This window comes from Burkholderia sp. LFS061 (assembly GCF_047978125.1).
Taxonomy (GTDB): Bacteria; Pseudomonadota; Gammaproteobacteria; order Burkholderiales; family Burkholderiaceae; genus Burkholderia; species Burkholderia pyrrocinia_C.
Genome location: NZ_JBFPFS010000038.1, coordinates 1 through 56,906 on the forward strand (window position 1 = coordinate 1; position 56,906 = coordinate 56,906).

The 56,906-nt window shown below is 65.3% G+C and carries 52 protein-coding genes, 1 tRNA gene and 2 pseudogenes (1 of these 55 running past the window's edge); 32 read left to right on the plus strand and 23 right to left on the minus strand.

Annotated elements, in window-relative coordinates; all coding sequences use genetic code 11:
* Positions 1–306: 306 nt before the first annotated feature.
* From cueR to ACNQQL_RS26905, 3 genes are all read left to right on the plus strand, one after another.
* Positions 307–711: a Cu(I)-responsive transcriptional regulator gene (cueR, locus tag ACNQQL_RS26895; protein WP_347066933.1), complete on the plus strand. Its 405-nt coding sequence runs from the start codon at positions 307–309 to the stop codon at positions 709–711.
* Between the two features lie 216 nt (positions 712–927).
* Positions 928–1,074, plus strand: coding sequence for a DUF3563 family protein (locus tag ACNQQL_RS26900; RefSeq protein ID WP_072445473.1), 147 nt, complete (start codon positions 928–930; stop codon positions 1,072–1,074).
* A gap of 114 nt (positions 1,075–1,188) precedes the next feature.
* Positions 1,189–1,557, plus strand: coding sequence for a hypothetical protein (locus ACNQQL_RS26905; RefSeq protein ID WP_072445470.1), 369 nt, complete (start codon positions 1,189–1,191; stop codon positions 1,555–1,557).
* A gap of 15 nt (positions 1,558–1,572) precedes the next feature.
* Here the strand turns inward: ACNQQL_RS26905 and ACNQQL_RS26910 are convergent, their stop codons facing one another.
* The gene (locus ACNQQL_RS26910; RefSeq protein ID WP_347066936.1) at positions 1,573–2,418 is read right to left on the minus strand and encodes a 23S rRNA (adenine(2030)-N(6))-methyltransferase RlmJ; all 846 of its coding nucleotides are present in this window, start codon (positions 2,416–2,418) and stop codon (positions 1,573–1,575) included.
* 111 nt (positions 2,419–2,529) lie between these two features.
* Entirely contained in the window at positions 2,530–3,501 is a 972-nt protein-coding gene (locus ACNQQL_RS26915; protein WP_347066938.1) for an aldo/keto reductase, read from the minus strand.
* Between the two features lie 163 nt (positions 3,502–3,664).
* On the opposite strand from ACNQQL_RS26915, the gene ACNQQL_RS26920 reads away from it, so the two are divergent.
* Positions 3,665–4,453 carry a 3-hydroxybutyrate dehydrogenase gene (locus tag ACNQQL_RS26920; protein WP_347066940.1) on the plus strand — a complete coding sequence of 263 codons (789 nt, stop codon included), beginning with the start codon at positions 3,665–3,667 and terminating at the stop codon, positions 4,451–4,453.
* A 135-nt stretch (positions 4,454–4,588) separates the two neighbouring features.
* Here ACNQQL_RS26920 and ACNQQL_RS26925 read toward each other — a convergent pair whose 3' ends face one another.
* The gene (locus ACNQQL_RS26925; RefSeq protein ID WP_347066942.1) at positions 4,589–5,788 is read right to left on the minus strand and encodes an amino acid aminotransferase; all 1,200 of its coding nucleotides are present in this window, start codon (positions 5,786–5,788) and stop codon (positions 4,589–4,591) included.
* Positions 5,789–6,039: 251 nt separating this feature from the next.
* Here ACNQQL_RS26925 and uvrB point away from each other — a divergent pair, with 251 nt between their 5' ends.
* From uvrB to ACNQQL_RS26950, 5 genes are all read left to right on the plus strand, one after another.
* Positions 6,040–8,130, plus strand: a complete 2,091-nt coding sequence (gene uvrB / locus ACNQQL_RS26930) for an excinuclease ABC subunit UvrB (protein ID WP_347066944.1) — start codon at positions 6,040–6,042, stop codon at positions 8,128–8,130.
* Between the two features lie 227 nt (positions 8,131–8,357).
* Positions 8,358–8,909, plus strand: coding sequence for an iron transporter (locus ACNQQL_RS26935; protein WP_347066946.1), 552 nt, complete (start codon positions 8,358–8,360; stop codon positions 8,907–8,909).
* 55 nt (positions 8,910–8,964) lie between these two features.
* Positions 8,965–9,297, plus strand: a complete 333-nt coding sequence (locus tag ACNQQL_RS26940) for a cupredoxin domain-containing protein (RefSeq protein WP_072445375.1) — start codon at positions 8,965–8,967, stop codon at positions 9,295–9,297.
* A 58-nt stretch (positions 9,298–9,355) separates the two neighbouring features.
* Positions 9,356–10,198, plus strand: coding sequence for an FTR1 family iron permease (locus tag ACNQQL_RS26945; RefSeq protein WP_072445374.1), 843 nt, complete (start codon positions 9,356–9,358; stop codon positions 10,196–10,198).
* Positions 10,195–11,592 (plus strand): 4Fe-4S binding protein, encoded by a 1,398-nt coding sequence (locus ACNQQL_RS26950; protein ID WP_347066948.1) that lies wholly within the window; start codon positions 10,195–10,197, stop codon positions 11,590–11,592. Before ACNQQL_RS26945 ends, ACNQQL_RS26950 begins: the two co-directional genes overlap by 4 nt.
* A gap of 313 nt (positions 11,593–11,905) precedes the next feature.
* Here ACNQQL_RS26950 and hemP read toward each other — a convergent pair whose 3' ends face one another.
* From hemP to ACNQQL_RS26965, 3 genes are all read right to left on the minus strand, one after another.
* Positions 11,906–12,151, minus strand: coding sequence for a hemin uptake protein HemP (gene hemP, locus ACNQQL_RS26955; protein WP_072445372.1), 246 nt, complete (start codon positions 12,149–12,151; stop codon positions 11,906–11,908).
* 137 nt (positions 12,152–12,288) lie between these two features.
* Positions 12,289–12,771, minus strand: coding sequence for an SRPBCC family protein (locus ACNQQL_RS26960; protein WP_034183488.1), 483 nt, complete (start codon positions 12,769–12,771; stop codon positions 12,289–12,291).
* A 100-nt stretch (positions 12,772–12,871) separates the two neighbouring features.
* On the minus strand, positions 12,872–13,744 hold the full coding sequence (locus ACNQQL_RS26965; protein ID WP_347066950.1) for a pirin family protein: 873 nt from the start codon (positions 13,742–13,744) through the stop codon (positions 12,872–12,874).
* A gap of 122 nt (positions 13,745–13,866) precedes the next feature.
* On the opposite strand from ACNQQL_RS26965, the gene ACNQQL_RS26970 reads away from it, so the two are divergent.
* Positions 13,867–14,841, plus strand: coding sequence for a LysR substrate-binding domain-containing protein (locus tag ACNQQL_RS26970; RefSeq protein WP_072445370.1), 975 nt, complete (start codon positions 13,867–13,869; stop codon positions 14,839–14,841).
* Between the two features lie 105 nt (positions 14,842–14,946).
* A complete protein-coding gene (locus ACNQQL_RS26975; RefSeq protein ID WP_347066952.1) occupies positions 14,947–15,207 on the plus strand; it encodes a hypothetical protein in 261 nt (86 codons plus the stop codon).
* A gap of 23 nt (positions 15,208–15,230) precedes the next feature.
* Here the strand turns inward: ACNQQL_RS26975 and ACNQQL_RS26980 are convergent, their stop codons facing one another.
* The 9 genes from ACNQQL_RS26980 to ACNQQL_RS27020 all read right to left on the minus strand — a co-directional run bounded on the left by ACNQQL_RS26980 (position 15,231) and on the right by ACNQQL_RS27020 (position 22,528).
* Positions 15,231–15,659, minus strand: a complete 429-nt coding sequence (locus ACNQQL_RS26980; protein ID WP_006478310.1) for an ExbD/TolR family protein — start codon at positions 15,657–15,659, stop codon at positions 15,231–15,233.
* A 13-nt stretch (positions 15,660–15,672) separates the two neighbouring features.
* Positions 15,673–16,404: a MotA/TolQ/ExbB proton channel family protein gene (locus ACNQQL_RS26985; RefSeq protein WP_131945917.1), complete on the minus strand. Its 732-nt coding sequence runs from the start codon at positions 16,402–16,404 to the stop codon at positions 15,673–15,675.
* A 35-nt stretch (positions 16,405–16,439) separates the two neighbouring features.
* Positions 16,440–17,174 (minus strand): TonB family protein, encoded by a 735-nt coding sequence (locus ACNQQL_RS26990; RefSeq protein WP_347066954.1) that lies wholly within the window; start codon positions 17,172–17,174, stop codon positions 16,440–16,442.
* A 218-nt stretch (positions 17,175–17,392) separates the two neighbouring features.
* Positions 17,393–17,629, minus strand: coding sequence for a (2Fe-2S)-binding protein (locus tag ACNQQL_RS26995; RefSeq protein ID WP_034183493.1), 237 nt, complete (start codon positions 17,627–17,629; stop codon positions 17,393–17,395).
* A gap of 150 nt (positions 17,630–17,779) precedes the next feature.
* The gene (gene murI, locus ACNQQL_RS27000) at positions 17,780–18,640 is read right to left on the minus strand and encodes a glutamate racemase (RefSeq protein WP_204423877.1); all 861 of its coding nucleotides are present in this window, start codon (positions 18,638–18,640) and stop codon (positions 17,780–17,782) included.
* Positions 18,641–18,668: 28 nt separating this feature from the next.
* Positions 18,669–19,145 carry a bacterioferritin gene (gene bfr, locus ACNQQL_RS27005; RefSeq protein WP_174382342.1) on the minus strand — a complete coding sequence of 159 codons (477 nt, stop codon included), beginning with the start codon at positions 19,143–19,145 and terminating at the stop codon, positions 18,669–18,671.
* 193 nt (positions 19,146–19,338) lie between these two features.
* On the minus strand, positions 19,339–20,862 hold the full coding sequence (locus ACNQQL_RS27010; RefSeq protein ID WP_034183495.1) for a fumarate hydratase: 1,524 nt from the start codon (positions 20,860–20,862) through the stop codon (positions 19,339–19,341).
* Positions 20,863–20,897: 35 nt separating this feature from the next.
* Positions 20,898–21,506, minus strand: a complete 609-nt coding sequence (locus ACNQQL_RS27015; protein WP_347066958.1) for a TIGR00645 family protein — start codon at positions 21,504–21,506, stop codon at positions 20,898–20,900.
* Positions 21,507–21,619: 113 nt separating this feature from the next.
* Complete coding sequence (locus ACNQQL_RS27020) at positions 21,620–22,528, minus strand: DMT family transporter (protein WP_072445363.1); 909 nt, start codon at positions 22,526–22,528, stop codon at positions 21,620–21,622.
* 303 nt (positions 22,529–22,831) lie between these two features.
* On the opposite strand from ACNQQL_RS27020, the gene acs reads away from it, so the two are divergent.
* The 3 genes from acs (at position 22,832) to ACNQQL_RS27035 (ending at position 27,263) form a co-directional block, all read left to right on the plus strand.
* Positions 22,832–24,814 carry an acetate--CoA ligase gene (gene acs, locus ACNQQL_RS27025; RefSeq protein WP_105391902.1) on the plus strand — a complete coding sequence of 661 codons (1,983 nt, stop codon included), beginning with the start codon at positions 22,832–22,834 and terminating at the stop codon, positions 24,812–24,814.
* Between the two features lie 85 nt (positions 24,815–24,899).
* Positions 24,900–25,244, plus strand: a complete 345-nt coding sequence (locus ACNQQL_RS27030; RefSeq protein ID WP_347066960.1) for a DUF4212 domain-containing protein — start codon at positions 24,900–24,902, stop codon at positions 25,242–25,244.
* A 3-nt stretch (positions 25,245–25,247) separates the two neighbouring features.
* Positions 25,248–27,263: a sodium:solute symporter family protein gene (locus tag ACNQQL_RS27035; RefSeq protein WP_072436939.1), complete on the plus strand. Its 2,016-nt coding sequence runs from the start codon at positions 25,248–25,250 to the stop codon at positions 27,261–27,263.
* 97 nt (positions 27,264–27,360) lie between these two features.
* Here ACNQQL_RS27035 and ACNQQL_RS27040 read toward each other — a convergent pair.
* Positions 27,361–27,451, minus strand: a tRNA-Ser gene (locus tag ACNQQL_RS27040).
* Positions 27,452–27,677: 226 nt separating this feature from the next.
* Between ACNQQL_RS27040 and ACNQQL_RS27045 the strand changes: the two genes are divergently transcribed.
* From ACNQQL_RS27045 to ACNQQL_RS27100, 12 genes and pseudogenes are all read left to right on the plus strand, one after another.
* Positions 27,678–28,307 (plus strand): LysE family translocator, encoded by a 630-nt coding sequence (locus tag ACNQQL_RS27045; protein ID WP_347066963.1) that lies wholly within the window; start codon positions 27,678–27,680, stop codon positions 28,305–28,307.
* A 397-nt stretch (positions 28,308–28,704) separates the two neighbouring features.
* A pseudogene (locus tag ACNQQL_RS27050) lies at positions 28,705–31,482 on the plus strand (type VI secretion system Vgr family protein).
* Positions 31,483–31,505: 23 nt separating this feature from the next.
* On the plus strand, positions 31,506–33,773 hold the full coding sequence (locus tag ACNQQL_RS27055) for a hypothetical protein (RefSeq protein ID WP_347066965.1): 2,268 nt from the start codon (positions 31,506–31,508) through the stop codon (positions 33,771–33,773).
* Complete coding sequence (locus ACNQQL_RS27060) at positions 33,770–35,251, plus strand: virulence factor (protein WP_347066967.1); 1,482 nt, start codon at positions 33,770–33,772, stop codon at positions 35,249–35,251. Before ACNQQL_RS27055 ends, ACNQQL_RS27060 begins: the two co-directional genes overlap by 4 nt.
* A gap of 9 nt (positions 35,252–35,260) precedes the next feature.
* Positions 35,261–35,524, plus strand: a complete 264-nt coding sequence (locus tag ACNQQL_RS27065) for a PAAR domain-containing protein (RefSeq protein ID WP_347066969.1) — start codon at positions 35,261–35,263, stop codon at positions 35,522–35,524.
* A 177-nt stretch (positions 35,525–35,701) separates the two neighbouring features.
* Positions 35,702–35,876, plus strand: a pseudogene (locus ACNQQL_RS27070) (virulence factor); the annotation flags it as partial.
* 417 nt (positions 35,877–36,293) lie between these two features.
* Positions 36,294–37,382 (plus strand): toxic anion resistance protein, encoded by a 1,089-nt coding sequence (locus ACNQQL_RS27075; RefSeq protein WP_347066971.1) that lies wholly within the window; start codon positions 36,294–36,296, stop codon positions 37,380–37,382.
* Positions 37,383–37,392: 10 nt separating this feature from the next.
* Positions 37,393–38,133: a VWA domain-containing protein gene (locus ACNQQL_RS27080; RefSeq protein WP_347066973.1), complete on the plus strand. Its 741-nt coding sequence runs from the start codon at positions 37,393–37,395 to the stop codon at positions 38,131–38,133.
* A gap of 43 nt (positions 38,134–38,176) precedes the next feature.
* Positions 38,177–39,193, plus strand: coding sequence for a DUF475 domain-containing protein (locus tag ACNQQL_RS27085; RefSeq protein ID WP_072436946.1), 1,017 nt, complete (start codon positions 38,177–38,179; stop codon positions 39,191–39,193).
* Positions 39,194–39,285: 92 nt separating this feature from the next.
* Complete coding sequence (locus ACNQQL_RS27090; RefSeq protein WP_072436947.1) at positions 39,286–39,942, plus strand: TerD family protein; 657 nt, start codon at positions 39,286–39,288, stop codon at positions 39,940–39,942.
* Between the two features lie 51 nt (positions 39,943–39,993).
* Positions 39,994–40,860 (plus strand): hypothetical protein, encoded by an 867-nt coding sequence (locus tag ACNQQL_RS27095; RefSeq protein WP_347066975.1) that lies wholly within the window; start codon positions 39,994–39,996, stop codon positions 40,858–40,860.
* Positions 40,861–40,996: 136 nt separating this feature from the next.
* Positions 40,997–41,617, plus strand: coding sequence for an HAD family hydrolase (locus ACNQQL_RS27100; RefSeq protein WP_347066977.1), 621 nt, complete (start codon positions 40,997–40,999; stop codon positions 41,615–41,617).
* A gap of 24 nt (positions 41,618–41,641) precedes the next feature.
* Here the strand turns inward: ACNQQL_RS27100 and ACNQQL_RS27105 are convergent, their stop codons facing one another.
* Positions 41,642–42,751, minus strand: coding sequence for a fatty acid desaturase (locus ACNQQL_RS27105; RefSeq protein ID WP_347066979.1), 1,110 nt, complete (start codon positions 42,749–42,751; stop codon positions 41,642–41,644).
* Between the two features lie 226 nt (positions 42,752–42,977).
* Between ACNQQL_RS27105 and ACNQQL_RS27110 the strand changes: the two genes are divergently transcribed.
* Positions 42,978–44,015, plus strand: a complete 1,038-nt coding sequence (locus tag ACNQQL_RS27110; protein WP_072436951.1) for an AraC family transcriptional regulator — start codon at positions 42,978–42,980, stop codon at positions 44,013–44,015.
* Between the two features lie 63 nt (positions 44,016–44,078).
* Here ACNQQL_RS27110 and ACNQQL_RS27115 read toward each other — a convergent pair whose 3' ends face one another.
* On the minus strand, positions 44,079–45,128 hold the full coding sequence (locus ACNQQL_RS27115; protein WP_347066981.1) for a lactonase family protein: 1,050 nt from the start codon (positions 45,126–45,128) through the stop codon (positions 44,079–44,081).
* Complete coding sequence (locus ACNQQL_RS27120) at positions 45,115–46,482, minus strand: MFS transporter (protein WP_347066983.1); 1,368 nt, start codon at positions 46,480–46,482, stop codon at positions 45,115–45,117. The genes ACNQQL_RS27115 and ACNQQL_RS27120 overlap by 14 nt, the downstream gene beginning before the upstream one ends.
* 357 nt (positions 46,483–46,839) lie before the next feature.
* Here ACNQQL_RS27120 and ACNQQL_RS27125 point away from each other — a divergent pair, with 357 nt between their 5' ends.
* Positions 46,840–47,820, plus strand: coding sequence for an acetyltransferase (locus tag ACNQQL_RS27125; RefSeq protein ID WP_347066985.1), 981 nt, complete (start codon positions 46,840–46,842; stop codon positions 47,818–47,820).
* Positions 47,821–48,140: 320 nt separating this feature from the next.
* Positions 48,141–49,619, plus strand: coding sequence for a deoxyribodipyrimidine photo-lyase (locus tag ACNQQL_RS27130; RefSeq protein ID WP_347066987.1), 1,479 nt, complete (start codon positions 48,141–48,143; stop codon positions 49,617–49,619).
* A gap of 30 nt (positions 49,620–49,649) precedes the next feature.
* Here the strand turns inward: ACNQQL_RS27130 and ACNQQL_RS27135 are convergent, their stop codons facing one another.
* From ACNQQL_RS27135 to ACNQQL_RS27145, 3 genes are all read right to left on the minus strand, one after another.
* A complete protein-coding gene (locus ACNQQL_RS27135) occupies positions 49,650–49,772 on the minus strand; it encodes a hypothetical protein (protein WP_258281448.1) in 123 nt (40 codons plus the stop codon).
* Positions 49,763–50,995: an MFS transporter gene (locus tag ACNQQL_RS27140; protein WP_347066989.1), complete on the minus strand. Its 1,233-nt coding sequence runs from the start codon at positions 50,993–50,995 to the stop codon at positions 49,763–49,765. The genes ACNQQL_RS27135 and ACNQQL_RS27140 overlap by 10 nt, the downstream gene beginning before the upstream one ends.
* A gap of 178 nt (positions 50,996–51,173) precedes the next feature.
* The gene (locus tag ACNQQL_RS27145) at positions 51,174–52,115 is read right to left on the minus strand and encodes a LysR substrate-binding domain-containing protein (RefSeq protein WP_347066991.1); all 942 of its coding nucleotides are present in this window, start codon (positions 52,113–52,115) and stop codon (positions 51,174–51,176) included.
* A gap of 208 nt (positions 52,116–52,323) precedes the next feature.
* Here ACNQQL_RS27145 and ACNQQL_RS27150 point away from each other — a divergent pair, with 208 nt between their 5' ends.
* Both ACNQQL_RS27150 and ACNQQL_RS27155 read left to right on the plus strand, forming a co-directional pair.
* On the plus strand, positions 52,324–53,364 hold the full coding sequence (locus tag ACNQQL_RS27150; RefSeq protein ID WP_347066993.1) for an alpha/beta fold hydrolase: 1,041 nt from the start codon (positions 52,324–52,326) through the stop codon (positions 53,362–53,364).
* A gap of 183 nt (positions 53,365–53,547) precedes the next feature.
* Positions 53,548–54,303: a 4'-phosphopantetheinyl transferase family protein gene (locus ACNQQL_RS27155; RefSeq protein ID WP_347066995.1), complete on the plus strand. Its 756-nt coding sequence runs from the start codon at positions 53,548–53,550 to the stop codon at positions 54,301–54,303.
* A gap of 21 nt (positions 54,304–54,324) precedes the next feature.
* Here ACNQQL_RS27155 and ACNQQL_RS27160 read toward each other — a convergent pair whose 3' ends face one another.
* A complete protein-coding gene (locus ACNQQL_RS27160; RefSeq protein ID WP_347066997.1) occupies positions 54,325–55,245 on the minus strand; it encodes a glutamate/aspartate ABC transporter substrate-binding protein in 921 nt (306 codons plus the stop codon).
* A gap of 214 nt (positions 55,246–55,459) precedes the next feature.
* On the opposite strand from ACNQQL_RS27160, the gene hutH reads away from it, so the two are divergent.
* Positions 55,460–56,906 carry the 5' portion of a histidine ammonia-lyase gene (gene hutH, locus ACNQQL_RS27165; RefSeq protein WP_072436959.1) on the plus strand. The gene runs 77 nt beyond the window's last position, so 1,447 of the gene's 1,524 nt are visible here — the first part of the coding sequence; the start codon lies at positions 55,460–55,462; its stop codon lies beyond the right edge, outside the window.

Sequence of the window (56,906 nt, forward strand, 5' to 3'; positions counted from 1 at the left end):
TACGCCGATGATAGTGCGGATTCCCGTGTGAAAGTAGGTAATCGTCAGGCTCCCTTAGCCAGAAACCCCCGCCCCACAAGGCGGGGGTTTTTGCATTTCAGCGACGGAAATGTGGGGCGCGCCGGGCAAGAGGTAGCGTGCTCCATCATCGCATCCTGTCGGCATCCGCCGGAGATCAGCCGTCTTCCATCTACCTGCGCCCACCGCGGAACGAACCCGCGTGATTTGGTACGATCGAAATGTCGTCGGCGATTGCATACGTCGACGTTCACGTTCGAAACCGGGGCTTGATGGAGAGGGCGGGGAATGAATATCGGTGACGCGTCGCGCGCATCCGGAGTCAGCGCAAAAATGATCCGGTACTACGAGCAGGTCGGCCTTCTTGCGCCGAGCAAGCGTACCGACGCTGGCTACCGAATCTACGGCGCGGACGAAATCCACGTCCTGCGCTTCATCCGTCAGGCGCGACGGCTTGGTTTTCTCGTCGAGGACATCCGCAAGCTGCTGATGCTCTGGCAAGACCGCTCCCGCGCCAGCGCCGAGGTGAAGTCGATCGCCCTCGAGCACGTGGCCGAACTCGACAGGCGCATCGCGGAGCTGAGCGACATGCGCGATACGCTGGCCGACCTGGCCGCGCACTGCCATGGTGACGGACGGCCCGAATGCCCGATTTTGGCGCGCCTGGCCGATCTCGTCAGCGAACCAGATTAGTGCGTGCGCTCAGGGCCCGAAATAGGCGCCCGGCTCAACCTCTATAAAAATCAATGAGTTAGCTTTGGTGAGCGCGCGCCCATTCCAAACTGGAATGGTTTCCATGCAAGTATTTCACTGGCATCTTGGTGCGGCGTCGCTATAATTCGGGAATACCCTATACGGGAAATCCCTGAATTTCGATTCGCCAGGGGTCCCCCTTCCTTGGAGAACATCATGATCGCCTACATCGTCGAAAAGCTGAGCAACTGGTTCGAATCCGCAGAACGTGAGCGCCGTGAGGCTTACCTCGCCACGTCGTCGGACATCGTCCAGCTCGAGCACCGCATCCGCTCGCTCGAAACCAATGGCTACTCGCTGTAATCCGAGTCACCGCCAGGTGCCGTACGGCACCGACCGATAAGCAGGCCCCGTGTTGACGGGGCTTTGTTTTTTTGTGCGCCGGATCTGGCGAAATCGACGATGCAGCGCTATGGTATGGACCTGCTTTTCACCGTGAAGGACACGATCATGCGTTTGCGTCTCGATGTGCGTCGCAGTGCCCGCGCGCGTCTCGTGCTGGGCGCGGCCATGCTTGTCCATGGCTTCGCGGCCGGTGCCGCGACTTCGTCCAAACCGCTGATTCTCGATACGCAGCGCGGTATCCAGGACGGCAAGGGCGGGCTGGTGCTGCAGACAGCGCCGTTGTCTTCCGAGCCGATCGTCGAGCCGGCGGGCATGCGGGCTCCGGCCGGGCAAGTGCCGAACACGTCGGTGCCGCTGTTCGTCGCACCCTATATCAATGTGCCAGGCTGGGGTGTACCGCCGGCCAACCAACCGAGACTCGCACCGAGGCCGCAGCCGTAACGGCCGGTCGCCCGGTCAGTTTCCGCGGTGCTCGATCTGACAACGGGCGCCGCCATCCTGTCCCAGCACCTCGACCAGATAGGGCAGTGCCTCGTTCATGCTTTGCGCAAGCGTATACGGCGGATTCAGGATGAACATCCCGCTGCCGTAGAGGCCTAGTCCATCGGCAGGCGGATTCGATACCGTCAGCGTCAGATGCAGCCAGTTGTTCGGTTGCAGGCGCTTCAACTGCTCGGGAAAGCGCTGCGATTCCGTCCGCATGACCTGCGGATACCAGATCGCGTAGCAGCCCGTCGCGAAACGCTTCAGGCATTCCGTCACGCAGCTTACCGTGCGCGCGTAATCCTTCTTGTCCTCGTAGGACGGATCGATCAGCACGAGTGCGCGTCGCGGCGGCGGCGGCAGCAGCGCCTTGATGCCTTCGAAGCCGTCGCCGGCGAAGATCATCGCGCGTCGCCCGGCGTCGCGGAAGTTGTGGCGCAGCACGTCGATTTCCGTCGTGTGCATTTCAAACAGGCGCATCCGGTCCTGTTCGCGCATCGATCGCCATGCGATATACGGGGAACCAGGGTAGAAGCGCAGTTCGCCGTCGTCGTTCAGTGCGCGTACTTCGTCCACATAATCGCCCAGCGCTTCCGGCAGGTTCTTGTCGTTCCACAGCCTGCCGATGCCGGTGTCGAATTCCGCCGTCTTTGCCGCGTAGCCGTCGCGCAGCGAGTACACGCCGGCACCGGCATGCGTGTCGATGTACCAGTACGACTTGTCTTTCTTGTTCAGGTAGCGCAGCAGTTGGACGACGACGGCGTGCTTGAGCACGTCCGCGTGATTGCCTGCGTGAAAACCGTGACGATAACTGAGCATGGCGGGCTGCCTGAAACAGAAGGTGAATCGATGAAAGCGGTCGATCGGGCGCGGCTGTCAGGCCGGGCGCCGATGCGGCCGCGTATTGTACGCGAGTGGCGGTGAGTCGCCTTACTCGTATGCGTTGCCGACCACCTCCTCGATGCGTTGCTTCACATCCGGCGTCAACTTCGCGGCGACGTCGAGCGCGCGCATGTTCTCGCCGATCTGCTCGATTCGCGATGCGCCGGTGATCACCGAGCTCACGCGCGGATTCGCGAGCACCCACGCGATCGCGAGCTGGCCCGTGCTGCAGCCGAGGTCGACCGCGATCCCGCCGAGCCGTTCGACGATGTCGTTGCTGGCCTGATCGGTCAGGCGGTCGCGCATCCAGTCGTAACCCTGCAGTTGTGCGCGGCTGCCCGGCGGCACGCCGTTGCGATATTTGCCGGTGAGCAGACCCGATGCCAGCGGGCTCCAGGTCGTGAGGCCGAGGCCGTAGTCGTCGTAGAGTCGCGCATATTCCCGTTCGACCCGCGTGCGGTGGAACAGGTTGTACTGGGGTTGCTCGACGACCGGCTTGTGCAGGTGATGCCGTTCGGCGATCTCGCACGCGGCGCGGATCTCGTCGGCGCTCCATTCCGACGTGCCCCAGTACAACGCCTTGCCGCGCACGATCATGTCGCTCATCGCCCAGACGGTTTCCTCGATCGGTGTGTTCGGATCGGGCCGATGGCAATAGACGAGGTCGACATAATCGAGCTGCAGCCGGCGCAGCGAGCCGTCGATCGCGTTCAGCAGATATTTCCGGTTCAGCGTGTGATACTGGTTCGGTGCTTCCGCGAGCCCCCAGAAGAACTTCGTGGACACGAGATAGCTGATGCGTGGCCAGTCGAGCGATTTGAGCGCGTGGCCCATGATTTCCTCGGATTTGCCGCCGGCGTAAACCTCGGCGTTGTCGAAGAAATTGACACCCGCGTCGCGTGCCGCGGCGAGGCATTCCCGCGCGACCCGCTGGTCGACCTGGTTGCCGTACGTGACCCAAGAGCCGAGCGAGAGCGCGCTGATCTGCAGGCCGGAACGGCCTAGCCGTCGATAGTGCATGCGAACCTCCTGCGTGACAGAACCGACCTTAAGCTTAGACGTTTTGCGCGCGAACGGCGGGGCTGATCGTGCACAATGACGGCTGGCCCGCCGGTACGTCGCGCGATGAAAGCGGATGCGGCCGGCGCGTGTTTTATCGATCCGATAACGGGAGGAGACGGACATGGCAGCAGATCTGAATGGCAAGACCGCAGTCGTCACGGGCGCCGCGAGCGGCATCGGCAAGGAAATTGCGCTGGAACTCGCGAAAGCGGGCGCGGCTGTCGCGATCGCCGACCTGAACCAGGACGGCGCCAATGCGGTCGCCGACGAGATCGTCAAGGCAGGCGGCAAGGCGATCGGCGTTGCAATGGACGTGACGAACGAGGAAGCCGTGAACAGCGGCATCGACAAGGTCGCCGAAACGTTCGGCTCGGTCGACATCCTCGTGTCGAACGCGGGCATCCAGATCGTCAACCCGATCGAGAACTACGCGTTCTCCGACTGGAAGAAGATGCAGGCGATCCACGTCGACGGCGCATTCCTGACGACGAAGGCCGCGCTCAAGCACATGTACAAGGACGATCGCGGTGGCGTCGTGATCTACATGGGTTCGGTGCACTCGCACGAAGCGTCGCCGCTGAAGTCGGCATACGTGACGGCCAAGCACGGCCTGCTCGGCCTCGCACGCGTGCTCGCGAAGGAAGGCGCGAAGCACAACGTGCGCTCGCACGTCGTGTGCCCGGGCTTCGTGCGCACGCCGCTGGTCGACAAGCAGATTCCGGAGCAGGCGAAGGAGCTCGGGATCAGCGAAGAGGAAGTGGTGAAGAAGGTGATGCTCGGCAACACGGTCGACGGCGTGTTCACGACGGTGCAGGACGTCGCGCAGACGGTGCTGTTCCTGTCGGCGTTCCCGAGCGCTGCGTTGACGGGCCAGTCGTTCGTCGTCAGTCACGGCTGGTTCATGCAGTAACGCGCAGTAACGCGGGCGCGAGCGGCGTAGCCGCCCGCTGCGTCGAACGGTAAAAAAACGCGCTCCGGGGAGCGCGTTTTTCATTTCGGCGGGGCAGGGCGGGGCCGGCGACGGCTGCCGCCTGCCGGTGCCGAGTTACTTCAGCACGGCTGCGATTGCATTGGCAACCGTGTCGAGGTTGCGCGTATTCAGCGCTGCGACGCAGATCCGGCCCGTGCCGACCGCATAGATGCCGAACTCGTCGCGCAGGCGATCGACTTGCGCCGAGGTCAGGCCCGAATACGAGAACATCCCGCGCTGCGCGTTGATGAAGCTGAAGTCGCGATCGACGCCGCTCGCCTTCAGGCGCTCGACGAGGCCGTTGCGCATCGCGCGGATGCGATCGCGCATTTCACCGAGCTCCTGCACCCACGAAGCGTGCAGTTCCGGCGATGCGAGCACCGCGGCGACGACCGCACCGCCATGGGTCGGCGGGTTCGAGTAGTTCGTGCGGATCACGCGCTTCAGTTGCGACAGCACGCGCGTGGCTTCTTCCTTGCTCGACGTGATGATCGACAGCGCGCCGACGCGCTCGCCGTACAGCGAGAACGATTTCGAGAACGACGACGACACGAACGCGTTCAGGTCGGCCGCAGCAAACAGGCGCACGGCGGCCGCATCGGCCTCGATGTTCTCGCCGAAGCCCTGGTACGCCATGTCGAGGAACGGCACGAGGTTGCGCGCCTTCACGACGTCGACGATCTGTTGCCATTGCGCTTCGGTCAGGTCCACGCCGGTCGGGTTGTGGCAGCACGCGTGCAGCACGACGACCGTGCCTGCCGCATAGCCGTTCAGCGCCGACAGCATGCCTTCGAAGTTCACGCCGTTGGTGGCGGCGTCGTAATACGGGTACGCGACGACTTCGAAGCCGGCCGCTTCGAACAGCGCGCGGTGGTTTTCCCAGCTCGGATCGCTGATTGCGACTTTCACGTTCGGGTTCACGGTGCGCAGGAAATCGGCGCCGATCTTCAGTGCGCCCGTGCCGCCCAGTGCCTGGGCCGTGACCACGCGGCCCGCTGCGAGCAGCGGCGAATCGTTGCCGAGCAGCAGCTTCTGCACGGCCGCATCGTAGGCGGCGATCCCGTCGATCGGCAGGTAGCCGCGCGGCAGGCCGGCCTCGACACGCACCTTCTCTGCTTCGCGAACCGCGCGCAGCAGCGGAATCTTGCCTTCTTCGTTCGTATACACGCCGACGCCGAGGTTGACCTTGGTCGGACGCGCATCGGCGTTGAAGGCTTCGTTCAGGCCCAGGATCGGGTCGCGGGGAGCAAGCTGGACAGCGGAGAAGAGCGACATGATGATTCGGCAGTAGTGAAAAGAGGGTCAGGCTTTCAGCCGGCGGGGCGGGCGCAGCGAACCGCGCGCCAACGGGCGCGACGCCGGAAAGCGCAGCAGCCTGCCATTGTAGCGAATTCGCGCTGGCGGGGGCGCGCGATTCGGCGGCGAACCGCGATTTCGGGCGGCCGTCGCGCGTCAGGAGCCGACAGCAGTTCGCGCGGCCGCGAAGCGCTAGAATGCTTTCTTTGCCCTCGCTCCGGCCGCATTCCATGTCCGAACATCATGCCGAAGTCGGCGACGCGCTCGACGAATCCAAATTCGTCACCTTCGAAGGGTCGCCGTTCCAGCTGTATCAACCGTATCCGCCCGCAGGCGACCAGCCGACCGCGATCGACACGCTCGTCGAAGGCATCGGCGACGGCCTTGCCTTCCAGACGCTGCTCGGCGTGACGGGGTCGGGCAAGACCTTCACGATGGCGAACACGATCGCGCGGCTCGGCCGCCCGGCGATCGTGTTCGCGCCGAACAAGACACTCGCGGCCCAGCTCTATGCCGAGTTCCGCGAGTTCTTCCCGCGCAACGCGGTCGAGTACTTCGTCTCGTACTACGACTACTATCAGCCTGAGGCCTACGTGCCGCAGCGCGACCTGTTCATCGAGAAGGATTCGTCGATCAACGAGCACATCGAGCAGATGCGGCTGTCGGCGACGAAGAGCCTGATGGAGCGCCGCGACGTGGTGATCGTCGCGACGGTGTCGGCGATCTACGGTATCGGCAACCCGTCCGAATATCACCAGATGATCCTGACGCTGCGCACCGGCGACAAGCTCGGCCAGCGCGACGTGATCGCGCGGCTGATCGCGATGCAATACACGCGCAACGAGCAGGATTTCCAGCGTGGCACGTTCCGCGTGCGCGGCGACACGATCGACATCTTCCCGGCCGAACATGCGGAAATGGCCGTGCGCGTCGAGCTGTTCGACGACGAGGTCGAGACGCTGCATCTGTTCGACCCGCTGACCGGGCGCGTGCGGCAGAAGATTTCGCGCTTCACTGTGTATCCGTCGTCGCACTACGTGACGCCGCGCGATACCGTGATGCGCGCGGTCGAGACGATCAAGGACGAATTGCGCGAACGCCTCGAATTCTTCCACCGCGACGGCAAGCTCGTCGAGGCGCAGCGCCTCGAGCAGCGCACGCGCTTCGATCTCGAGATGCTGCAGGAGCTCGGCTTCTGCAAGGGTATCGAGAACTACTCGCGGCATTTCTCGGGCGCGGCGCCCGGCGAGCCGCCGCCGACGCTCGTCGACTACCTGCCGCCCGATGCGCTGATGCTGCTCGACGAATCGCACGTGCTGATCGGCCAGTTGAACGGCATGTACAACGGCGACCGCGCGCGCAAGGAAAACCTCGTCAATTACGGGTTTCGCCTGCCGTCGGCACTCGACAACCGGCCGCTCAAGTTCCCCGAGTTCGAACGCAAGATGCGTCAGGTCGTGTTCGTGTCGGCCACGCCGGCCGACTACGAGAAGCGCGTGACGGGGCAGGTTGCGGAACAGGTCGTACGGCCGACGGGGCTCGTCGATCCGGAAATCGAAGTGCGGCCGGCGAGCTCGCAGGTCGACGACGTGCTGACCGAGATCAACGCGCGCGTGAAGGCCGGCGAGCGCGTGCTGATCACCGTGCTGACGAAGCGCATGGCCGAACAGCTCACCGAATTTCTGGCCGACCATGGTGTCAAGGTGCGCTACCTGCACAGCGACATCGACACGGTCGAGCGTGTCGAGATCATCCGCGACCTGCGGCTCGGCACGTTCGACGTGCTGGTCGGGATCAACCTGTTGCGCGAGGGTCTGGACATTCCCGAAGTGTCGCTCGTCGCGATCCTCGATGCGGACAAGGAGGGCTTCCTGCGCGCCGAGCGCTCGCTGATCCAGACGATCGGCCGCGCCGCGCGGAACGTGAACGGCAAGGCGATTCTCTATGCCGACACGATGACCGAGTCGATGAAGCGCGCGATCGGCGAAACCGAGCGCCGCCGCGCGAAGCAGATCGCGCACAACGAGAAAATGGGCATCACGCCGCGCGGCGTCGTGAAGCGCATCAAGGACATCATCGACGGCGTCTACAACGCGGACGAGGCGCGCGCGGAGCTGAAGGAAGCGCAGCAGCGCGCGAAATTCGAGGACATGTCGGAAAAGCAGCTCGCGAAGGAAATCAAGCGTCTCGAGAAGCAGATGGCCGACTACGCGAAGAACCTCGAATTCGAGAAGGCCGCCGCGACGCGCGACCAGCTTGCGCTGCTGCGCGAGCGCGTGTTCGGCGCAAACGTCGGCGACCACATCAGCGGCGGCCGGTAAATCTTTCCAAACGTCACCAAAACCTGTCAGTAACCGGTCTGTAAGCCTTGTCGAATCAGGGGTTTACGCGGTATCCGGTTTGTTCCGAAACAGGTTCGGTGCTAAACTCCACAATTATTGAGAATTGTTCGCATTAACGTTCTTCATTGCGTTAGTGTTTTCAGCGAGCCGCCCCGGCGGCGGCCCGCATGTCGTCAAGATAGTCAGACAAATAACAAGGAGTGTCCATGTTGGGTTCTTCGTTCATCCGCACGACGGTTGCGGTAGCAGCGGCGCTTGCCGCGATGTCGGCCTCGGCTGCCGAATATCCGATCGGCAAGCAGCAGATCCAGGGCGGCATGGAAATCGGCGCGGTGTACCTGCAGCCGATCACGATGGATCCGGAAGGGATGATGCGCAAGGCGTCGGATTCCGACATCCACCTCGAGGCCGACATCCATGCGGTCAAGAACAACCCGACGGGTTTCGCCGAAGGCGACTGGATGCCGTATCTGCAGGTCACGTACAAGCTGACGAAGCAGGGCGACACGAAGTGGAAGTCTGAAGGCGACCTGATGGGCATGGTCGCGAGCGACGGTCCGCACTATGGCGACAACGTGAAGCTGAACGGCCCGGGCAAGTACCACCTGACGATGGTCGTCAAGCCGCCGATGCAGTCGGGCCACATGGCGTTCGGCCGTCACGTCGACAAGGAAACGGGCGTGGGCGCATGGTTCAAGCCCATTACGCTCGAGTACGACTTCCCGTTCGCCGGTATCGGCAAGAAGGGCGGTTACTGATCGGCGGCATCACGAACGGCGCGCTTCGGCGCGCCGTCGGCGTAGAGAACCCAGAATGAAAATTCCCCAGAAAATCATCGCCGCAGCGGCTGCGTTGTGGCTTGCCGGCGCAGCGCACGCTGCCGATCTGCCGACGTTCAAGCTCGAGATGGCGGACGGCAAGCTGAATCCTGCCCGCATCGAAGTGCCGGCCGGCCAGCGTTTCAAGATCGAGATCAAGAACACCGGCAAGGGCGCGGCCGAATTCGAGAGCGTGCAACTGCGCAAGGAGAAGGTGCTCGCGCCGGGCGCCGATTCGTTCGTGGTCGTCGCTCCGCTGTCGCCGGGCGAATACAAGTTTTTCGACGATTTCCACCAGCAGGCACAGGGCGTGATCGTCGCGAAGTAACGCGTTTTATCTGCGCGCGGGCATAGCAGTCCGTTGCTCCGCGCGTCAGGAGGTATCGATGGGTCAGATCTTGTTCATCGTCTGGCGGGAGAGCGTCGAAGCGCTGCTCGTCGTCGGCATTCTCTATGCATGGCTGAAAAACGGCGACGACGACGCGCGCCGCGGCCTGCCTTTTCTCTGGGCCGGCGTCGGTGTCGGCTTGCTGATGGCGGTCGGCCTTGGTGCCGCGCTGGTCGGTTTCACCGAAGTGCTGTCCGGCGACGCGCAGGACTACTTCCAGACTGCGATGGTGCTTATCGCATGCGTGCTGATCGTGCAGATGGTGCTGTGGATGCGCCGACACGGCCGCACGCTGAAGCGCGACATGGAGCAATCGCTGCAGCAGAGCACGCGCGATTCGAACTGGTGGGGCGTCGCCGTGCTGGTCGCGCTCGCGATCGCACGCGAAGGCAGCGAGACGGTGATCTTCCTGTACGGTCTCGGGTTCGGCCAGTCGGGCCACGTCGACGGCAACCAGATGCTCGCGGTGCTGATCGGCCTCGGCCTCGCGTTCTTCACGTTCTATTTGCTGCAGCTCGGCGGCAAATACTTCTCGTGGCGGCATTTCTTCCGCGTCACCGAAGTGATGCTGCTGTTCCTTGGCGCGGGCCTGTTCCAGACCGGCGTCGACAAGCTGATCGACAAGGAAATCCTGCCGCTCGGCATCTCGCAGGTGTGGGACACGTCCGCGATCCTCGATGATTCGGGCACGTTCGGCTCGCTCGTCGCGACGCTGACCGGCTATCGCGCGCACCCGGCACTGACCAACCTGGTCGCCTATGCGGTGTACTGGGCGGTTGTCTGGCTGCTGATGAAGCGCGCGAGCCGTCGTCCGGCCGTTGCAGCGGGCCGCACGGCATGAGCGTTGTCGCCGCAGCCAAGCCGGGCTGGCTCGCGCAGGCCGGCCAGTGGATGCAGCGCCACGGTGCGCTGATCCGCTGCATCCAGTGGGGCGTCGTCGCCGTCTACGCGTTCCTGATCATCGTGCCGGCGGTGTTGCCGCTGCCGGACGATTCAGCACATCTATGGAACAACCTCACGCTGATCGCGCAATTCGCGTTCTGGGGCATCTGGTGGCCGTTCGTGCTGCTGTCGATGGTGATGCTCGGCCGCGTCTGGTGCGGCGTGCTGTGCCCGGAAGGCGCCCTCACCGAATACGCGAGCAAGTTCGGTCGCGGCGGCCCGATTCCGCGCTGGATACGGTGGGGCGGCTGGCCGTTCGTCGCGTTCGGGATCACGACGATCTACGGGCAGATGGTGAGCGTGTACCAGTACCCGCTCGCGGTGTTGTTCGTGCTCGGCGGCTCGACCGTCGGCGCGATCGTGATCGGTGTGCTGTACGGCCGCGAGAAGCGCGTGTGGTGCAAGTACCTGTGTCCGGTCAACGGCGTATTCGGGCTGCTCGCGCGGCTCGCGCCGATGCGCTACAAGGTCGACGAGGATGCGTGGCGCCGTTCGTACAAGAACGGCGAGCATGGCCATCGCGTGATTCCGATCAACTGCGCGCCGCTCGTGCCGTTGCGCAGCATGAAGGGCGCCGCGGCGTGCCATATGTGCGGCCGCTGCAGCGGGCACCGCGATGCGATCTCGCTGTCGTCGCGCTCGCCGTCCGACGAGGTCGTGAACCTTGGCGCGCAGCAGGCGAACCCGTGGGATACCGTGCTGATCCTGTACGGCCTGCTCGGCGTCGCGATCGGCGCGTTCCACTGGACCGTCAGTCCGTGGTTCGTGCAGATCAAGCAATGGCTCGCGGGCTGGCTGATCGACCGTGACATCACCTGGCCGCTCGAAACCAATGCGCCCTGGTTCCTGCTCACGCATTATCCGGATCGCAACGACGTGTTCTCCTGGCTCGACGGCGGGCTGATCGTCAGCTATATCGTCGGCACGGGGCTCGTGTACGGCACGGCGCTGCTGGTGCTGTTGGCCGGCGCCACGCTGATGCTCGGCCGCTTCGATCGCGTGCGGCTGCATCATCTCGCGCAGGCGCTGATCCCGATCGCGGGCGCGGGCGTGTTCCTTGGGTTGTCGGCAACGACGTTGTCGTTGCTGCGCGCCGAACACGTGCCGCTCGGCTGGGCGACCGACGTGCGCATCGCGATCCTGGTTGGCGCCAACGCATGGAGTGCGTGGCTCGCGTGGAAAGTGACCGGGCGTTATGCGGCCTGGCCGCGCCGGCTCGCGGCATTCGCGTGGTTCGCCGTCGGGCTTGCGGTCGTCGACAGCGCATGGTGGTTGATGTTCTGGGGTTTCTGAAGCGGCTTGTGTGCGGCTTCGGCTGCGGTGCGAAGCCGCGAGGAAACAAGCGCGGTTCAGCTTTCAGCATGCATTGAGCGACAACGAACGCGGGCGGCTTGCTTCACGCATTGGCTGCTCAAACAAAAAAGCGACACGTCCTTCGACGTGTCGCTTTTTTTCTTCCTTGTGCGAGAACCAAAAAAGTGGCTTGGCTTGCTGCAACGGCTGCTTGAGTGTGTTTGCACGAAGGGGTCTAGATCTCGCGTGCAAGCCGTTACGCTGGCTAATGCCCAACACCTCTCAGGGAGGTGGTCCCCACAATACTCGGTCGTTACTTCGTCAGGATCAGTTTGCCGAGCCGTGTGGCACGCAACTGATAGGTCTCTCCGTTATGCGCGATGCTGATGTGGCTGTGGCCTTGCAGCAGCGCATCGCTGCTGACGACCCGCGTGCCTGCATCGCGGTTGCCGGCGGGTTTCGCCGGCGTCGTGACCGCTGCCGTCTTTTGACGGCTGCTGCCTGTGGTGCCGGTCGTGCGGCGCAAGGTCAGCGTGGTCGGGCGCATGGTGTCGGTCATTCGGTTGATCGGTGACTGTCGATACGATGGAATGAATTCTAAATGATAACTATTCCCATTTACAAAAACTCTTTATCGATCGGGACGGTGAACTTGATAGCTTGAGTCAAAGGGCGGCCGGCAGGCCGCCACCGGGTTCAATGCAGTGGATCGGGGTCCTTGCGGCCCTGTGCGTATTCACGGATCAGGCGGACCGTGTCGATATCCGACGTGCGGTACGCTTCCTTGACGATTCCGTGCGTCTGCCGAGCTTCTTCGCTGTCGTCCGAGACGGTCAGCGTCGTGCGGTATTCGAAACGCAGGAACAGCTCGTGGTCTTCGCGCTCCTCGATCGTCATCGTCAGCGAGCCGCCGATCTCGCCATCGGCCGCGCGGATGTCGTAGCGGACCTGCTGGTTCGGCGTGAACGTGACGTGGTCGCGAACGGTCGCGTGGCCGTAGTGCAGTTCACGTTCGAGCGTCGTTTCCGTCCGTTCGTGGACGACGCAGCTATCGAGGCCGAGCACGAACAGCTGCGGCTGTTCGGCGCGCAGCACGAGGCCTTCCCAGAGCTGGTCGCGGGTGAGGGTCGGCACGGCCGGATCGTCGGAGTTGATCTGGATCAGGTGTTCGAAGTTCAAGGGTACGGATTCCTTCTGGTGGTGGGCGGCCACATGGTTCAAGAAGTTATTGTGACGCAAAACCATCCGTTTCGCGGCACCTGCCGCCCCCGATCGGGCGTCAGGCTTCGATGCGACCCATGCGGCCGGTCTGGTAGTCGACGACGGCCTGCCGGATCTCTTCCTCGGTATTCATCACGAACGGGCCGTAGCGGACGATCGGCTCGTTGAGCGGCACGCCGCCGATCAGCAGCAGGTCGAGCGGCGTACCGCCGGCGGCGAACGTGACCGTGTCGCCGTCGTCGCCGTACACGATCATGTGCCGTGCATCGACAGCTTGCCTGTCGGGCCCGTAGAGGCCCGTTCCGTCGATTGGATAGGCAAACACGCGATAGCCGGCCGGCACGGGCTGCGTGACCGTCGCACCCGGTTCCAGCGTGAAATGCTGGTAGAGGATCGGCGTGCGCGTCTCGATCGCGGCCCGGACGCCGAACGCTTCGCCGGCGATGACGCGCACGCGCGCGCGGCCGTCCGGCGACGTCGCGCTCGGAATGCGGTCGGCCGGGATCTCCTGATAGCGCGGTGCGATCATCTTGTCGCGGCGCGGCAGGTTGACCCATAGCTGGAAGCCGTGGGAGCGGCCGCCCGCCTGCGCGAACGCCGGATCGGGCATCTCGCTGTGCACGACGCCTGAGCCGGCCGTCATCCACTGCACGTCGCCGGGGCCGAGCGTGCCGGCATGGCCGGACGAGTCGCGATGGCGGAAACGCCCGTCGAGTGCGTAGGTCACGGTTTCGAAGCCGCGATGCGGATGGTCGGGCGCGCCCACGGCTTCGCCGGGGGCGTAATCGACGGGCCCCATTTCGTCGAGCAGCAGGAACGGATCGAAATCCATCAGCAGCCGGGTCGGGAACGGGCGGTGAACCACGAAGCCGCCGCCTTCGGTCGTGCGAAGCGCGGGGTATGTGCGGTCAAGCGAGCGAGCGGTCGTCATACGGGAGCCCTCGAAATCATCGGAATAGCGTTATTTTTGAAACATAGCGCTATTATATTGGGCGTTTAACCGTTCGATTTGCGGCGGTTCGCAATGGATTGTTCTGAAATTGGAACGATGACATGAATATCGATGCGCATAACCTGAACGACCTGATGTACTTTTCGCAGGTCGTCGAACATGGCGGTTTCTCGGCTGCGGAGCGCGTGCTGGGCATCTCGAAATCGCGCCTGTCGCGGCGCCTGACCGAGCTCGAGGCGGCGCTCGGCGTGCGCCTGCTGCAGCGCTCGACGCGCAAGCTCGCGCTGACCGAGGCGGGAGAGCTGTTCTACCAGCATTGCCAGGCGATGCTCGCCGAAGCGCGGGCCGCGATGAACGCGGTGCAGCAGTTGCGCGCGTCGCCGCGCGGCTCGGTGCGTGTCAGCGTGCCCGTCACGCTGTCGCAGACGATGTTGTCGCGCATCCTGCCCGAATTCCTGCGCCGCTATCCCGAGGTGAAGGTGCACGTCCGAGTGACGAACCGCGTGATCGACCTGTTCGAGGATTCGGTCGACGTCGCGCTGCGAGTTCGCTCGGAGCCGCCGCAGAACGCCAACATCGTCGTGCGGCCGCTGTGGCGCACCGAGCAGATGCTGGTCGGCGCGCCGAGCCTGCTGAGCCAGAATGCGCCGCCGCTGGTGCCGGACGACCTGACTTACTTCGAGACGCTCGATACGCCGAGCGTCGACGGGCGGCATGTGTTCAACCTGATCGCGCCGGACGGTACGCGTCATGTGCACGAGCACGACCCGCGGCTCGTGACGGCCGACCTGATGACGATCCGCGAGGCCGTGCTCGACGGCCTCGGCATCGCGGCGCTGCCGGAGATGATGTACGGCAACGCGCTGCGCGCGGGCCAACTGTCGCCCGTGATGCCGGGCTGGACGCTGCCGGTGCCGCAACTGTATGCGGTGTTCGTGTCGCGGCAGGGGATGCCGCCCGCAGTGCGTGCGTTTGTCGACTACCTGGTCGAGAAGCTCGATCACGGCGCCTACAAGGAGCCGGGTTGTCCCGAGCGCGCAAAGAAGGAAGCGGCGGCCGATGCTTCGGCGACCTGAACACGACGCGTACGACGAGGCAAATTTGTTTTGTCATTGAAGCGTCGCCGGCAATCGCAAGTTTCAATCGCCGGAACCTTGAATGCGCGGGCGGGCGAGCCTATATTGAAATCCCATTTCGTGAAGGAAGTTTCTGAGCGAAATCAGGTGGCCGCATATATTGTGAGCCAGATAGGGCAGAACGCGCAGTCCGTGCAGACCACGGTAGCCGCATTTGCGTTGCTCGAGGCGCAACCGATACCGCCGAAGAGCCCGCCGCCCGAAGGCGCCCGCGTGCGCATGAAAAAAGGCCTTCATCTGGCGATGAAGGCCTTTTACTTTTGGGGGCGGCAGGCTAGGGACGCCAGGTTGGGGACGGCCGGCTAGCTAGGTGCGCCCCGCGAGGTGCGTTACTTCGCTTTCGCGCCCGGCTCCGTTACGAAGCCGAGCTTCGTCAGGCCGCCGGCCTGCGCATCCGACATCACTTCGGCCACATGCTCGTATGCAACCTTGCGGTCCGCACGCAGATGCAACTCCGGCTGCGGCGTGCGTTTCGCCGCTTCCGCGATGCGCGCTTGCAACTGTTCGCGCGTGACCGTGTGGTCGTCCCACAGGATCGTGCCGTCGCCCTGGATCGCGACGTCGACCGTCTGCGGTTTTTCGTCGACGGGCTGGCTGCTGGCATGCGGCAGGTCGATCTTCACCGCATGCTGCATCGCCGGGATCGTCACGAGGAAAATGATAAGGAGTACGAGCATGACATCGACGAGCGGCGTCATGTTGATCTCGCTCATCACGGCATCGTCGTCATCGTCGCTGAAACCGGTGTTCATTGCCATGGTTCACCTCGCCTCAGCTGGCGCGCGTCGCGAGACGCAGGCCGTCGCGCGTCGACGACGATGCGAGGCTCGCGCCCGTCACGAAGTACGCGTGCAGGCCGTGCGCGAAGCGGCGCAGCTTGCTGACGACACCCTTGTTCGCGCGGGTCAGTGCGTTGTAGCCGAGCACGGCCGGGATCGCGACGAACAGGCCGAAGGCCGTCATGATCAGCGATTCGCCGACCGGGCCCGCGACCTGGTCGATCGACGTCTGGCCGGTTGCGCCGATCGCGAGCAGTGCGTGGTAGATCCCCCAGACCGTGCCGAACAGGCCGACGAACGGCGCCGTGCTGCCGATCGATGCGAGGATCGCGAGACCGCTCTGCATGCGCGAGATGCCTTCGTCCATCGTGTCCTTCAGGCAGCGCGTGACCCAGTCCGACACGTCCATGCGGTCGTGCAGGTGCGGTTGCGTCTGGTGGTGGTGATCGGCGGCTTCCTTGCCCGACAGCGCGAGTGCGAGGAACGGGTTGTCGTTCGGCGTCGATGCGGCGAGGCCGAGCTTCTTGACGCCGTCGTCGAAATTGTCCGAATGCCAGAACGCCTGTTCGGCGTTCTTCGTGAGGCGGTTCAGGCGAATCACGTTCCAGCCCTTGATGACGATCACGATCCACGACAGGACCGACATCACGAGCAGCGTGATCGCGATGGCGCGCGTGACGAAATCACCTTGCGCCCAGACGTGCGCGATACCGTAGCTTTGCATTTTTTGTTTCCTTTGAATCTTCCGGATGAGGCAGGTTAGTCGGTGAGCCCGAAGCTGTAGGGCTGTGTGCGGGCGGCGCGGATCGCCTGGCCGTTCTCGATGTACGGACGGCAGGTGGTCGAACGCATCGCGTCGAGTGCGGCATCGTCGAGGCGCGGGTAGCCGCTGCTCTTCTGCAGATCGATGCTTTCGATCTTGCCGGTCACGCCGACGACGAAGTGAACGTAGGCCGTACCCGACTCGCCGCGGCGGCGCGACATCGACGGGTAGTCAGGCTTCACGAAGTTGCATTGGAGCGTCGGCACGTTCTTCGGCGCGCTGACTTGCATCGTCTCGCGAGCCGGGCCAGGCGCGGCGGCCGGTGCTGCGGGAGCGGGCGCGGCCGGAGCGGGCGTCGGATCGGTGGCTGCCGGCGCAGGTGTCGGCGACGGGGCCGGCGATTGCGTAACCGGCTGAAGCGTCGGCTTTGCCGCTTTCGGCACCGGCTTCGGCTCGACCTTCGGCTTGACGCGCGGCACCGGCTTCGGCGGCGCGGGCTGCGGGATCGATTCGGCCGCGACCTGCTGGGCGATCGGTGCGGGCGTGATGAGTTGCGCGGTGATCGTCTGGACCTCGACCGATTTCGGCGGCGGCGCGTTGCGATGGAGCCAGGCGGCCGTCAGCATGACCGCGTGTGCGGCAAGCACACCGACCGCGACGACGATCACTCGGGGATTCATACGTGGTGCAGCCGGCAAGACGCCGGCAGGAGCGGAATGCGAAGCCTGCATGTTAGCTTGAAAGAACGATGTCGCACCCGGGGCGCGGCGGGTGAATCGGCATCACTTGCGGAAGATCAGCAGCGAGATGCAAACGGTGGTCACGAATCCGATCAGCAATTCCATCACAGGCTCCTTGGCAGGTAAGCCGCTGGCTCGCGCAGACGGTGGCTTGCTGACGGTCAAAACAAAAAATGCGGCCGGGGCCGCATGCGCACACTCGGCGCCGGTCAGGCGGCCTTGCGTTCGTAGAACGTGACCGGGATCGGGTGAGCGTGATGCTCGACACCGCACCGGCTCGCGCAGACGCCTTGCTCGGCCATGAGGTCGCGTACGGACTCCTCGCACTTGCCGCAGCACGTGGCCACGCCGAGCTCGAACTGGAGTTCGTCGAAAGAGTTCGCGCCCTCAGCGAGGGACGCGCGAATCTTGCGATCGGAAACAGACTTGCACACGCAGACGATCATGATGAGTTGCGATAGCTAACGGTAATGCGAATTATTATCATTAATTTTGCTGACGTTGACAAGTCTGGGTCGGGCTTTTTTTAACGTCATCGGACCCTTGAAACGGCGAGGGCGGCGCAGCCGTGTCGGGAGAGGGTGTGCCGGCCCGCGTCAGGCGGTCGCGCAGGCGCGCGCGTTCGGCGAGGAAATGGTGACGGATTCGACCGGCGCATCGAGGCCGAGCAGCGTCGACGCGAGTGCCTGCAATTGCCGGCCGTCGCCGGTCGAACAGAAGCGGGGCGAGGCGACGGGCGTGCCGTCGGGCGCACGCAGGCCGTGCTGGTCGAGCACGCGCGCGAGCTGGAGCGCGATCGCGTCGCTCGTGTCGATGATCGCCATGCGGTCGCCGACAATGTCACGAATCGTTGCGGTGAGAAACGGGTAGTGCGTGCAGCCGAGGACGACCGTGTCGGCGCCGTCGTCCAGCATCGGTTGCAGATAGCTGTCGAGCAGCGCGCGCAGCGCGGGCGAACCCGTGTCGCCGTTCTCGATTGCCTGCACGAGCCCGTGGCCCGGCTGGCAGATGAAGCGGCAGCCGGCACCGTGACGTTCGAGCAGCGCCTGGAAGCGCGCGCTGCGCAGCGTCGCCTGGGTGGCGAGCACGCCGGCGACGCCGCTCGCGGACTGCTGGACGGCCGGCTTGATGCCCGGCTCGACGCCGACGAGCGGGATTGCGAGATGCTCGCGTACCGCCGCGATCGACTGGGCGGTCGCCGTATTGCAGGCGACGACGAGCGCCTTCGCGCCCTGACGGACAAACCATTCGCCGATCGCGAGCGTGCGCTCGGTGATGAATGCGTCGTCGCGTTCGCCGTACGGGATGTAGCGCGTATCGGCCGTATAGACGAACGATTCGCCGGGCAGGTGCGCGCGCACGGCGCGCAGCACCGACAGGCCGCCGAGCCCCGAATCGAAGATTCCGACAGGGGCGGCGTGCATCGCGGGAGCGGCTGGCTGGTTCGTCATCGTCATGCGGGCGGCGCGGTGGCGGGCGGGGCGATTACTCGGCCGAACCCATCATCGATTGCTGGTAGTTCTGCAGGCCGACCTTGCCGATCAGGTCGATCTGCGTTTCCAGCCAGTCGATGTGCTCTTCGGTGTCGTCGAGGATCTTTTCGAAGATCTCGCGCGACACGTAGTCGCGAACCGATTCGCAGTAGGCGATCGCTTCCTTGCACGTGGCCTGCGAGATCTGCTCGAGCTTCAGGTCGCACTTCAGGATTTCTTCGGTTTCCTCGCCGACGAGCAGCTTGTGCAGGTCCTGCAGGTTCGGCAGGCCGTCGAGCATGAACACGCGCTCGATCAGCCAGTCGGCGTGCTTCATTTCGCCGATCGATTCGTCGTACTCGTGCTTGCCGAGCTTGTCGAGGCCCCAATGCTTGTACATGCGCGCATGCAGGAAGTACTGGTTGATCGCCGTGAGTTCATTCTTCAGTTGGGCGTTCAGATATTCGATGACTTTCTTGTCGCCTTGCATGGCTGTTCCTTGTTCAGTGGGGCTTCAGAAACCGAACGATAATCGCTCGAACGAGAAAAGCCAAGCCTCGAAGCCTTGTCGGGCCTGCCTTTTGCGTGTAATGAGAATCAGCCTTGAAGAACCGGCTGCACACAATAATGAGAACGGGAAGCAAAAAGGCCGGACTCCCGTCCGGCCTTTCGTGCGATCGCGCTTAAGCGGCTGCGACCGGGATCTTGCCGATCTTCGCCTGCCACTCCTTCGGACCGGTCTGGTGCACCGACGTGCCCGACGAATCGACGGCGACCGTCACCGGCATGTCCTGCACGTCGAATTCGTAGATCGCTTCCATGCCGAGGTCTTCGAATGCGAGCACCTTCGCGCCGCGGATCGCCTTCGACACGAGGTAGGCCGCGCCGCCGACCGCCATCAGGTAGGCCGCCTTGTGCTTCTTGATCGCGTCGATCGCGACCGGGCCGCGCTCGGCCTTGCCGACCATCGAGATCAGGCCCGTTTGCGCGAGCATCGTCTCGGTGAACTTGTCCATGCGCGTGGCCGTCGTCGGGCCGGCCGGACCGACCACTTCGTCGCGCACCGGATCGACCGGGCCGACGTAGTAGATCACGCGGTTCGTGAAGTCGACCGGCAGCTTCTCGCCCTTCGCGAGCATGTCGGCGATGCGCTTGTGCGCGGCGTCGCGGCCGGTGAGCATCTTGCCCGACAGCAGCAGCGTCTGGCCCGGCGTCCAGCTCGCGACTTCTTCCGGCGTCAGCGTGTTCAGGTCGACGCGCTTGCTGGTTTCCGTGTTCGGTTCCCACTGGACCTTCGGCCAAGCGTCGAGCGACGGCGCTTCGAGCTTGGCCGGGCCCGAGCCGTCGAGCACGAAGTGCGCGTGGCGCGTGGCCGCGCAGTTCGGGATCAGCGCGACCGGCTTCGATGCCGCGTGCGTCGGTGCGGCCATGATCTTCACGTCGAGCACGGTCGCCAGGCCGCCGAGGCCCTGCGCGCCGATGCCGAGCGCGTTGACCTTCTCGTGCAGCTCGACGCGCAGCTCCTCGACCCAGTCCTTCGGGCCGCGCGCGATGATTTCCTGGATGTCGATCGGCTCCATCAGCGATTCCTTCGCCATCAGCATCGCCTTCTCGGCCGTGCCGCCGATGCCGATCCCGAGCATGCCGGGCGGGCACCAGCCCGCGCCCATCGTCGGGACCGTCTTCAGCACCCAGTCGACGATCGAGTCGGACGGGTTCAGCATCACGAACTTCGACTTGTTCTCCGAGCCGCCGCCTTTCGCCGCGACCTGCACGTCGACCTTGTCGCCCGGCACGATCTCGTAGTGGATCACGGCCGGCGTGTTGTCCTTCGTGTTCTTGCGGGCACCTTCCGGCGGGTTGACGATCGACGCGCGCAGCACGTTGTCCGGGTGCGTGTAACCACGGCGCACGCCTTCGTTGATCATGTCGGTGAGGCCCATCGTCGCGCCGTCCCAGCGCACGTCCATGCCGACCTTCACGAAGATCGTGACGATGCCGGTGTCCTGGCAGATCGGGCGCTTGCCTTCCGCGCACATGCGGCTGTTCGTGAGGATCTGCGCGATCGCGTCCTTCGCGGCCGGGCTCTCTTCCAGCTCGTACGCGCGGCCGAGGGCCTGGATGTAGTCGAGCGGATGGTAGTAGCTGATGTACTGCAGCGAATCCGCGATGCTCTGGATCAGGTCTTCCTGTTTGATGACGGTCATGGCTGAGACTCTGTGAGGACAGTGGGGAATGCGTTTTATGCGTTGACGGCTGCTTCGGCCGGCTGGCGGGACGCGGCCGCGACGGGCGCATGCGTCTCGTGGAAATGGGCCGGGTGCGTGTGGGTCGTCAGGCGGTCGACCCACGCCATCACGAGCGCCGACACGAGGAACGACACGTGGATGATCACCTGCCACATGATCGCGTGCGTCGTGTGCTGGTCGGGGTTGATGAAGGTCTTCAGCAGGTGGATCGACGAAATGCTGATCAGCGCCATCGACAGCTTGACCTTCAGCACGCCCGCGTTCACGTGGTCGAGCCATTCGGGCTCGTCGGGGTGGCCTTCGATGCCGAGGCGCGATACGAACGTTTCGTAACCGCCGACGATCACCATGATCAGCAGGTTCGAGATCATCACCACGTCGATCAGGCCGAGCACCGCGAGCATCACGCTGACTTCGTCGAGGCCGGCCGCGTGCGACAGCAGGTGCCAGACTTCCTTCAGGAACAGGAACACGTAGACGGCCTGCGCGACGATCAGGCCGAGGTAAAGCGGAACCTGGAGCCAGCGGCTCATGAAAATCAGCGCGGGAAGCGGGCGAAGCGGGCGACGGGCGGGGTGGCCGGGCGAATGCGGGGCGGACATGATGGCGGTGCGGGCGCGGTGCGCAGGTATCGGGGGTAATCTTGAAAAGGCGCGCTATTGTAACGCGTCGGCCGGCGCGACTGCAGCGACGCGCCGGCACTGGCGGGGACCGATCAGGATGCGGCTGCCGGCACGCGTTTTGCGCGCAGGCTCGCGAGCACGATGCCGGCGACAACGCACGCGAGTGCGATGCCGTGCGCGAGCGTCGGGCGCTCGCCGAGGAATGCGATCCCGTACGCGGCCGCGGCGATCGGCAGCACCGCGCTGAACACGCCGGCGAGGCTGCCCGGCACGTGCCGGATGCCTTTCATCCACAACCAGAACGAGAAGATGCTGGCCGACAGGCCATACCAGACGACGAGCGCCCACGTGCCGGCCGGCACGCTTGCGTAATCGAAATGCCACAGCGCCGTCGCGCCGAGCGGCAGCATCAGGAACAGGCCGAACAGGTGCGTGTACGCACAGATGTCGATCGGTGCGAGCGTCTGCGTGAGCCGGCGCGACAGGATCACGTAGATCGATTCGCAGCACACCGCGCCGAGGATCAGCAGGTTGCCGGTCAGCGAGCCGGATGCGTCGCCGTGGGCGCCGTGTGCGGCCGCGCTGCCGTTGGCGAGGTTGATCGTCACGACGCCGGCGATCGCGAGCGCGATCGACACGAGCGCACGGCCGTTCGGTTTCTCGCGCAGGATCAGCCATGCGAACAGTGCGACGATCGCCGGGATCGTGCTCGTGATGACGCCGGCCGCCACCGCGCTCGTGCGCTGCACGCCGTTGAGCATCAGCAGCGTAAACATGAAGGTGCCGAAGAACGCCTGCAGGAACAGGTTCAGCCATTCGCCGCGCTTGACCGCGCGCATCTTCACGGGGCTGAACAGCGGCCACAGCACGGCGATCGCGATCACGAAGCGCAGCGTGGCGAGGATGGCGACGGGGACGAATGCAACGATGGATTTACCGATACCGACGTTGCTGCCGACGAACAGCATCGACAGGATGAGGAAGAGGGCGTAGCGATTCAAGCTGGAATCCGGGGGGCGAGTTCAGTTAGGATTGTAGGGTCGCGGTCGTTACAGCGCAAAGCGCCGCCCGGCGTGCGAAACGGCCATGCCGCGTAAGTGACGGGTAAGTTGGAGCGCTTATCGTGGAAATTGCCGCGCCGCACGTTCATCGTCGTGTGACGTGGTGCGGTGCAGCATCGCGCGCAGCCTTCGCGGCCGCGTGCGGGTGGGTGGGAGACAGCGGCGCGGATGCGCCGGCCAAGACGCGCGGCGCGCACGATCGCGCCGCCATGCAGAGGATTCATGTTCACCAAGGGGTTGTCGATGTCTGCGATTGAATCGGTTCTTCACGAAACCCGCCAGTTTGCGCCGCCCGCGGCGCTCGAGCAGGCGGCGGCCATTTCCGGCATGCCGGCCTATCGCGCGCTCGTCGCCGAGGCCGAGCGCGATTACGAAGGCTTCTGGGCGCGTCTCGCGCGCGAGGGCCTCGCGTGGCACAAGCCGTTCACCAAGGTGCTCGACGAGAGCAATGCGCCGTTCTACAAGTGGTTCGACGACGGCGAGCTGAACGCGTCGTACAACTGCCTCGACCGGCACGTCGAAGCCGGCAACGGCGAGCGCGTCGCGGTGATCTTCGAGGCCGACGACGGCACCGTCACGCGCGTCACCTATGCCGATCTGCTGGCGCGCGTGTCGCGCTTCGCGAACGCGCTGAAAAAACGCGGGATCGGCAAGGGCGATCGCGTCGTCATCTATATCCCGATGTCGATCGAAGGCATCGTCGCGATGCAGGCCTGTGCGCGCATCGGCGCGACGCACTCGGTCGTGTTCGGCGGCTTCTCCGCGAAATCGCTGAACGAACGGCTCGTCGACGTCGGCGCGGTCGCGCTCGTCACCGCCGACGAGCAGGCGCGCGGCGGCAAGACGCTGCCGCTCAAGAGCATCGCCGACGAGGCAATCGCGATGGGCGGCTGCGAAGCGGTGAAGAGCGTGATCGTCTATCGCCGCACCGGCGGCAAGATCGACTGGCATGCCGGCCGCGACCTGTGGATGCACGAGATCGTGGACGGCGAAGCCGACCGCTGCGAGCCGGAATGGGTCGGCGCCGAGCATCCGCTGTTCATCCTGTATACGTCGGGCTCGACCGGCAAGCCGAAGGGCGTGCAGCACAGCACCGGCGGCTACCTGCTGTGGGCCGCGCAGACGATGAAGTGGACCTTCGACTGGAAACCGACCGACGTGTTCTGGTGCACGGCCGACATCGGCTGGGTCACCGGTCACACGTACATCACGTACGGCCCGCTCGCGTGCGGCGGCACGCAGGTCGTGTTCGAAGGCGTGCCGACCTACCCGGACGCCGGCCGTTTCTGGAAGATGATCGGCGACCACAAGGTCAGCGTGTTCTACACCGCGCCGACCGCGATCCGTTCGCTGATCAAGGCGGCCGACGCCGACGACAAGGTGCATCCGAAGAGCTATGACCTGTCGAGCCTGCGCATTATCGGCACGGTCGGCGAACCGATCAATCCGGAAGCGTGGATGTGGTACCACAAGCACGTCGGCCAGGAGCGCTGCCCGATCGTCGATACGTGGTGGCAGACCGAGACGGGCGGCCACATGATCACGCCGCTGCCGGGCGCGACGCCGACCGTGCCCGGTTCGTGCACGCTGCCGCTGCCGGGCATCATGGCGGCCGTGGTCGACGAGACGGGCCAGGACGTGCCGAACGGTCAGGGCGGCATCCTCGTCGTCAAACGCCCGTGGCCCGCGATGATCCGCACGATCTGGGGCGATCCGGAGCGTTTCAAGAAGAGTTATTACCCGGAAGAACTCGGCGGCACGCTCTATCTGGCCGGCGACGGCACCGTGCGCGACAAGGACACCGGCTACTTCACGATCATGGGCCGGATCGACGACGTGCTGAACGTGTCGGGCCACCGGCTCGGCACGATGGAGATCGAATCGGCGCTGGTGTCGCACGAGCTGGTTGCCGAGGCGGCCGTGGTCGGCCGGCCGGACGACACGACGGGCGAGGCGGTCGTTGCATTCGTGGTGCTGAAGCGTTCGCGTCCGGAGGGCGAGGAGGCGGCGGCGCTCGCGAAGACGCTGCGCGACTGGGTCGGCAAGCAGATCGGGCCGATCGCGAAGCCGAAGGACATCCGCTTCGGCGACAACCTGCCGAAGACGCGCTCGGGCAAGATCATGCGGCGCCTGCTGCGCTCGCTTGCGAAGGGCGAAGCGATCACGCAGGACACGTCCACGCTCGAGAATCCGGCCATCCTCGATCAGCTCGCCGAAGTGCGCTGATCTCACTTGTCGTGCGCCACGCGCGCATGAGCCCCTGCGCGGCAATCCCGATTGTCCGCGCAGGGGCTTTTTGCTAAATAACGGCATGACCGTTCCGCCCCGTCCGGCGCCTGTCGCGCCGCCGCCCGTTCCCGAGCCGCTCGCGCGTGCCCACGCGCGCTACTGGCGCTTCAACGTCGCGTTGATCGCGGTGCTGATGGCGATCGGTTTCTCGGTGTCGTTCATCGTGCCGTTCTTCGGGCCCGCGCTCGCCGGGGTCCGGTTCGCCGGCTTCAGCCTGCCGTTCTATGTCGGCGCGCAGGGCGCGATTCTCGTGTACCTCGTGCTGATCGTCGTCTACATCGGGCTGATGCAACGCGCGGACCGCACGCTGCGCCGCGCGTACGACGACCATGCGGCGCGCACCGGCAATGCTCACGGCGGGCGCTGATTCATGCTGACGCATCGACTGATACGCGCATACGCGCTCTACACGCTGGGTTTTCTCGGGTTCGTGCTGCTGATGTGGCGGATCGAGCGCGCGACCGGCTCCGGTGTCTGGATCGGCTACGTGTTCCTGTTCGTGCCGATCGCCGTGTATGCGGTGATCGGGCTGCTGTCGCGCACGTCCGATCTCGTCGAGTACTACGTGGCCGGGCGGCGCGTGCCGTCCGCGTTCAACGGGATGGCGACGGCGGCCGACTGGCTGTCGGCCGCGTCGTTCATCGGCCTGGCCGGATCGCTGTACTCAACCGGCTACGACGCGCTGGCGTACGTGATGGGCTGGACGGGCGGGTTCTGCCTCGTCGCCTTCCTGCTCGCGCCTTATGTGCGCAAGCTCGCGCGCTACACGATTCCCGACTTTCTCGGCACGCGCTTCTCGAGCACGGCCGTGCGCGCGCTGGCGGCCGGCGCGGCGATCCTGTGTTCGTTCGTGTATCTGGTCGCGCAGATCCAGGGGATCGGGTTGATCGCGACGCGCTTCATCGGCGTCGATTTCGCGATCGGGATCTTCTGCGGGCTCGCGGGCATTCTCGTGTGCTCGTTTCTCGGCGGGATGCGCGCGGTCACGTGGACGCAGGTCGCGCAGTACATCATCCTGATCAGCGCGATCCTGATTCCGGTGTCGCTGATCGCGATGAAGAACGGGCTCGGCCCCGTGCCGCAGTTCAATTACGGCAAGCTGATGGAGCGCGTCGCGGCGCGCGAGGCGCAGGTGCGGGATGCGGCCGACGAGCAGCAGGTGCGCGACGCGTATCGGCGGCAAGCCGCGGACATCCAGACGCGGCTCGACCGGTTGCCGACGTCCTATGCGGACGCGCGCAGGCATCTCGTCGACCAGCTCGCCGACTTGCGGCGCCACAACGGGCCGCTGCGCGAGATCAGCCAGCGCGAGCGCGAGCTGGCCGACTTCCCGCGCGATCCGGCGGCGGCGCGCGTCGCGTGGACGCAGGCGCGCGACGATCTGCTGGCCCGTGCAGAGCCGCCCGTGCCGATGCACGAGCCGTTTCCCGCCGCGAGCGACGACGAACGCAAGCCGCGCGAGCGGAATTTCCTCGCGCTGCTGATGTGCCTGTCGCTCGGCACCGCGAGCCTGCCGCATATCCTGACGCGCTACAACACGACCACGTCGGTCGCGTCGGCGCGCCGCTCGGTCGGCTGGACGCTGTTCTTCATCGCGCTGTTCTACCTGAGCGTGCCGGTGCTCGCGGTGCTGATCAAGTACGAGATCCTTGCGAACCTTGTCGGGCGGCCGTTCGCCGAATTGCCGGCGTGGGTCACGCAATGGCATCACTTCGAACCCGACCTGATCAGCGTCGTCGAGGTGATTCGCGACGGCATCGTGCACTGGTCGGAAATCCAGATGCAGCCGGACATGGTCGTGCTGGCCGCGCCGGAGATCGCGGGGCTGCCGTATGTCGTGTCGGGGCTGATCGCGGCCGGCGCGCTTGCCGCCGCGCTGTCGACCGCGGACGGGCTGCTGCTGACGATCGCGAACGCGCTGTCGCACGATGTCTATTACTGCATGGTGGCACCCGACGCATCGAGCCAGCGGCGCGTGACGATCTCGAAGGTGCTGCTGCTCGGCGTCGCGCTGTTCGCGTCGTATGTCGCGTCGCTCAATACAGGGAAGATATTGTTTCTCGTCGGCGCGGCATTCTCGCTGGCGGCATCGAGCTTCTTTCCGGTGCTCGTGCTCGGCGTGTTCTGGAAGCGCACGACGACGCGCGGCGCGATCGCCGGGATGGTGACGGGGCTCGCGGTGTGCGTGTACTACATCGTGTCGACCTATCCGTACTTCACGCAGTTGACGGGGTTCGCGGGGCGCACGTGGTTCGGGATCGAGCCGATCAGTTCGGGCGTGTTCGGCGTGCCGGCGGGGTTTGCGGTGGCGATTGCGGTGAGTTTGTGCGATCGGCGGCCGGATGATTACACGCGGGCGCTGGTGGATTACATCAGGCACCCGTGACGCGGGAGGCGGGTGGATGGGGAGGGTGTCGGCGCCCCAAACGCCCAAAACGAAAAGCCCCTTGATTTGTCGGGAAATCAAGGGGCTTCTTGCATTCTGGCGGAGAGAGGGGGATTCGAACCCCCGATAGGCGATTAACCTATACACGCTTTCCAGGCGTGCGACTTAAACCACTCATCCATCTCTCCGGAAGTCCGAGAGTATAGCAAACTCTGGCGGCGGCTCGCCACCCCCTTGCACGCCCATCAGAAATCCGTCGTCATCGACAGTCGCCGCGCAGGCATCGGAACGGACGTGCGATCATTGGCCGGTTCGCATTCGTCGTAACAAATCGGCTGAGCCGATTGCAACCCGGGTGGCCGATGCCGACGATGCGACCCATTCGCTCCGCTCCCTTCGAAGGAATGCCACGCCATGTCGCTCTCCGCCTTGCTCGCATTTGCCCTGATCCTGTCCGTCGGCGTCGCGACGCCCGGCCCGACGGTGTTGCTTGCGATGAGCAACGGTTCGCGATACGGCTTGCGTCACGCGATGGTCGGCATGCTCGGCGCCGTCACCGCCGACGTCGTGTTCGTCGCGCTGGTCGGGCTCGGCCTTGGCGTGCTGCTCGACGCGTCGGAAACGGCGTTCGTGACGCTGAAGCTGCTCGGCGCGGCGTGGCTCGCGTATGTCGGCATCCGGATGCTGATGTCGAGCGGCCATTCCACCGCGGCGCAGGAACCCGAGCACCCGACGCCCGATCGCCGGACAGCGTTCCTGAAGAGCTTTTTCGTCGCGATGAGCAACCCGAAGTACTACCTGTTCATGTCCGCGCTGCTGCCGCAGTTCGTCGACCGGTCGCACGCGATCGCGCCGCAATACGCGATCCTTGCGGCGACGATCGTCGCGATCGACGTCATCGGGATGACCGGTTACGCGCTGCTCGGCGTGCATTCGGTGCGCGTATGGAAAGCGGCCGGGGAGAAGTGGCTGAACCGGGTCAGCGGGTCGCTGCTGCTGATGCTCGCGGGGTATGTCGCGCTGTATCGCAAGACCGCGAACTGATGCGGCGATGCATCGGGAAAGCGGCACGCCGACACTGGCGCGGCGATGAAGCCGGTCGATCGCTTTACGCTCGAAACGCACGACGGTCCGTACGAATCGTGGCCGTCACGCACGCATGTGCTCCGGTCTCACCGTTTCCGGCTATGTGCTGCTCCGCCAGTTCGAGACGCCGGCCGCATATCTGCTCGTCACCGACTACGACTGCTTTGAAAGATTGTGAATTAAAGCCCTGGCAGACGGTTTACTCAAGGGGTTCTAAAATCCTTCAAAAGTTCGTCATCGCCCTGACAATTTGATATGCTCGCCGAAAACGAGACGGGCGGCACTCCCAGGACGGACCAGCGGGCGTGGTTGCCCGATGAATAACGAAGTAAAACAAAATCCTGAGAGTCACGCTGTGAATACAGCCGAATTGCTACGCGCATTTGCGTCCGGGGTTGTCGATCAGAATAAACGACCGATTCGCATGAACTGGGGGCCTGCCCAGAAGACGCTCGAGCAGGTGCTTGCCCTCCAGTATGCCGACGTCCGGGAAGGATTGATGACGGGCATCGAGGGGCATCTGACCTGCGTGTCCGCACGTGCCGATCTCCCGATCCGCAGCTTCATCGGGCTACCTGTCTCCGTCGAGATGACGACCGATCGCGGGCGTCTCCACACCATCAACGGTATCGTCACCGACGTTCGTACCGGACAGTCGGACGGGTCCCTGACCTGCTACCAGTTGACGATTCGCGACGTGCTGTCCGTGATGGAGCGGCGGACCAACTCGCGACTGTTTCGCACCAAGAGCCTGCCCGACATCCTTGCGGTGCTGCTTCAGGAGTGGCGCCAGCGCAGCTCCGCGCTCGCCGGCGCATTCGAATTCGATCTGTCCGGCCTGCAAGGCGAGCGTTATCCGGCACGCGAACTCACGCGGCAGGTCAACGAGTCGGATGCGCACTTCATCCGGCGGCTGCTGCGGCGGGACGGTGCGACCGTATTCGTCAAGGCGGGCAAGGCGGGCGAGCGGGCGAACGGCAATGCGAACGACACGCCGGTGCATACGCTTGTCTTTGCCGACGACTCGATGAAGCTGCCGGAGACGGTTGCCGGCACCGTCCGTTACCACCGCGATGCAGCCACCGAAGAGCGCGATTCGATCACGCTGTGGGCGACGAGCCGCAGGTTGATTCCGGGCAAGATCGTCCGGCCGACGTGGGATTACAAGAGCGGCCGGATGTCCCAAACCGAGCAGGCGACGATCGTCGACTAGGGCGACGGCGGCAATGACCTCGGGCATTTGCTGGCCGACGCCGTCATCGATATCCCGCACGCTGGAAATTCGTCGTCGGACCTCGACCGGATCGGCAAGGACCGGATGCTTGCGCACGAGCTGCGCGCCGAATCCGTCGACGGCGTGAGCAATGTGCGCGATCTGGCCGTGGGTCACTGGTTTGCGCTCGCCGAGCATCCGCAACTCGATACGTTGCCGGCCGAGCAGCGGCAGTTCGTCGTCACGTCGCTTCATCATCGCGTGCGGAACAACCTGCCGAAGGAACTGAACGAGCGCGCGCAGTCGCTGTTCGCGGCAAGCCGCGTGCTGTTCAACGCCGTGCCGACCGATGTGAGCAGCAAGCCGGGCGATGAAAGCGACGCGCGCTACGAGAACACGTTCTCGTGCGTTCGGCGCGGCGTGCCGCTGACGCCTGCCTACGATCCCCATGTCGACCTGCCGCCCGTGCATCCGATGACGGCCGTCGTCGTCGGGCCGCAGGGAGAGGAGGTGTTTTGCGATGAAATGGGCCGCATCCGTGTGCGGATCCAGGGGCTGAACGCAGACGATCACGCGCACGCGCAGGGCGCCGGGACGAGCGGCACGCCGTCCGACAGCGCGCCGGTACGCGTCGCCTGCGCGCTCGCCGGGCCGAGCTTCGGCGCGAATACCTTGCCGCGCGTCGGCATGGAGGTGCTGATCGGCCATATCGGCGGCGATCCGGACCGGCTCGTCGTAATGGGCGTGCTGGCCAACGGGCCGAACATGCCGGCGACCTTCAGCCATACCGGTGCGCTGCCGGGCAACCGCTATCTGTCCGGTACGAAGACGAAGGAAATCAAGGGGCAGCGATACAACCAGATCCGCTTCGACGATACGCCGGGGCAGATCAGTAGCCAGCTGGCGAGCGAGCACGCGTACAGCCAGTTGAACCTCGGCTATCTGACACAGCCGCGCGATAACGGCCAGGGCGCGGCGCGTGGCGAAGGCGCCGAATTGCGCAGCGATGCGCACGTCGCGATTCGCAGCGGCAAGGCGATGCTGATCTCGGCCTGGGAACGGCTGCGTGCGAGTGACGGTCACCTCGCGCGGGATGAGTATCTGCAACTGATGCAGGAATGCGTCGAATTGTTCAAGAGTCTCGGCGACTATGCGGGCCAGCATCAGGGTGTTGCACCGGATACGCAGCCGCACGATGCGCTCGTGACGACGGTGAAAGGCTGGCCGAACGGGGAAGCGTCCGGGGGCGGCGAGTCGTCAGGCGCGTCGGTGGCGGCGATCGGGATCACCGCGCCCGCTGGGATCAGCATGGCGACGCCGAAGACCGTCACGACCCATGCGGGCGGTAACGTCGATGTCGTCGCGCAGAACCACCTGCAATACACGAGCGGGCAGCGGATCAACCTGCAGGCCGGGCATGGTGTGGCGATGTTCGCGCACAGCGAAGGGGTTTCTGCGATAGCCAATCGGGGGAAGGTTGCGCTGCAGAGCCAGAACGACGATACGCAGATCGATTCGGCGAAAAACATCCAGATGACGGCGGGAGGCGGGAAGCTCGCGGGCATGGCCAGCGAGCAGGTCGTGTTCGTGACGTCGGGCGGCGCGTATCTGAAGCTGCATGGCGGGGATATCGAGCTCGGATGTCCGGGGAGTTTTACCGTCAAATCCGCATCGCACACGTGGGCCGGGCCGGCGAGCATGAGCGCCGATTTTCCGAAGTTCGATCAGGGCTCGCTGGGGCGGGTGCCGAAGCTGGTCAGGGCCACCGACGGGCAACCGGTCGAGGGCATGGAGGCCGAGGTGCGGAAGGCGTCGGGCGAGTTGATCAAGGGGAAGACCGACGCGCAAGGCAAGCTGTCGCCGGTCAGCAGCGATCAGTTCGAACAATTGGCGGTTCGCTTTTTCAAGTCGAGAACCTGAGCTGAGTCTTCAAGAAAAACAACATGTCCAACTATAACTTTGACTTTGCGCAAGACGCGAACGGGCAGACGCCGACGACCGATCCGTCGCAGATGCCGGTGGGCGGTGGAGTGGGGACGACGCTGTTCAACCGCAACGACCTTCAATGCGTGATGCAGATGCCGCTGCCGGGCGTCGTCATTTTCGTCCACGGGGTGAATTCGGAGGGCGAATGGTTCAAGGAGGCCGAGAAAGGACTGTGCGACGGATTGAACCGGCGCATGGGGCGTTATGACGATCAGTTGTTTCACTGCGGGCCGGTGGCCGGGCAGATGACGCCGGTCAGTTATATCGACAGCCTGACGCCTGACGGATTCCTGAATCCGGAAATGTCCTCGAAGACGTACATCAAGCCTGATCCGTCCTTTTCGCCCGTCATTCATTTTCGGTGGGGCTATTCCGCGAACGCGGAGGAGCTGAAGGAGTATGGCGACAAGATCATGCTCAACGAAAAGAACTACTGGGGCGGTGGGCCGTTCGCGGGCGGGTGTACAAGCCTGCCGGACCTATGGAACGACGGATTGAACGACCGGCTCTTCCTGTGGCTGACCGTGCAGCACATGAATGGCATCGGCAATCGCAAGATCTACTCGACTCCGCCGCGTACTTACGGCGTGCTTGGGGCACTGCGGCTTGCGCGCCTGGTCGAATCGATTCGCAAGAGACAGGCTGACGCGCCGATCACGATCGTGTGCCATAGCCAGGGAAACATGATCGGTCTCGCCGCCGCATTCCTTGGAGACCGTTTGCCCGAGGTAACGGATCAGTGGGGCAAGAGCGGGCGCTGCGTTGCGGACACTTATGTTCTCGCCAATCCCCCGTACAGCCTCGTGGAAAGCAACATGACCGACACCTGGGCGCAGCGCGGGGTCCGCGACAAGGACGGGCACGTGGGGCGCGAGACCTATGTCGCGCGCAAGGAAACGCTACGGGAGTACTTCGATATCCTTCGCGCCCGGGCCGATCTGGAGATGCCTGCAGAGGATCTCGATCGCGCGATGGAAAACGCGCGACCGTCGAAGAACGGCGGGAAACCGTATAGCGCAGCCAAGGACCGAGAGGCGCACGGGTTGTACCAGAAAAACACCTACGGGAGAGTGACGTTGTACTGCTGCCCGCACGACCAGGTGATTTCTGCACTGACCGTCCAGGGAATCGGCTGGCGCGGCATGTGTATCGACGAGATCAATGCGACAAACGGGTGGGGCGTTTTCTCGCAACGTGTGTTCGCATCGAATTTCCAGGTAGGCGGCGAGAACAAGCTTTACCGGTATTGGCAGGATGACTGGCGGAAGGACAAGAACGAGAAGGAGGGTTTCTGGTATCCACCGTCACCGCCTGCACGGTATGGTCTCGGACGGGGCATGCATTCCAATGAGGGGTTGTTCACGAAATTCATCACGCTTGTAACGAGCCCGGGCCTCTATCTGTTCAATTTGACGGACATGAAGGTCAATGCCGATCCGCCGAAAGGTTGGGAAATCCCGATTACGGCGCCGATGCTCGACAAGGAAACACGCTTCGAGCCGCAGGCGTTGCGCTACGGCAAACCATCGGGCGCTTGCGACGGGCAGGGGAACCCGATCGAGGAAGGGCGCTTCAACGAGGGTTACGATCCGCCATCGGCCGCGCGCGATGCTGGTAAGGAAAGCAAGCGGGATGACGATCCGTACGACAACTTCGACACGAAGTCGGAAAAGTTCAAGACCGAGGGTGACGCGCTGAAAGCGAAGGGTGATGCTGAATCGGAGGCTGCGCAACGGTATGAGGATCACTCGATTCTTCGGATGGAAGCGAGAAGGTCGAAGAATCGCGACTGGGTTGATGAAGATGGAACAGTGGTTGGGGAGGATCGTCCGGCGGATGCAAGCGAAGATTACAAAAAATGGAGAAATAAAGAAATATTCGATATTCTGGATGGTGGGGATAAGAATAATCCAACCAATCATTCGACAGTCATGACAAATCGAGACCATGCAGAAAAAGCTTTAGCTTACGATGTTGCAATTGGTCTTTGCTATCTGACGGAAAGTGATTTTTCTAACCTCAGAAAAGAGGCTGATTGGCGATTTCTGAGTGGATTGGTGAGGAATGGTCAAAATGAATATTTTGCGGAATACATAAAGAAGGGGAAATATAAGGACATGTTCCTGCAAAAATGGGTTAAGGTCGATCCGATTGCAAGCATGCCGGAAAAAATCTACGATGAACGGGATGGCGGATTCTTCATGTGGGTTGGGAGTGTGCTATGAAGGTCATTGTTGCCACCTGGCAGCGGCGATTGGGGTTGGCGATTCTCGTTATGCTTTTGGCGGCGATCACGTTGGCTGCTACGATGACATTGCCGAGCAATGTATCTGCCGGAAATTCAAGTGCAGGAGATCTGATGAAGAGAATGGTGCTGGTTCCCGGATTGCTGGCTATTTTGGTTTTCGTGTTTTCTACCATGCTGGCGACGTCGAGTGCGGTGGCGGCGACACCGCGATCGAAAGATGCGTCTGAGCCAAAAATCGACTCGGCGAAACCTTTCGTGGCACAAGTTGTTGGCCTTGAATGGCTCAATCCGTTGCAGCGCCGTGATTATCCGACGGAATGGCAATTGTTATGGGCATTGGGTCTGGTTTCCGCGAACAAGAATGATGATATGGTGCGGACCAATCCCAAAAAATACTCTACCGTTCAGGCGATATCGATCGTCGCGGACGGTAGTGCTGGGCAAGAGTCATTTGGTGGATTTTACGAGAAATATATCGATGAGTTGCTGGTATTGTTCCGCACTCGATATGTGACAAACTCTAATTATTTTTATACCGTAAAGCCTAGTGATAGAGGTAGGTGGCGTGAGTTGGCTGGGGTGCATGTTGAATTGGCAATTCCTGCTGGTCGTCTTGATCCAATCACGGCAAAGGCATATTTGCGTGACCAAATGGTCAGCGCGTTTGAGATTGGAAATTCGTCTGCAAAAGACCTGTGGAGCCACGACACACCGCCCGATGTGCATGTGACGTCGGGTCAGGGGAATGCCGGCTTTACATCGCTGAACGCAGCGCTGGACTATCTGGCCGCCCACCCCGACAAGAGCGCGTGGGTGATGAACTGGGATGCACCCAGTTTCCCGCCGAAGGACGAACAGATCAACGAGAACATGGTGGTGCTGTTCCTCGCCGGCCCCGACCTGAAGACCGAACGTGAGCCGCTGGCATGGATCGGCAAGGCTGCACGAAGTAACGTCAAGGATTTCGAAGGGAAGCAAGGCGCGAGCCGTGCGGTACAGGCATGGAAGTCGACGATCGATACGGCGGCGAGTAATGCAGGCGTGCCGGTGTCGTCGGTAAATTACATCGTGCACGACGCGGGCAAGGGCAGCGATGCCGCATCGACACGAATTGCCGCACTGTCGCAGACGCTGACGGAAGTGCTGCCGGAATACGATTTCCGTACGCAGACTTTCAATACGTCGGCGTTGCTCGGTGACATGGGCGCCGGTGCGGCGCTGACCGATGTGGCGCTGGCGATCGGCCGAGCGAATCATCTCGGCGGAAACGTGCTCGTAGCCGGAACAACCGACATCGAGCATCCGACCGCGGTGGTGGTCGTCGCGCCTTCGAAGCTGACGCCGATCGACGCAGGCAAGGACTGGTTCCGTGCACGTGGCGAAAACAACGCGTACTTGCCGTGGTGGGGGCGCCGTCACGATGCGCGGCCGGCGTCGCAAGGTTATTCGGAATAAGGAGCGCGCATGCGCGGAATCATTCGGGGCGGCGATGCGACGAGCCACGGAGGTCAGGTCGTGACCGGCAGCGCGGTCAGTGAAGTGATGGGGCGGCCGGTCGCCCGACTCGGTGATACGTGCGTCTGCCCGATCTCAGGGCATCAGGCGTGCTTTATCGCCGAAGGCGATCCGCAGGTCATCATCGACGGAAAACCCGCCGCTTTCGACGGTCACAAGACATCGTGCGGCGCGACGCTGATTTCGAGTCTGGCGTCGTCCGGGCGGGAATGAATTGCCGGATCGCTCGCCTCGAGAAATTCACTACGTTGCACGACAGCAGCGCTCCAGTTCGACGGAGTGCCGGACTGGTCCGCGTGATTGACCGGTTCGATCAGGAACATCCATGCACCGCTTCACTCTTGTCAGACGCGTTGGATTCGTCTCAATCGTCATGGCGACAATCTTGTCGGAACGACCGACATCGAACATCCGACCGTAGTGGTGGTCGTTGCACCTTCGAAACTCACACCGATTGACGCAAGCAAAGGACTGGTTCCGCGCACGCGGCGGAAACAACGCGTACTTGCCGCGGTGTGGCCGTCGTCACGATGCGGGTCCGGCAACGCAAGGTTATTCAGAGTAGGACCGACGCAGGGTGATTGGTGCGATACGGCCGCAGGTCCGCATATCGACGGGTACGCCGCCTGATGAGTCGCGACAGTGTGCGGCATTAAGCAATCTGTAACAATCAGCGGAATAGCGCAAGTCGATTTCTTTCAAAACACTTTCTATTTGGCGCTTTCCGGGCCGCCCGCCAAATCCGGATTCTCACTCCATCAAGGGGTTTGCCCGCGTCCTCCCGGAGCACGCATCGAGATTTTCGATCGTCCACATTACAATGTGTATTGAAAATGAAAGATTGACCTCCCTTGACGCATCGCACCGTCGCCATTTATTGTCCGTCTGCCGCCAGTGAGAGAGCACGACGGCAATCGCGGAAGCGCGCCTCGCGCGCACGACAACACGTAGCAAAAAGCAGAAAAGGAAACGTGGTAGCCACATGAAGCCGCTATTCGATGACAAGAAATCCGATGCGGTCAGCGATCGTCCTTCCACCCCGTCTTTGTCACCCGTCGCAGTGCCTGCCGCCGCCGTCGTGCCGGCAGCGCAGCCGACGGAGCACGCGCGCCTGATCACCGTCGACGAGATCGACCAACTCGGCGCGATGCAGGGTACGCGGATCGCGGCCTTCTCCCAGCAGATACTCGCGATCGTCCGTGCGTCCGACGCCGACCAGTTCGGCGACAAGCTCAACGAACTGATCTCGACCGCGAAAGGACTCGACCCGCGCGGTGCCGACAAGGGCGGCTTCATCACGCAAGTCACGCGGCTGTTCCGCTCGACCAAGGAAAAGCTGCTGTCGCAATACGAGTCGGTGAGCAAGCGGATGGATACGCTCATCGTCGAGCTCGAAAACCATGCGCAGCGCCAGAAGGCCGGCATCGACGAGCTCGAGCGGATGTACAACGACAACTATGCGCTGCACCAGGAGCTCGCGCAGTCGAAGGCGCACGGCGAATCGGCGCTCGCGACGCTGCGCGCGCATCTCGCGGCCGGCCAGCAGCCGGCGGGCGACGCGTTCGCCGCGCAGCGCCTGCTCGACGTGAAGCGCAAGGTCGACGCGCTCGAAAGCAAGCTCGACGACCTCGACCGCGCGATGCTGATGTCGAAGCAGCTCGCGCCGCAGATCCGGATGGAGCAGGACCAGAAACGCACGCTGACGTCGAAGTTCATGACGATCAAGACCGTGCTGATCCCCGCGTGGACCAACGCGTTCGCGCTCTACCTCGAGCAGCTCGGCACGAAGCGCGCGGCGGCGCTCGCGAACGCGACATACGACGCGGCCGACGAGGCGATCCGCGCGCAGGCCGACCTGAATCGCCAGAACGCGCAGGAAGTCGCGAAGCTCGGCCAGCGCCCGGTGATCTCGACCGACACGTTCGAATACGCGCAGCAGCAGCTGTTCGGCGCATTCGACGACGTCACGCAGATCATCGCCGACGGCAAGCGCCAGCGTGAGCAGGACGCGCCGCGCCTGCGCCAGCTCGAACAGGATCTGATCACCCGATTCGCTCCGAAGCATAACTAAGGAACACCGCATGATTACGCTTGAGAAACGCGCGGCGAAGGTCGCGATCGTCCTCGAAAAACGCCAGATCCTGAAGCCGCCCGTCGTGCGTGTCGGCGCGGCGCTCGACATCTCGGGCTCCGCGAAGCCGCTTTACCAGTCGGGCGTGATCCAGGAGACGCACGACCGGATCCTCGGGATCGCACTGAAGTTCGACGACAACGGCGAAGTCGATACGTGGACCTTCACCGAAGGCTACGACCGCCTGCCGACCGCGACGCCGGACAACTACGGCTCGTACATCTCCGATCACGTGCTCGAAGCCCGGATCGACAAGTGGGGAGGCACGCAGTACGCGCCGGTGATGAACGACATCGTCGACTTCTTCTTCCGCGCGCCGGAGCCGAAGCGCGAAGAAAAGCGCGGCTTCCTGAGCCGGCTGTTCGGCGGCGCGGGCGAAGCATCCGCGCCGGCCGCCTCCGCACCGGTGAACGGCCACCTGCCCGCATGGGTGCTGTTCGTCACCGACGGGCAGAACCCGAAGAACGACCGCAAGCGCGTGCGCCAGTTGATGGCCGAGTCTCAGCACTTTCCGCTGTACTGGTCGCTCGTCGGCGTTGGCGATCCGAACGAATTCGGCTTCCTCGCGGAAGTCGCGGACGAAATGCCGAACGTCGGCTTCCTGCATCTCGAGTCGCTCGATCTCAGCGACGAACAGATCTATGAACAGTTGATCACGCAGGAATTCTGCGACTGGGTGCGCGCGAAGTAAGCGCGGCCCGCATGCCCCTTTTTCAAAACTCGATTACCCCATCATGTTGAAAGACTTCAAGATCCCGCTGTCGCTCACGGTGCTCGCGCTGGTCGCGGCCTATCTCCTCGGCGGCGTAAAGGACATGCTGATCGTCGCGGTCCTGTGTGTGCTCGAAATTTCGCTGTCGCTCGACAACGCGGTCGTCAACGCATCGGTGCTCAAGAACTGGTCGGAGAAGTGGCGCAACCGCTTCATGGTGTTCGGCCTGCCGGTTGCCGTGTTCGGCATGCGGCTTGTGTTCCCGCTGCTGATCGTCGCGGTGATCGGCCACATCGGAATGTGGGATGCGCTGACGCTCGCGATCGAATCGCCGGAGAAGTACGCGGCGATTCTGACCTCCGCGCATCACCAGGTGTCGGCGTTCGGCGGCGCGTTCCTGCTGATGGTGTTCTTCAAGTTCATGCTCGACACCGAGAAGGACGAGCACTGGATCGGTTTCCTCGAAGGCCCGATGCGCCATCTCGGCCGCATCACGGCGCTGGAAGTGGCGCTGACGCTCGCGATCGTGATCGTCGCGTCGTTCTATGTGCCGGCGGCCGAGCAGGTCAGCTTCCTGCTCGCGGGCGCGTTCGGCGTGATCAGCTTCGTGATTGCGCACGGCATCGGCGACCTGATCGGCGGCGAGGACACCGGCACGCGCGTGGTGCGCGAAGGCGTCGCGGGCTTCATGTATCTCGAAGTGCTCGATTCGTCGTTCAGCTTCGACGGCGTGATCGGCGCGTTCGCGCTGTCGAACAACATCTTCCTGATCGCGCTCGGCCTCGGCGTCGGCGCGGCCTACATCCGGGAGATGACGCTCGTGCTGCTGAAGAAGGGCACGCTCGCGCAGTATCGCTTTCTCGAACACGGCGCGTTCTGGGCGATCGGTGCGCTCGCAACGATCATGTTCCTCGGCGTGAAGTTCGAGGTGCCCGAGGTCGTCACGGGCCTGATCGGTGCGGCGATGATCGCGGCGGCCGTGTGGTCGTCGATCGTCGTGCAACGCAAGGAAGACCGGACCGCCGTGGCGGGCAAGTAATACGCGCGGCACGGACACCATCAACGAGGGGCCGCGCACGGCGGCCCGGCATTGCCGCCGGCGCAACGGCGGTTCCAGCAGAAGAGGTTCAGATGATCAATTTGTCGAAAGGCGGTCGCGTCAACCTGTCGAAGGAAGCGCCCGGCACGCAGAAATTCCGCATCGGTCTCGGTTGGGACGCAAACGCGACGGACACGGGCACGGATTTCGATCTCGACGTGTCGGTGTTCCTGTGCAAGTACGATGCGCAGACCAATCCGAAGCTGATCTCGGATCAGCACTTCGTGTTCTACAACAGCGAAGTGCGTACGATGGACCGTAACGAAACCTTCATCCAGCCGGGCGACGATTTCCCGAAGCGCGGGATGCCGGCGTCGAAGTGCATGGGCGTCGTGCATAGCGGTGACAACCGCACGGGCAGCGGCGGCGGCGACGATGAAGTGATCTTCATCGACATGACGAAGCTTGCTGCCGACGTCGAGGAAATCTCGGTGGTCGTGACGATCGACCAGGCCGAAGCGCGCCGCCAGAATTTCGGACAGGTTCGCAACAGCTACATCCAGATCGCCGACGAGGTGTCGGGTACGATGATCGCGAAGTATGCGCTCGAGGAAGATTTCTCGATGGAGACGTCGGTGCAGGTCGGCAGCTTCTATCGCCGCGACGGCCACTTCATGTTCAAGGCGGTCGGCGCCGGCTACAACCGTGGCCTCGGCGACTTCGTGCGCGCGTACGGCGGCGCGGTCTGACTGGCGGCAGCCCGGCGCGCGGGAAACCGCCGCGCCGGGCAGGATGCAGCGATGACGAATCCGTCCGACGAGCCGAAGCGGCTCGAGTTCGATACGACGCCCGAGCGCACGCCCGGGCGTCTTGCGTTCGACGCGCCGCCCACGGCCGGTGTGCCGGCCGCGCGTGTGCCCGACCGGCCGGCGCCGCAGGCGCTCGACTTCGGGCCGGCGTCCGACAAGGCCGTGCGCGCGGCGCCCGCCGATGCGATTGGCCGCGCGCTGTTCGGCGAGTCGAACCACTCGCTGCTCGAAGCGTGCTTCCGCGCCGCGCAGGCCAGCTTCCCGAATCTCTATCCCGACCTCGCGCCGCGCATCGAGCGGCACATCCGGCAACTGGTGCCGCTCAAGCTTGCGACGGTCGCGACGATCGGCGACGGTGCGCTGGAGACGGCGGGCAACCTCGTCGAAGCCGTCGCGGCGACGACGCGCGAATTCAACGAACTCGGCGCGGCCGACATGATGGCCGGCCTGCTCGCGCAGGCGACGCGCAAGGCCGGCATGTTCGAACGCTGGTTCGGCGCGGCGTCGAGCCATGTCGACTACCGCGCGGCGCTCGGCGCGCTCAAGCAATCGCTCGGCTTCTTCCCGCGTCGCACCGAGGAGCTTGCCGCGAAGGTTCGCCATGCGGAAGAAAACCTTGTGGTCGTGCTCGCGGCGCTGAGCGCGGTGGCGGACGTCGTGCGCGTGCCGGACGACGCAGGCGTCGAGCGCACGCTGTTCGACCGCCGCAACATCGTCGGGCAGGCCGTCCAGCAGATCCGGATACAGCCCGCGCAACTGCGCGGGCTCGACGAGCGCGTGACCGACCTGCTGTCGCGCGCCGATCACCTGATGAACGTCGTGCTGCCCGCGGCGCTGGCGGCGCGACCGCAGCGCTGAGCGAACGGCACGACGGCCACGTGCGCTTCGGCGCGCGTGGTCGCTGCCCGGGCCATGCTTCGTCACGCCGTTTCGCGCGCACTGGCGCGAGTCTGCTATCTTCCCGGGCATCTCATCGCTTTTCCGCCGATTCTCCATGACTGACCGCATCGTCGCCGCATTCGATTTCGACGGCACCATCACGACCACCGACAGCTTCCGCCACTTTGTCCGCTACGCGGTCGGCACGCCGCGCTTCGCGTGGGCCGGGCTGCGCGCGCTGCCGTGGATCGTCGCGATGAAGGCCGGGCTGCTGTCGCGCGGCGACGCGAAGGCGAAGTTCGCGTCGTTCGCGTTCGGGCCGGTTCGCGAGGACGCGCTCGATGCGCTGGCACGCACGTTCGTCGATACATACTTGCCGCGCTTCGTGCGTCCGGAAATGCTCGAACGGATTCGCGAGCATCGGGCGCGCGGGCATGAAGTCGTGCTGGTCAGCGCGTCGCCGTCGCTGTATCTGGAGAAGTGGGCGAAGACGGCCGGTTTCGACGCCGTGCTCGCGACGCGGCTTGCGTTCGAGCGCGGCGCATTCGCCGGGCGGCTCGACGGCGAGAACTGCTGGGGGCCGCAGAAGGTCGTGCGGCTGCGCGGGTGGTGGGGCGACCGGCCGCCGACTCAACTGTTCGCGTACGGCGACAGCCGCGGCGACAAGGAAATGGCCGAACTCGCGAACTGGTCGTGGATCCGCGGGCAGGGAGCGATGCCGCCGATCGGCGATTGATACGGCGCGCTGCCGGCGCCGGTATTACGCGTCGACCTGCACGTGACGCGTGCCGCGCGAAGGACGATAAGCACCCCAGCGATTCGCACGCGCGAACGTGCCGACGTCGTTGAAGCGCACGCCCACTTCGCGCAGCGCCGCATGCGCGGTTCGCGCGGTCAGTTGCCGGATGTAGAACGGGTCGCGCACGACGAAGTGATGGATCGCGTGCGTGCTGCCGAAGTTGAAGCAGAACAACTGGAACGGTAGTATCCACCACGGGTTGAGTACCTGCGTCTGCTGGATCACGTTGCGCGAATCGATGTCGCCGAAGTAATGCATGTTCGAGCTGACGAAGTTGATGCAGAAGCTGCGCACGAAGTTCGGCCCGAGCCACACGACCGCCAGGAAATCGACGATATCCATCACACGCTCGACCAGGGCCGGCACCGTCACCGCATAGCCGAACGCGTGCAGTGCGAACAGGCCGACGTGATAGACGATGAACGCGTGCCACAGCGCGTAGTACACATGACCGACCGGCATGTACGACGACACCTGCTCGACACGCAACTGCATGCGCTCGGCAGGATCCTGCACCGACTGTGCGGCAACGTACTGCTTAACCTTGCGGTGCATCGCGGCCGGCCGCAGCACGACGGCGAGCATCCCGTCCGCGATCATCAGCAGGCGCTTCACGCCCCAGCGCTCGCCGTTGGTGATGCCGAATTCCTCGAGATCCGATTCGCCGCCCGACACCTTGTGGTGATGCAGGTGCATGCGCCGCCGCGTCCACGGGTTGATCGTTCCCGGCCGCGTGAGCCAGCACAGCGCCATCATCAGGTGATAGGCCCACGGCGTCTTCTTGAAGTACATCAAGTGGATCAGGTCGTGCTCGAGTTCGTGGATCAGCGACGTGACGAACGCGGCGAGCGGCAGCGCGACGTACCACGCGATCGTGCCGCGTGCATACAGCCACGCGATCGCGAGCATCGCGGCGACCGACACGGCCATCACGGTCGCGCCGACGAGGTTCTGGTTGTCGAGCAGCGGAAAGCGCGCGCGGATCGCATCGCTCGCGGCGTTGACCTCGCGGCGGACGTACGCGACCTTGTCTGCGTCGTTGCGAAAGACGGTTCGTGCGGGTTGGCTCATCGACCGGAATCCGTGCGGAAAGAGTGGGGCGTCATGCCGATGTGACAAGCATAGGCGGGCGCCGCACCGCACGCGAGGGCCGCCGGTGCCAATGGTGGTGTCATTTCGGGCCACGATGGCCGGCGAGCGGGCGGCCGATCGCGCGCCGCGAGGCTAGAGTGCCGCCGCGGTGTCATTGCGGGCCAGCGGCGCTACAATCCGCCGAAATCGCTTCGGAGTCCGCCGCATGGCCCTGTCCGTCCCGGATGCCGCGCGCCAGTTGAACAAGGCGACGGTGTCGTCCGCGTATGCGCTGTTCATGCTGATGCTGGCCGAGGAGCGCGGGATCGATAACGACCGCATTCTCGCCGGCTCGGGCGTCGAGCGCGAGCGGCTCGCGCAGCCCGATGCGCGCATCACGCCGCTGCAGCAGGCGGCGATCGTGTTCAACCTGCTCGACGCGACGGACGACCCGACGATCGCGATCGAGATCGGCCTGCGCAGCAGCCTGACGAAAGCGGGGCTGATCGGTTTCGGGCTGATGAGCTGCGCGACGCTTGGAGAGGCGATCGCGCTCGGCATCCGCTATCTGCCGACGCGCGTGCCGTTCTTCTCGGTGCGGCTCGCGCAACTCGACGGGATCGTCGACATCGACGTGCTCGAAGCGTTTCCGCTCGGCCGGCTGCGCCAGTTTGCAGTGGAGAACTTCCTGGTCGAGACCGCGATCCTGTTCAATTCGCTGCTGTATCCGGCGCCGGGGCGTACGCTGCAGTCGCGTGCCGAACTGCACTTCGAATGGCCCGAGCCGCCATGGTTCGAGCGTTATCGCGCGCGGCTGCCGCGTTGTCATTTCGATGCAAGCGCGAACCGCATCCGCTGCGACGCCGCACTGCTCGACGAGCCGATCGGTACCGCGAACGCACAGACCGCGCAGATGATCGTCCAGCAGTGCGAGGCCGAACTCGCGCGGCTCGGTTATGCGGAGAGCATCGTCGAGCGCGTGCGCAACCTGCTGATCTGCGGCGATGGCGGTTATCCGTCGGTCGACGACGTCGCGCGCGAGCTGCACGTATCGGCGCGCACGCTCAAGCGCAAGCTCGCCGAGTACGGCGCGACCTATTCGGCGCTGCTCGACGAGATCAGGCTGCGCGATGCACTGCGGCTGCTGGAGGGCACGCGGCTGCCGGTCGACGAGATTGCGGCGCGCGTCGGTTATACGGACCGCGCCAATTTCACGCGTGCGTTCAAGCGCTGGACGGGTGTTGCGCCGAGCGAGCGGCGCTGAGCGAGGGCACGGGGGACCGGCGTTCGCAGCGGATCTGCCGGATCGTGCCCAGGCATTGCTTGGTCAGACGATCTCGACCCAGTTTGCACCGCGGCCGCCTGCTGCACGCGCGTGCAGCGACAGCGCGCCGTCGTCCGGCGCGATCGCATATACCGACACGTATTCCGACTGCTCGCCGCACGCGACGAGCCAGCGCCCCGACGGATCGATCGCGAACCCACGCGGCTGCGTTTCGGTGGTTGTCGCGTGCGCGGGCTCGAACGTGCCGTCGGCGGTGCGGCGATAACAGAGCAGTTGGCTCGACGTGCGTTCGCTGACATACGCGAAACGCTCGCCGGGCGTCAGGTGCAGGTCGGCGGCCCACACGGACGGTTCGGCAGGCGCGGGCGGCCGCGCATGGCCTTGCGCGAGTTCGGCGACGGCCGGGTGGCGCGCGCTCACGTGCGCGTCGCCGAGCCGGCCGCTGTCGGGATCGCGCGCGAACGTCGCGAGCGTGCCCTGGAATTCGCTGACGACGACGAGCGCGCGGCCGTCGCGCGCGAATCGCAGGTGACGCGGGCCGAAGCCGGCCGGCACGCGCGTTTCGCCGTGTTCGGCCAAACGCAGGCCGGCTGCGTCCTCGACGAGCGCGAAGCTGAACACGCGATCCGAGCCGAGCGAACTGACGTACGCGAAACGATTGTCCGGCGACACGATCACCGCATGCGCGTTCGCGATGCCGCCGGCCACCTGCAGCGGCGCGCCGTCGCCGTCGCGCACGCGCGCGGCGTCGTAGAGGCTCAGCGAATTCCCGCCGTACGACGCACCGAGCAGCCAGCGGCCGCTGCGGTCGAGCGACAGGTACGCGTGGCTCGCATCGATCGCGGTCGCGCCGATGTGCGCGAGCGCGCCCGTGGCTGCGGCGACGCGGAACGCGACGATCGTCGGCTGCTCACCGCGCGTCGCGACGTAGAGCCGCGCGCGGTCGGCCTGCACGGCGATCGGCAGCGCGACGTCGGCGGCCGGATAGCGGGCGAGCGGCGCGAGCGTGCCGTCGCTCGCGAGGGAGAACGTGGCGAGGTCGCCGTCGGCGGCATTCGAGACGACGACGGTCAGGCGGTCAGTGTTCGGCATGGCGGAGCATCGTAGCGTTCGTGAAGGACTCGTCGGCCGGCAGGCCGCGCGGCGGATCGCTGCGCCGGTGCGTGCGCGCGAACAGCGCGGCGACCGCGGCGACGAGGGACGCGATCGCGAGCGCATACAGCCCGCCCGTGATCGAACCCGTATGTTGCTTCAGATAGCCGAATGCCGTCGGCGCGACGAAGCCGCCGAGATTGCCGACCGAGTTGATCAGCGCGATCACGGCCGCGGCCACGCGCGTGTCGAGGTAACCCTGCGGGATCGGCCAGAACAGCGACGCCGCAGCCTTGAAGCCGAGCGCGGCGAAGCAGATCGACGCGAACGACCACACGGGATCGTGCGACGTCGACGCGAACAGCCCGCACGCGGCGAGCACGAGCGCGAACGCGAGCCAGCGCTGCGGATGCTTCCATTTCGCGGACAACACCGCGAAACCGTACATCGCGCCGATCGCGATCATCCACGGAATCGTGTTGTACAGGCCGACCTGGAAATCGGTAAGGCCGCCCATCTTGCGGATGATCGTCGGCAGCCAGAACGTGGCCGCGTAGATCGTCAGCTGGATCGAGAAGTACAGGAAGCAGAACAGCATGATCTGCGGATCGCGCAGCAGCGAGGTGGCGCGCACGGGCACGTTCGAGCGTACGTCGCGCGTTGCGCGCTCCGCGTCGAGCGCCGTTTCGAGCGCCGCGCGTTCGTCGGTGGTGAGCCACGTCGCGTCGCGGATGTGCGATTTCAGCAGCAGCCAGCTCGCGCCGCACAGCGCGACCGAGAACAGCCCTTCGATCAGGAACATCCATTGCCAGCCTTCGAGGCCGAAGCCGCGGATCGACAGCAGCGCGCCGGTGACGGGCCCGGACAGCACCGACGCGAACGCGGAGCCGCCGAGGAAGATCGCCATCGCCTTGCCGCGCTCCTGCGGCGGCAGCCATTGCGACAGGTACAGCACGACGCCGGGGAAGAAGCCGGCCTCGGCCGCGCCGAGCAGGAAGCGCAGCACGTAGAACGACGTGTCGTTCCACACGAACGCCATCGCGGCCGCGACGATGCCCCACGTCGCCATGATCCGCGCGAGCCACACGCGTGCGCCGTAGCGCTGCATCAGCAGGTTCGACGGCACTTCGAACAGCGCATAGCCGACGAAGAACAGCCCGGCGCCGAGCCCGTACGCGGCTGCGCCGATGCCGATCGACGCTTCGAGGTGGCGATCGACGAAACCGACGTTCACGCGGTCGATGTAGTTCGCGATGAACATGATCAGCACGAGCGGCAGCACGTGCCACTTCACTTTCGAGACGGCGGACGCGAGCGGGTCGCGGCCGGGTAGCGCGGGCGAGGGCGGGTTCAACGGTGTCTCCGGTCGGGCGGCGGACGGGGCGGCAGCCCGCGTCGGCGTCTGGGTGGTGGCTTATGTAGTATGTCGTCGTACGACATGGTACGCCTGAGTGTTACTGGAGACGTCACGGGTTTACCCGGAAATTTCCCGGATATTGGTGAATGTCATGAGATCGATTGGATATTTAGTAATGTCTGATGACGTATAACTACTGTGAGCGTGTGCGCTGCAAGCCATTTGCAGGTGAATCCGGCTACGCTGTATCGAGGAGCGCGCGCGGTTGCGGCAAAATACCGGGCTCGCGCGCTCGGTGTGCATGGCATGTGCGCGAACGGCGGCGATTTCATGCTGAAGACGGAGCGACGGAACATGCAGGACAACCACCATGGACGGCACTTCTTCGCGTTCAACGGCGATGCGGACGGCCTGTGCGCGCTTCAGCAACTGCGGCTCGCGGAAGGCGCACACGGCCTGCTCGTGACAGGCGTGAAGCGCGACATCCGGCTGCTCGAGCGGATCGATGCGCGGGCCGGCGATCGTGTCACCGTGCTCGACGTGTCGCACGATCAGAACCGCGACGCGTGCGCGCGACTGCTGCGCGAAGGGGCGACAGTCCGCTATTTCGATCATCACTTCGCAGGCGAGCTACCCGCCGATCCGGGCTTCCACGCATATATCGACACGGCGGCAGATGTCTGCACGAGCGCGCTCGTGAACCGCCATCTTGGCGGCCGGCATGTGCGCTGGGCGATCGTCGCGGCATTCGGCGACGAACTGCCGGCGCTCGGCGGCGCGCTCGCGCGCGAGCAAGGGATCGACGACGCCGAACGTTGCACGCTCGCCGAACTCGGGCTCTACCTGAACTACAACGCGTACGGCGATTGCATCGGCGATCTGTACTTCGATCCGGCGGCGCTCGCCGACGCGATGTTGCCGTGCGTCGATCCGCTGGATTTCGTGCGCGGGACCGCCGTGTTCGCCGCACTGCGCGACGGCTACCGCGACGACATGGCGCGCGCATGCGCGCTTGCGCCGCTGCGCGAGGTGCCGGGCGCGACGCTGGTACGGATGCCTGATCAACCGTGGGCGCGGCGCGCGACCGGGATGCTCGCGAACGAACGAATGCGCAACGCGCCGCATGCGGCGCTCGCGGTGCTGTCGCCGCGCGCCGATGGCGGGCTCGTCGTCAGCGTGCGCGTGCCCGACGGCCGGCCGCTCGGCGCCGACGAGTTCTGCCGCGGCTTTGCGACCGGCGGCGGGCGCAAGCGCGCGGGCGGCATCAACCATCTGCCGGAAACCGAGTTCGACGCATTCGCCGCGCGTTTCGAGGCGGCGTTCCGGCTCGATTGACGAAGCGATCGGCGACGCGCGCCGTGCAGCCGTTGCGCGGCGCGCGTCGTGGCCGGGTCAGCCGAATCAGCCGGCCGCACCCGCGAGCACGGCCGGCACGTACCGCGCATCGCGGTGCACATGCACCCGACATCGAGCGTAGGCCGGCGGACGCGGCGAAGAATCGTCGGAATGGACCAAGGCGTTTCACCGGACGCGCGACGCGGTGCGATGGCCGTGGCCGTCATCGGCACGTTGGCACGTCGAACGTCGAACATCGACACCGTGTGGCGCAGCCGCGACAATACGCATCCTGTTCCGCTTTCCGCATCGAGGTGCCCGTGCCCGCCAAGTCGTCCGTTGCTCCCGCGATCGTCTGGTTTCGCGACGATCTGCGCGTGACCGACCAGCCCGCGCTGACGCGCGCGGTCGAGTCAGGCCGGCCGCTCGTGTGCGTGTTCGTCGACGATACGGGTGCCGGTTCGGGGCGCCGGCCGGGCGGCGCAGCGCGCTGGTGGCTGCACGGGTCGCTGGCCGGGCTCGACGCCGCGCTCGCGCGTCACGGCGGGCGCTTGCTGCTGTTGCGCGGTGACGCGCAGCGCGAGATCGAGCGCGTCGTACGCGACACGGGCGCGGCGGCTGTGTACTGGAACCGCCGCTACGCGCAGCCGCAGCGCGACGCCGACGCGGCGCTGAAGGCGTCGCTCAAGGCGCGCGGCGTCAAGGTCGAGAGCAGCAACGGCAGCCTGCTGAACGAGCCATGGGAGGTGCTGACGGGCAGCGGTGCGCCATACCAGGTGTTCACCGCGTACTGGCGCGCGGCGCGCCGCGACCGCACGGTCGCCGCGCCGCTGCCGGAACCGGAACGGATCGTGTTTCAACCGTGGCCGGAAACGGTGCGTGACCGTGCGCTGGCGCTCGACGCGCTCGCGTTGCGTTCGCCCGTGCCGGACTGGGCCGGCGGCCTGCGCGACGCGTGGCCCGCACCCGACGAAGTCGGTGCGCACGAACGGCTCGACGCGTTCCTGTCGGCGTCGCTTGCCGGTTATGCGGATGCGCGCGATCGTCCCGACCGGCCCGCGACGAGCCGGCTGTCGCCGTTCCTGCGCTTCGGCAACGTATCGCCGCGACAGGTGTGGCACGCGGTGCAGGGCGCCGCGAATGCAGGCGGCGCGGCGTACGTTGCGGGCGCCGACAAGTTCCTGAGCGAGCTCGGCTGGCGCGAATTCAGCTACGCGCTGCTGTATCACTTCCCGGCGCTCGCGACCGACAACTTCCGCGCGCAGTTCGATGCGATGCCGTGGCGTGACGATGCCGCGGCGCTGCGCGCATGGCAGCGCGGCCGGACCGGCTATCCGCTCGTCGATGCGGGCCTGCGCGAGCTGTGGACCACCGGCTGGATGCACAACCGTGTGCGGATGGTCGTCGCGTCGTTCCTCGTCAAGCATCTGCTGATCGACTGGCGCGCGGGCGAAGCGTGGTTCTGGGACACGCTGGTCGACGCCGATCCCGCGAACAACGCGGCGAGCTGGCAGTGGGTGGCCGGCTGCGGCGCCGACGCCGCGCCGTATTTCCGCATCTTCAATCCGGTCGCGCAGGGCGGGAAGTTCGACCCGGACGGCGCGTACGTGCGGCGCTGGGTGCCCGAACTCGCGGGCCTCGACACCGCGTCGATCCACGCGCCGTGGGAAGCGTCGCCGCTGCAGCTCGACGCGGCCGGTGTGCGGCTCGGCGTCGACTATCCGGCACCGCTCGTCGATCACGCCGCCGCGCGCGTTCGCGCGCTCGATGCGCTGGCCGCATTGCCGAAACGTCGCTGACCGTCTGCCCGCGCGGCACGGTTCGCCGCGTCAGTTGCAGAACGCGACGTGTTCGAGCAGCGCGTACGCGATACCCGAATCGAAGTAGGCCGCGCCGCACCATGCGACGAACGCGAGCATGCCGGCCGCCAGCGCCGCGCGGATCATGCCCATGCCGCGTTGCCCGATGCCGGGCGCGCGACGCGCGCGTCGTCGATCGGCAGGTGCAGAAGCGCCGCGAGCACGCCGAGCGCGATCGAACCGATCCATAGCGGCAGGTACGAATGCGTCGCGTCGTACACGATCGCACCGAGCCAGACGCCGAAGAAGCTGCCGAGCTGGTGCCCGAAGAACACGAAGCCGAACAGCGTCGCGATGTAGCGCACGCCGAACACCTGCGAGATCACGCCGTTCGTCAGCGGCACCGTGCCGAGCCACGTGAACCCCATCACGGCCGCGAACACATAGACGCTCGCGGGCGACAGCGGCACGGCGACGAACGCGGTCATCGCGAGCGCGCGCACGAGGTACAGCACCGACAGCACGTACTTGCGCCGCAGCAGCCCGCCGAGATGCCCGCACGCATAGGTGCCGGCCACGTTGGTCAGCGCGATCAGCGCGAGCGCGACGCTTGCGTGGCGCGCCGACAGCCCGTGGTCGAGCAGGTACGCGGGCAGGTGCGTCGCGATGAACGCGAGCTGGAAGCCGCACGCGAAGAAGCCCGCGTTCAGCAGCCAGAAGCCGCGATGCGCGAACGCCTCGCGCACCGCTTCGCCGATCGACTGGTCGGGGCCGGCGGCGGCGCCGGACGCTTGCGCGGGCCGGTCGCGCAGCAGCACGGCGAGCGGTGCTAGCAGCGCCGCGACGAGCGCCAGCGCGACGAACGCGTGCCGCCAGCCGATGCCGCCGATCAGTTCCTGCGCGACGGGCACCATGCAGAACTGGCCGAGCCCGCCGATCGCGCCGGCGACGCCGAGCGCCCAGCCGCGCCGGTCGGGCGGAAACAGGCGGCTCAGCGCGCCGTAGATCGATGCGAATGCCGAGCCCGACAGTGCGATGCCGATGACGAGCCCGGCGCCGACCGTGAACATGCCGGTCGATGCCGTGTGTGCCATCGTGACGAGCCCGGCTGTATACAGCAGCATCCCGGCGACGATCACGCGCACCGAGCCGAAGCGGTCGGCGACCATCCCCGTGAACGGCTGCGCGACGCCCCAGATCAGGTTCTGCAGCGCCAGTGCGAGCCCGAACGCTTCGCGCGACCAGCTATGCTCGAGCGATACGGGCGCGAGGAACAGGCCCTGTACATGGCGGATGCCGAGCGCGGCGCCCATGATCAGGCCGCCCGCCAGCACGGGCAGCCAGCGGCGTCGGACTTCCTGCTCGATCGGGGTCATGCGTGTCTCCGGATGCAGGCGCGCGGCGAAACGGCCGCGCTCGATTCGATTAGACGATCGGGCCCGGCGTCGCTCAAGCGATCATTCGGTCAGGTTGGCATGCGTGCGGGGAATGTGACGGAGTGCGGGGTGGCGGCGGCCGGCCGTGGTCACGGTCATTCGGAAAGCCTGCGCCGGCTTACGTCGACGCCATGTCGTGCGCGCGCATCGCGGTATCGCATTCGGCCGCTTCGGCGAGCATCCAGTCGCGCACGTCGGCGACTTCGCGGCGCGGTGCCGGATCGTGCTGGAACAGCCAGTAGCCGTACGCATCCGACGGCGCCTGCGTGTGCGGCCCGAGCACCGCGAGCCGCCCGTCCGCGAGCATCGGCGAGACCAGCGCGAGCCGGCCGAGCGCAACGCCCTGGCCCGCGATCGCGGCCTGGATCACCTGGTCGTACTGGTTGAAGCGCAGCACGCCTTTGGGGCGCGCGTCGCCGAGCCCGGCCGCGTGCAGGTGCGTGCGCCACTGCAATTGCGGTTGCGGCGGTCCGTCGAATTCGAGCAGCACGTGGTCGGCGATCGCGGCCGCGCTCGTGACCGGCCGCGCGGCGAGCGCGGGATGCGCGACCGGCATGACGATCTCGTCGAACAGGCGCAGCGCGCCGGCCGGCGCACGGTCACGCGGGCAATAGCGGATGCCGAGGTCGATGCCTTCGGTACGCAAATCGAGTACCTTGTCGTTCGCGGCGACGCGCAAGTCGATCTCCGGCAGGCGCGCCTGCAGCCGCCCGAGCCGCGGCAGCAGCCACAGCGCGGTGACGCCGATGCTCGCGGTGATCGTGACGGGCTGGCGTTCGCGTGCGGCGGCGAGCGACGCGACGGTGTCCTGCAGGCTGTGCAGCGCCGCATCCGCGACGCGGAACAGCCGTTCGCCTTCCGGCGTGAACGCGATCTTCCGGTAGCCGCGCTGCAGCAACGCGACGCCGAGATGCGCTTCGAGCGCATGCACCTGGCGGCTGACCGCCGACTGCGTGACGCACAGGTCCTGCGCGGCGAGCGTGATGCTCATGCGGCGGCCGACGGCGACGAAACCGCAGACCAGGTCGAGCGACGGGAGACGGACGAGAGGCGTTGACATGCGCGTGACTCATGCGAACGGAGCAGGAAGATTGGTTGAGAACGCGGCACGCGTCAAGTTCAATGGACGCTGACCGATGGGCGCGGGCGGTGGCTCGGAGCGTGAAGTACGGGGCCGGAGCGGGCGCTGAAGCGCTGACTCTGGCCGACCGCAAAGCATGTGGCCCGAGTAAGCGCTGTAGCGCTAACTGCGATCGACGGGAGACAGGATGACGATTTCGAACGAAGGAGACGGAGCGGCGCCGGGCAGTCGCGCGGCGGGCGCGTTGCCACCCGAGCCCGTGACGCTGCGTGCGGCCGACGGCTTTGAATTGCGCGGCCATGTGTGGCGCCATCGCGGCGGCGGTGCGGCGCGGCCCGTGACGGTCGTCAATTGTGCGACGTCGGTGCGCTGCGACTATTACTTCCGTTTCGCGGCCTGGTTGTTCGCGCAGGGGCGCGACGTGCTCGTCTACGACTATCGCGGCATCGGCGGGTCGCGCCCGGCGCGGCTCGCGAAGCTGCGCGCGAACTGGCTCGACTGGGGGCAGCTCGATTGCGAGGCCGCGCTGCAATACGCACGCGACGCGTTTCCGGGCCAGCCGATCGACGTCGTCGCGCACAGCATCGGCGGCTGCGTGCTCGGGCTCGCGGCGTCGAACGTGCACGTGCGGCATGCGGTGACCGTCGGCGCGCAGTATGCGTACTGGCGCGATTACCTGCCGGCCGAACGGCGGCGCATGTGGTGGAAGTGGCATGTCGCGATGCCGGCGCTCGCGGCCGTGTTCGGCTACGTGCCCGCGAAGCGGCTCGGCTGGATGGAGGACACGCCGCGCGGCATCGCGCTGTCGTGGGCGCGTTCGCGGCCGCGTTTCGAGGACGGCTACGTCGGCGGCCTGTTCGAGGAAGGTGCCGTGAGCCGTGCGGCGCTGCCCGCGCGCTTCGCGGGGCTGTCGGCACCGATGCTCGCGATCGGCGTCGACGACGACGCGTTCGGCACGATCGGCGCGATCGAGCGGCTGGTCGGTTACTACACGGGCAGCGATGTCACGCACCTGCGGATTGCGCCGGCCGACATCGGCGTCGACGCGATCGGCCATTTCGCGTTTTTCCACAGCCGCTTCACCGACACGCTGTGGCCCGTCGCGCTGCACTGGCTGCAACACGGCGTGCTGCCGGCCGATGCGCCGGGCAGCGTGCACGCGCTGCATCCGGCGTCGCGTGCGCGGGTGACGGGTAGCGGCGTGCCGGGCGTTGCCGCGAACGGGTGAAGCGGGGCGGCCGCGCAATGAGGTGCCTACGCGGCACGTTTCCGCGCGCGGCCTTCGAATGTCGTTCATGAAGCACCCGTCGTTCGATGCGGGCGCGGCAATCCGCGCACACGCCGGTTCGTGCGCCGGCGCGATCGATTAACATCTGACGTTTCATCCCACAGCACAGGTTGCCGCGTGCCGATGTCCATTCCGTCCGATTCCGCTTCCCCGGTCGACACACCCCGTGCGTGGCGCATGCATGCGCTCGACGTGCCGGACGCCGCGTCCCGCGCCGGCGTGCGGATCGCGCGCATCGATTTCGACTGGCGCGTGCCGCTGGCGTCGCCCGCGTATGCGGCGCTCAGCGATGACGAGCGTGCACGGGCCGCACGCTTCATGCGGCACGAGGATGCGGTGCGCAGCGCCGCGACGCGCGCCGCGCTGCGCGACGTGCTCGGCGCGGCCCTCGGTGTCGCGCCGCACGCGGTCACGATCGTCGTCGACGAAGCGGGGCGGCCGTCGCCGGACCCCGCGCATGGCACGACGCTCGATTTCAACGTGTCGCACGCGGGCGATCATGCGCTGCTCGCGTGGGTGCCCGCGGGCCGTGTCGGCGTCGACATCGAATTCTGCAGCCGCACGACCGACTGGCGTGCGCTGACGAGCGAAGTCTGCGCGCCGGCCGAGGCCGCGTATCTCGACGGCCTGCCGCCCGACGCGCGCGCACGCGAATTCATGCGAGTCTGGTCCGCGAAGGAGGCGCTGCTCAAGGCGCTCGGCACCGGCATTTCCGGCGGGCTGCGCGCGTTCGCGGTCATGCCGCCGCGCGATGCGGCGACACCGGCGACGACGATCGTCGAGCCGGCCGCGCCCGCCGCCGGCGTCGCGGCGTTCGACGCGGCGTGGGTCGACGCGGCGCCCGGCTACGCGGCATGCGTCGCGTGGACGCGCGCGTGAACCGGCGTCAACGAGCGGCGTTCATTCGAGCGGCGTGTCGTTCGGCGCCGCGTAGCGCGCCCTGATCACGTCGCTCATCGGGAAGTCGAACGACAGCCCCTTTGGCGGCACCGGCTTGATGAACCACTTGTCGTATAGCGCGTCGATCTCGCCGCGTTTCATCAGTTGCACGAGCACGCCGTCGACGAGCGCCTTGAACTGCGGATCGTCCTTGCGCAGCATGAACCCGTAGGCCTCCGACGATTGCGGCGTGCCGACGATCTGCCAGTCGGCCGGCTTCGCGGCGAGCTGGCGCACGCCCGCGAGCAGCACGTCGTCCATCATGTACGCGGCCGCGCGGCCCGATTCGAGCGTGAGGCGTCCTTCGCCGTAGTCCTTCGCGCTGATGATCTGCATGGTCATCTTCTTTTCCTCGTTCATCTTGCGCAGCAGGCGTTCGGACGTCGTGCCCTGGTTCGTCACGACCGTCTTGCCGGCGAGGTCGGGGAAGTCGCGGATGCCCGAGTTCGTGCGCGTGAGCAGGCGCGTCGTCGCGACGAAGAAGGTGGTCGAGAACGCGACCTGCGCGTGGCGCGCGGCCAGGTTCGTGGTCACGCCGCATTCGAGGTCGACGGTGCCGTTCTGCACGAGCGGGATGCGGTTCTGCGACGTGACCGGGATGAAGCGCACCTGCAGGTCGGGCTTGCCGGTGCGCGCCTTCACCGCGGCGATCACGCGGTCGCACAGGTCCTGCGAGAAGCCGATTACCTTGCCGCCCGCGTCGACATAGGAGAACGGCACCGACGTTTCGCGATGGCCGATCGAGATCAGGTTGCTCTGCCGGATCTTATCGAGCGTGCCCGACAGCGGTTCGGCGGCGAGCGACGCGCCGCACGCGAGCGTGCACGCGGCGACGAGCAGGCTGCGGCTGAACTGGGCGGCGAACCGCGGCGGGATGTTCATGACGGGTCTCCTTGGCGAATGGTGATTCGTATGTTGCCAAATAAAAAATAATTGCAACATCTGTTAATAGCTGGATTCCGCCGGCCGGTCCGGTGGGCCGCGCCGGACATCAGGGAAACTCCCAAGCCGAAATCGATGAAAAACGGGTTGTCTAGACAAGTTTGGCTGGATACACTTCAATCCATTCCGAACTTGTCTAGACAGGATTGCTCACATGATTACGTTGACCCCCGGCCACCTGACCCTTCCGCAACTGCGCCGGATCGCACGCGAATCCGTGCAACTGGCGCTCGACCCGGCCAGCTTCGCGAAGATCGACGCCGGCGCGAAGGCCGTCGCCGACATCGCCGCGAAGGGCGAGCCGGCCTACGGCATCAACACGGGCTTCGGCCGTCTGGCCAGCACGCACATCCCGCACGACCAGCTCGAACTGCTGCAGAAGAACCTCGTGCTGTCGCACGCGGTCGGCGTCGGCGAGCCGATGGCGCGTTCGTCGGTGCGCCTGCTGATGGCGCTGAAGCTGTCGAGCCTCGGCCGCGGCCACTCGGGCATCCGCCGCGAAGTGATGGACGCGCTGATCAAGCTGTTCAACGCGGACGTGCTGCCGCTGATCCCGGTGAAGGGCTCGGTCGGTGCATCGGGCGACCTCGCGCCGCTCGCGCACATGTCGGCCGTGCTGCTCGGCGTCGGCGAAGTGTTCATCCGCGGCGAGCGTGCCAGCGCGCTCGACGGTCTGCGCGTCGCGGGCCTCGCGCCGCTGACGCTGCAGGCGAAAGAAGGCCTCGCGCTGCTGAACGGCACGCAGGCCTCGACGGCGCTGGCGCTCGACAACATGTTCTCGATCGAAGACCTGTATCGCACCGCGCTCGTCGCGGGCGCGCTGTCGGTCGACGCGGCAGCCGGCTCGGTGAAGCCGTTCGACGCGCGCATCCACGAACTGCGCGGCCATCAAGGCCAGATCGACGCAGCCGCGTCCTACCGCGACCTGCTCGAAGGCTCGCCGATCAACCAGTCGCACCGCGACTGCGACAAGGTGCAGGATCCGTACAGCCTGCGCTGCCAGCCGCAGGTGATGGGCGCGTGCCTGGACCAGATGCGCCATGCGGCCGACGTGCTGCTGATCGAAGCAAACGCCGTGTCGGACAACCCGCTGATCTTCCCGGACACCGGCGAAGTGCTGTCGGGCGGCAATTTCCACGCCGAGCCCGTCGCGTTCGCGGCCGACAACCTCGCGCTCGCCGCAGCGGAAATCGGTGCGCTGGCCGAACGCCGCATCGCGCTGCTGATCGACGCGACGCTGTCGGGCCTGCCCCCGTTCCTCGTGAGGGACGGCGGCGTGAACTCGGGCTTCATGATCGCGCACGTGACGGCCGCCGCGCTGGCGTCGGAAAACAAGACGCTCGCACACCCGGCGTCGGTTGACTCGCTGCCGACTTCCGCGAACCAGGAAGACCACGTGTCGATGGCGACGTTCGCCGCACGCAAGCTCGCCGACATCGCGGACAACACGAAGCACATCCTCGCGATCGAACTGCTGGCCGCCGCCCAGGGCGTCGACCTGCGCGCGCCGTATCACACGAGCCCGAAGCTGGCACCGGCGATGGAAACGATCCGCGCGCACGTCGCGCACTACGAGCTGGACCACTACTTCGCGCCGGACA

Coding starts and splice junctions, on each gene's coding strand:
- ACNQQL_RS26945 (WP_072445374.1), top strand. CDS start 9,356: ATGGGTCAGATCTTGTTCATCGTCTGGCGGGAGAGCGTCGAAGCGCTG.
- ACNQQL_RS26970 (WP_072445370.1), top strand. CDS start 13,867: ATGAATATCGATGCGCATAACCTGAACGACCTGATGTACTTTTCGCAG.
- ACNQQL_RS27155 (WP_347066995.1), top strand. CDS start 53,548: ATGTCCATTCCGTCCGATTCCGCTTCCCCGGTCGACACACCCCGTGCG.
- bfr (WP_174382342.1), bottom strand. CDS start 19,145: ATGCAAGGCGACAAGAAAGTCATCGAATATCTGAACGCCCAACTGAAG.
- ACNQQL_RS26950 (WP_347066948.1), top strand. CDS start 10,195: ATGAGCGTTGTCGCCGCAGCCAAGCCGGGCTGGCTCGCGCAGGCCGGC.
- ACNQQL_RS27140 (WP_347066989.1), bottom strand. CDS start 50,995: ATGACCCCGATCGAGCAGGAAGTCCGACGCCGCTGGCTGCCCGTGCTG.
- ACNQQL_RS27055 (WP_347066965.1), top strand. CDS start 31,506: ATGTCCAACTATAACTTTGACTTTGCGCAAGACGCGAACGGGCAGACG.
- ACNQQL_RS26900 (WP_072445473.1), top strand. CDS start 928: ATGATCGCCTACATCGTCGAAAAGCTGAGCAACTGGTTCGAATCCGCA.
- hemP (WP_072445372.1), bottom strand. CDS start 12,151: ATGACCGACACCATGCGCCCGACCACGCTGACCTTGCGCCGCACGACC.
- ACNQQL_RS27065 (WP_347066969.1), top strand. CDS start 35,261: ATGCGCGGAATCATTCGGGGCGGCGATGCGACGAGCCACGGAGGTCAG.
- ACNQQL_RS27010 (WP_034183495.1), bottom strand. CDS start 20,862: ATGACCGTCATCAAACAGGAAGACCTGATCCAGAGCATCGCGGATTCG.
- ACNQQL_RS27045 (WP_347066963.1), top strand. CDS start 27,678: ATGTCGCTCTCCGCCTTGCTCGCATTTGCCCTGATCCTGTCCGTCGGC.
- ACNQQL_RS26980 (WP_006478310.1), bottom strand. CDS start 15,659: ATGGCAATGAACACCGGTTTCAGCGACGATGACGACGATGCCGTGATG.
- ACNQQL_RS26940 (WP_072445375.1), top strand. CDS start 8,965: ATGAAAATTCCCCAGAAAATCATCGCCGCAGCGGCTGCGTTGTGGCTT.
- ACNQQL_RS27035 (WP_072436939.1), top strand. CDS start 25,248: ATGCTGACGCATCGACTGATACGCGCATACGCGCTCTACACGCTGGGT.
- ACNQQL_RS27085 (WP_072436946.1), top strand. CDS start 38,177: ATGTTGAAAGACTTCAAGATCCCGCTGTCGCTCACGGTGCTCGCGCTG.
- ACNQQL_RS27075 (WP_347066971.1), top strand. CDS start 36,294: ATGAAGCCGCTATTCGATGACAAGAAATCCGATGCGGTCAGCGATCGT.
- acs (WP_105391902.1), top strand. CDS start 22,832: ATGTCTGCGATTGAATCGGTTCTTCACGAAACCCGCCAGTTTGCGCCG.
- ACNQQL_RS26990 (WP_347066954.1), bottom strand. CDS start 17,174: ATGCAGGCTTCGCATTCCGCTCCTGCCGGCGTCTTGCCGGCTGCACCA.
- ACNQQL_RS26905 (WP_072445470.1), top strand. CDS start 1,189: ATGGACCTGCTTTTCACCGTGAAGGACACGATCATGCGTTTGCGTCTC.
- ACNQQL_RS27110 (WP_072436951.1), top strand. CDS start 42,978: ATGGCCCTGTCCGTCCCGGATGCCGCGCGCCAGTTGAACAAGGCGACG.
- ACNQQL_RS27060 (WP_347066967.1), top strand. CDS start 33,770: ATGAAGGTCATTGTTGCCACCTGGCAGCGGCGATTGGGGTTGGCGATT.
- ACNQQL_RS27135 (WP_258281448.1), bottom strand. CDS start 49,772: ATGGGCATGATCCGCGCGGCGCTGGCGGCCGGCATGCTCGCGTTCGTC.
- ACNQQL_RS26915 (WP_347066938.1), bottom strand. CDS start 3,501: ATGCACTATCGACGGCTAGGCCGTTCCGGCCTGCAGATCAGCGCGCTC.
- ACNQQL_RS26925 (WP_347066942.1), bottom strand. CDS start 5,788: ATGTCGCTCTTCTCCGCTGTCCAGCTTGCTCCCCGCGACCCGATCCTG.
- ACNQQL_RS26935 (WP_347066946.1), top strand. CDS start 8,358: ATGTTGGGTTCTTCGTTCATCCGCACGACGGTTGCGGTAGCAGCGGCG.
- ACNQQL_RS27030 (WP_347066960.1), top strand. CDS start 24,900: ATGACCGTTCCGCCCCGTCCGGCGCCTGTCGCGCCGCCGCCCGTTCCC.
- ACNQQL_RS26910 (WP_347066936.1), bottom strand. CDS start 2,418: ATGCTCAGTTATCGTCACGGTTTTCACGCAGGCAATCACGCGGACGTG.
- cueR (WP_347066933.1), top strand. CDS start 307: ATGAATATCGGTGACGCGTCGCGCGCATCCGGAGTCAGCGCAAAAATG.
- ACNQQL_RS26995 (WP_034183493.1), bottom strand. CDS start 17,629: ATGATCGTCTGCGTGTGCAAGTCTGTTTCCGATCGCAAGATTCGCGCG.
- uvrB (WP_347066944.1), top strand. CDS start 6,040: ATGTCCGAACATCATGCCGAAGTCGGCGACGCGCTCGACGAATCCAAA.
- ACNQQL_RS27105 (WP_347066979.1), bottom strand. CDS start 42,751: ATGAGCCAACCCGCACGAACCGTCTTTCGCAACGACGCAGACAAGGTC.
- ACNQQL_RS26920 (WP_347066940.1), top strand. CDS start 3,665: ATGGCAGCAGATCTGAATGGCAAGACCGCAGTCGTCACGGGCGCCGCG.
- ACNQQL_RS27160 (WP_347066997.1), bottom strand. CDS start 55,245: ATGAACATCCCGCCGCGGTTCGCCGCCCAGTTCAGCCGCAGCCTGCTC.
- ACNQQL_RS27145 (WP_347066991.1), bottom strand. CDS start 52,115: ATGTCAACGCCTCTCGTCCGTCTCCCGTCGCTCGACCTGGTCTGCGGT.
- ACNQQL_RS27080 (WP_347066973.1), top strand. CDS start 37,393: ATGATTACGCTTGAGAAACGCGCGGCGAAGGTCGCGATCGTCCTCGAA.
- ACNQQL_RS27115 (WP_347066981.1), bottom strand. CDS start 45,128: ATGCCGAACACTGACCGCCTGACCGTCGTCGTCTCGAATGCCGCCGAC.
- ACNQQL_RS27090 (WP_072436947.1), top strand. CDS start 39,286: ATGATCAATTTGTCGAAAGGCGGTCGCGTCAACCTGTCGAAGGAAGCG.
- ACNQQL_RS26965 (WP_347066950.1), bottom strand. CDS start 13,744: ATGACGACCGCTCGCTCGCTTGACCGCACATACCCCGCGCTTCGCACG.
- ACNQQL_RS27125 (WP_347066985.1), top strand. CDS start 46,840: ATGCAGGACAACCACCATGGACGGCACTTCTTCGCGTTCAACGGCGAT.
- ACNQQL_RS27015 (WP_347066958.1), bottom strand. CDS start 21,506: ATGTCCGCCCCGCATTCGCCCGGCCACCCCGCCCGTCGCCCGCTTCGC.
- ACNQQL_RS26985 (WP_131945917.1), bottom strand. CDS start 16,404: ATGCAAAGCTACGGTATCGCGCACGTCTGGGCGCAAGGTGATTTCGTC.
- ACNQQL_RS27100 (WP_347066977.1), top strand. CDS start 40,997: ATGACTGACCGCATCGTCGCCGCATTCGATTTCGACGGCACCATCACG.
- ACNQQL_RS27095 (WP_347066975.1), top strand. CDS start 39,994: ATGACGAATCCGTCCGACGAGCCGAAGCGGCTCGAGTTCGATACGACG.
- ACNQQL_RS27150 (WP_347066993.1), top strand. CDS start 52,324: ATGACGATTTCGAACGAAGGAGACGGAGCGGCGCCGGGCAGTCGCGCG.
- murI (WP_204423877.1), bottom strand. CDS start 18,640: ATGACGATGACGAACCAGCCAGCCGCTCCCGCGATGCACGCCGCCCCT.